Source organism: Pseudoalteromonas sp. TAP-3C, from assembly GCF_059888565.1.
Genome location: NZ_JCBFEM010000002.1, coordinates 403,699 through 461,369 on the forward strand (window position 1 = coordinate 403,699; position 57,671 = coordinate 461,369).

The 57,671-nt window shown below is 39.2% G+C and carries 41 protein-coding genes and 5 pseudogenes (1 of these 46 running past the window's edge); 14 read left to right on the forward strand and 32 right to left on the reverse strand.

Annotated elements, in window-relative coordinates; all coding sequences use genetic code 11:
* Positions 1-890, reverse strand: partial view of an ISAs1 family transposase gene (locus tag AC6H44_RS17720; RefSeq protein ID WP_500737093.1) — the 5' portion only. Its footprint begins 244 nt before the window's first position; only the first 890 of its 1,134 coding nucleotides appear in the window; its start codon is at positions 888-890; its stop codon lies beyond the left edge, outside the window.
* Between the two features lie 51 nt (positions 891-941).
* On the opposite strand from AC6H44_RS17720, the gene AC6H44_RS17725 reads away from it, so the two are divergent.
* The 3 genes from AC6H44_RS17725 to AC6H44_RS17735 all read left to right on the forward strand — a co-directional run bounded on the left by AC6H44_RS17725 (position 942) and on the right by AC6H44_RS17735 (position 3,968).
* A complete protein-coding gene (locus tag AC6H44_RS17725) occupies positions 942-1,601 on the forward strand; it encodes an ISAs1 family transposase (protein ID WP_500738536.1) in 660 nt (219 codons plus the stop codon).
* Positions 1,602-1,963: 362 nt separating this feature from the next.
* Positions 1,964-3,571: an IS1634 family transposase gene (locus tag AC6H44_RS17730; protein ID WP_500738537.1), complete on the forward strand. Its 1,608-nt coding sequence runs from the start codon at positions 1,964-1,966 to the stop codon at positions 3,569-3,571.
* A gap of 34 nt (positions 3,572-3,605) precedes the next feature.
* On the forward strand, positions 3,606-3,968 hold the full coding sequence (locus AC6H44_RS17735) for a hypothetical protein (protein WP_500738539.1): 363 nt from the start codon (positions 3,606-3,608) through the stop codon (positions 3,966-3,968).
* On the opposite strand, the gene AC6H44_RS17740 is transcribed toward AC6H44_RS17735, so the two are convergent.
* Positions 3,957-5,090 (reverse strand): ISAs1 family transposase, encoded by a 1,134-nt coding sequence (locus tag AC6H44_RS17740; RefSeq protein ID WP_500738541.1) that lies wholly within the window; start codon positions 5,088-5,090, stop codon positions 3,957-3,959. The two genes, AC6H44_RS17735 and AC6H44_RS17740, sit on opposite strands and share 12 nt — an antisense overlap.
* Before the next feature lie 161 nt (positions 5,091-5,251).
* Here AC6H44_RS17740 and AC6H44_RS17745 point away from each other — a divergent pair, with 161 nt between their 5' ends.
* On the forward strand, positions 5,252-5,419 hold the full coding sequence (locus tag AC6H44_RS17745) for a hypothetical protein (protein WP_500738542.1): 168 nt from the start codon (positions 5,252-5,254) through the stop codon (positions 5,417-5,419).
* Positions 5,420-5,523: 104 nt separating this feature from the next.
* On the opposite strand, the gene AC6H44_RS17750 is transcribed toward AC6H44_RS17745, so the two are convergent.
* From AC6H44_RS17750 to AC6H44_RS17760, 3 genes are all read right to left on the reverse strand, one after another.
* On the reverse strand, positions 5,524-6,183 hold the full coding sequence (locus tag AC6H44_RS17750) for a DUF3800 domain-containing protein (protein ID WP_500738543.1): 660 nt from the start codon (positions 6,181-6,183) through the stop codon (positions 5,524-5,526).
* Positions 6,184-6,684: 501 nt separating this feature from the next.
* Complete coding sequence (locus AC6H44_RS17755; RefSeq protein ID WP_500738544.1) at positions 6,685-7,722, reverse strand: methionine synthase; 1,038 nt, start codon at positions 7,720-7,722, stop codon at positions 6,685-6,687.
* 31 nt (positions 7,723-7,753) lie between these two features.
* A complete protein-coding gene (locus AC6H44_RS17760) occupies positions 7,754-8,728 on the reverse strand; it encodes a DUF1852 domain-containing protein (RefSeq protein WP_500738545.1) in 975 nt (324 codons plus the stop codon).
* A 461-nt stretch (positions 8,729-9,189) separates the two neighbouring features.
* On the opposite strand from AC6H44_RS17760, the gene AC6H44_RS17765 reads away from it, so the two are divergent.
* Positions 9,190-9,999, forward strand: a complete 810-nt coding sequence (locus tag AC6H44_RS17765; RefSeq protein ID WP_500738546.1) for a sulfite exporter TauE/SafE family protein — start codon at positions 9,190-9,192, stop codon at positions 9,997-9,999.
* Positions 10,000-10,277: 278 nt separating this feature from the next.
* Here AC6H44_RS17765 and AC6H44_RS17770 read toward each other — a convergent pair.
* A pseudogene (locus AC6H44_RS17770) lies at positions 10,278-11,966 on the reverse strand (S9 family peptidase); the annotation flags it as partial.
* A gap of 66 nt (positions 11,967-12,032) precedes the next feature.
* Between AC6H44_RS17770 and AC6H44_RS17775 the strand changes: the two are divergent.
* A protein-coding gene (locus AC6H44_RS17775; protein ID WP_500735152.1) for an IS3 family transposase occupies positions 12,033-13,192 on the forward strand; the annotation gives its coding sequence in 2 pieces (ribosomal slippage) (positions 12,033-12,306 and positions 12,306-13,192; 1,161 coding nt in all).
* Between the two features lie 28 nt (positions 13,193-13,220).
* On the opposite strand, the pseudogene AC6H44_RS17780 reads toward AC6H44_RS17775, so the two are convergent.
* Both AC6H44_RS17780 and AC6H44_RS17785 read right to left on the reverse strand, forming a co-directional pair.
* Positions 13,221-13,619 (reverse strand): annotated as a pseudogene (locus AC6H44_RS17780) (S9 family peptidase); the annotation flags it as partial.
* A gap of 109 nt (positions 13,620-13,728) precedes the next feature.
* The gene (locus tag AC6H44_RS17785; protein ID WP_500738548.1) at positions 13,729-14,616 is read right to left on the reverse strand and encodes a LysR family transcriptional regulator; all 888 of its coding nucleotides are present in this window, start codon (positions 14,614-14,616) and stop codon (positions 13,729-13,731) included.
* Between the two features lie 104 nt (positions 14,617-14,720).
* On the opposite strand from AC6H44_RS17785, the gene AC6H44_RS17790 reads away from it, so the two are divergent.
* Positions 14,721-15,584, forward strand: a complete 864-nt coding sequence (locus AC6H44_RS17790; protein ID WP_500739138.1) for an MBL fold metallo-hydrolase — start codon at positions 14,721-14,723, stop codon at positions 15,582-15,584.
* 157 nt (positions 15,585-15,741) lie between these two features.
* On the opposite strand, the gene AC6H44_RS17795 is transcribed toward AC6H44_RS17790, so the two are convergent.
* From AC6H44_RS17795 to AC6H44_RS17810, 4 genes are all read right to left on the reverse strand, one after another.
* Entirely contained in the window at positions 15,742-17,211 is a 1,470-nt protein-coding gene (locus AC6H44_RS17795) for a DNA recombination protein RmuC (RefSeq protein ID WP_500738549.1), read from the reverse strand.
* A 403-nt stretch (positions 17,212-17,614) separates the two neighbouring features.
* Positions 17,615-20,761: a DEAD/DEAH box helicase gene (locus tag AC6H44_RS17800; RefSeq protein ID WP_500738551.1), complete on the reverse strand. Its 3,147-nt coding sequence runs from the start codon at positions 20,759-20,761 to the stop codon at positions 17,615-17,617.
* Positions 20,762-21,184: 423 nt separating this feature from the next.
* The gene (locus AC6H44_RS17805) at positions 21,185-22,147 is read right to left on the reverse strand and encodes a transcriptional regulator (protein ID WP_500738552.1); all 963 of its coding nucleotides are present in this window, start codon (positions 22,145-22,147) and stop codon (positions 21,185-21,187) included.
* 15 nt (positions 22,148-22,162) lie between these two features.
* On the reverse strand, positions 22,163-23,401 hold the full coding sequence (locus AC6H44_RS17810) for an AAA family ATPase (protein ID WP_500738554.1): 1,239 nt from the start codon (positions 23,399-23,401) through the stop codon (positions 22,163-22,165).
* A gap of 773 nt (positions 23,402-24,174) precedes the next feature.
* On the opposite strand from AC6H44_RS17810, the gene AC6H44_RS17815 reads away from it, so the two are divergent.
* Positions 24,175-25,389, forward strand: a complete 1,215-nt coding sequence (locus AC6H44_RS17815; RefSeq protein ID WP_500738555.1) for a replication protein A — start codon at positions 24,175-24,177, stop codon at positions 25,387-25,389.
* A 62-nt stretch (positions 25,390-25,451) separates the two neighbouring features.
* Here AC6H44_RS17815 and AC6H44_RS17820 read toward each other — a convergent pair whose 3' ends face one another.
* Positions 25,452-26,327, reverse strand: coding sequence for a DNA replication terminus site-binding protein (locus AC6H44_RS17820; protein ID WP_500738556.1), 876 nt, complete (start codon positions 26,325-26,327; stop codon positions 25,452-25,454).
* 603 nt (positions 26,328-26,930) lie between these two features.
* Here AC6H44_RS17820 and AC6H44_RS17825 point away from each other — a divergent pair.
* Positions 26,931-28,280 (forward strand): class II 3-deoxy-7-phosphoheptulonate synthase, encoded by a 1,350-nt coding sequence (locus tag AC6H44_RS17825; RefSeq protein WP_500738557.1) that lies wholly within the window; start codon positions 26,931-26,933, stop codon positions 28,278-28,280.
* A 90-nt stretch (positions 28,281-28,370) separates the two neighbouring features.
* Here AC6H44_RS17825 and ppsR read toward each other — a convergent pair whose 3' ends face one another.
* Positions 28,371-29,180, reverse strand: a complete 810-nt coding sequence (gene ppsR / locus AC6H44_RS17830; RefSeq protein WP_500738558.1) for a posphoenolpyruvate synthetase regulatory kinase/phosphorylase PpsR — start codon at positions 29,178-29,180, stop codon at positions 28,371-28,373.
* Positions 29,181-29,333: 153 nt separating this feature from the next.
* Between ppsR and ppsA the strand changes: the two genes are divergently transcribed.
* Positions 29,334-31,709, forward strand: a complete 2,376-nt coding sequence (gene ppsA / locus AC6H44_RS17835; protein ID WP_500738559.1) for a phosphoenolpyruvate synthase — start codon at positions 29,334-29,336, stop codon at positions 31,707-31,709.
* Positions 31,710-31,944: 235 nt separating this feature from the next.
* The gene (ydiJ, locus tag AC6H44_RS17840; RefSeq protein WP_500738560.1) at positions 31,945-34,992 is read left to right on the forward strand and encodes a D-2-hydroxyglutarate dehydrogenase YdiJ; all 3,048 of its coding nucleotides are present in this window, start codon (positions 31,945-31,947) and stop codon (positions 34,990-34,992) included.
* A gap of 51 nt (positions 34,993-35,043) precedes the next feature.
* Here the strand turns inward: ydiJ and AC6H44_RS17845 are convergent, their stop codons facing one another.
* Both AC6H44_RS17845 and AC6H44_RS17850 read right to left on the reverse strand, forming a co-directional pair.
* Entirely contained in the window at positions 35,044-36,237 is a 1,194-nt protein-coding gene (locus tag AC6H44_RS17845; RefSeq protein WP_500738561.1) for a cation:proton antiporter, read from the reverse strand.
* Positions 36,237-37,448 (reverse strand): tyrosine-type recombinase/integrase, encoded by a 1,212-nt coding sequence (locus AC6H44_RS17850; RefSeq protein WP_500738563.1) that lies wholly within the window; start codon positions 37,446-37,448, stop codon positions 36,237-36,239. Before AC6H44_RS17850 ends, AC6H44_RS17845 begins: the two co-directional genes overlap by 1 nt.
* A gap of 141 nt (positions 37,449-37,589) precedes the next feature.
* Here AC6H44_RS17850 and AC6H44_RS17855 point away from each other — a divergent pair, with 141 nt between their 5' ends.
* Entirely contained in the window at positions 37,590-38,153 is a 564-nt protein-coding gene (locus AC6H44_RS17855; RefSeq protein ID WP_500738564.1) for a lipid-binding SYLF domain-containing protein, read from the forward strand.
* Positions 38,154-38,445: 292 nt separating this feature from the next.
* On the opposite strand, the gene AC6H44_RS17860 is transcribed toward AC6H44_RS17855, so the two are convergent.
* The 3 genes from AC6H44_RS17860 to AC6H44_RS17870 form a co-directional block, all read right to left on the reverse strand.
* Positions 38,446-39,489, reverse strand: coding sequence for a patatin-like phospholipase family protein (locus AC6H44_RS17860; protein ID WP_500738565.1), 1,044 nt, complete (start codon positions 39,487-39,489; stop codon positions 38,446-38,448).
* Positions 39,490-39,636: 147 nt separating this feature from the next.
* On the reverse strand, positions 39,637-40,494 hold the full coding sequence (locus AC6H44_RS17865; RefSeq protein WP_500738567.1) for a PA4780 family RIO1-like protein kinase: 858 nt from the start codon (positions 40,492-40,494) through the stop codon (positions 39,637-39,639).
* A 308-nt stretch (positions 40,495-40,802) separates the two neighbouring features.
* A complete protein-coding gene (locus tag AC6H44_RS17870; RefSeq protein ID WP_500738568.1) occupies positions 40,803-42,788 on the reverse strand; it encodes a ligand-gated channel protein in 1,986 nt (661 codons plus the stop codon).
* A gap of 121 nt (positions 42,789-42,909) precedes the next feature.
* Here AC6H44_RS17870 and AC6H44_RS17875 point away from each other — a divergent pair, with 121 nt between their 5' ends.
* Positions 42,910-43,794 carry a LysR family transcriptional regulator gene (locus AC6H44_RS17875; RefSeq protein WP_500738570.1) on the forward strand — a complete coding sequence of 295 codons (885 nt, stop codon included), beginning with the start codon at positions 42,910-42,912 and terminating at the stop codon, positions 43,792-43,794.
* A 90-nt stretch (positions 43,795-43,884) separates the two neighbouring features.
* Here AC6H44_RS17875 and AC6H44_RS17880 read toward each other — a convergent pair whose 3' ends face one another.
* From AC6H44_RS17880 to AC6H44_RS17940, 13 genes and pseudogenes are all read right to left on the reverse strand, one after another.
* Positions 43,885-44,454 (reverse strand): hypothetical protein, encoded by a 570-nt coding sequence (locus AC6H44_RS17880; protein WP_500738571.1) that lies wholly within the window; start codon positions 44,452-44,454, stop codon positions 43,885-43,887.
* 2 nt (positions 44,455-44,456) lie between these two features.
* Positions 44,457-45,671 (reverse strand): transglycosylase SLT domain-containing protein, encoded by a 1,215-nt coding sequence (locus AC6H44_RS17885; RefSeq protein ID WP_500738572.1) that lies wholly within the window; start codon positions 45,669-45,671, stop codon positions 44,457-44,459.
* Positions 45,672-45,684: 13 nt separating this feature from the next.
* Positions 45,685-46,401 (reverse strand): hypothetical protein, encoded by a 717-nt coding sequence (locus tag AC6H44_RS17890; protein WP_500738573.1) that lies wholly within the window; start codon positions 46,399-46,401, stop codon positions 45,685-45,687.
* Positions 46,401-47,696, reverse strand: a complete 1,296-nt coding sequence (locus tag AC6H44_RS17895) for a hypothetical protein (RefSeq protein WP_500738574.1) — start codon at positions 47,694-47,696, stop codon at positions 46,401-46,403. Before AC6H44_RS17895 ends, AC6H44_RS17890 begins: the two co-directional genes overlap by 1 nt.
* A 9-nt stretch (positions 47,697-47,705) precedes the next feature.
* Positions 47,706-49,073 carry a hypothetical protein gene (locus AC6H44_RS17900; protein WP_500738576.1) on the reverse strand — a complete coding sequence of 456 codons (1,368 nt, stop codon included), beginning with the start codon at positions 49,071-49,073 and terminating at the stop codon, positions 47,706-47,708.
* Positions 49,070-50,200 carry a hypothetical protein gene (locus tag AC6H44_RS17905; protein ID WP_500738577.1) on the reverse strand — a complete coding sequence of 377 codons (1,131 nt, stop codon included), beginning with the start codon at positions 50,198-50,200 and terminating at the stop codon, positions 49,070-49,072. The genes AC6H44_RS17900 and AC6H44_RS17905 overlap by 4 nt, the downstream gene beginning before the upstream one ends.
* Positions 50,201-50,208: 8 nt before the next feature.
* Positions 50,209-51,111, reverse strand: a complete 903-nt coding sequence (locus AC6H44_RS17910) for an LPP20 family lipoprotein (protein ID WP_500738578.1) — start codon at positions 51,109-51,111, stop codon at positions 50,209-50,211.
* The gene (locus tag AC6H44_RS17915) at positions 51,111-51,833 is read right to left on the reverse strand and encodes a hypothetical protein (RefSeq protein ID WP_500738579.1); all 723 of its coding nucleotides are present in this window, start codon (positions 51,831-51,833) and stop codon (positions 51,111-51,113) included. The genes AC6H44_RS17910 and AC6H44_RS17915 overlap by 1 nt, the downstream gene beginning before the upstream one ends.
* 266 nt (positions 51,834-52,099) lie before the next feature.
* Positions 52,100-52,717: a LysE family translocator gene (locus AC6H44_RS17920; protein WP_500738580.1), complete on the reverse strand. Its 618-nt coding sequence runs from the start codon at positions 52,715-52,717 to the stop codon at positions 52,100-52,102.
* 211 nt (positions 52,718-52,928) lie between these two features.
* Positions 52,929-53,132, reverse strand: a pseudogene (locus AC6H44_RS17925) (alpha/beta hydrolase family protein); the annotation flags it as partial.
* Between the two features lie 43 nt (positions 53,133-53,175).
* Positions 53,176-53,388 (reverse strand): annotated as a pseudogene (locus AC6H44_RS17930) (alpha/beta hydrolase family protein); the annotation flags it as partial.
* Positions 53,389-53,431: 43 nt separating this feature from the next.
* A pseudogene (locus AC6H44_RS17935) lies at positions 53,432-53,633 on the reverse strand (alpha/beta hydrolase family protein); the annotation flags it as partial.
* 46 nt (positions 53,634-53,679) lie between these two features.
* On the reverse strand, positions 53,680-56,121 hold the full coding sequence (locus AC6H44_RS17940; protein ID WP_500738581.1) for a S9 family peptidase: 2,442 nt from the start codon (positions 56,119-56,121) through the stop codon (positions 53,680-53,682).
* 221 nt (positions 56,122-56,342) lie between these two features.
* Here AC6H44_RS17940 and AC6H44_RS17945 point away from each other — a divergent pair, with 221 nt between their 5' ends.
* The gene (locus tag AC6H44_RS17945; protein ID WP_500738582.1) at positions 56,343-57,563 is read left to right on the forward strand and encodes a glycosyltransferase; all 1,221 of its coding nucleotides are present in this window, start codon (positions 56,343-56,345) and stop codon (positions 57,561-57,563) included.
* Positions 57,564-57,671: the final 108 nt, after the last annotated feature.

Sequence of the window (57,671 nt, forward strand, 5' to 3'; positions counted from 1 at the left end):
GCATCAGCAATAAATGCAGCGTCTTTATCTTTATGGCTACTAAGATAATACCGCTTCTCATTCGAACTTACACCATTTACCTCTCGTGTTGAGCATATTACGGCAATACTTTTTAAGCTTTTCCATCGTGGATGTCGTGCTACCAACCAATCTACTTCTGTCGTTAACCAAACCTCTCTATTTTCTATTCGCCCGTGATCACCATTTAGTGAACGATGCACGCTGTGTGGGATATTTTTAAATTGCGTGTTGAGCTGGGTATCTAAATGTAGTTTAACGTCATCATAAATCTCCCCTTGATTCCCCTTAAGTCCAAGCACATAGTTACCCTCGTTAGAGATTATTTGCTCACCGATTTTATACTGGCATCCCATGGCATCTGTTGTAATTGTTGCTCCTTTTATGTCAAGGAGCTCAAGCAAAATGGGGATAGCGGTTATTTCATTCGATTTATCAGCAACCTTAACTTGTCCTAAACAAAAATTATTCTCAACAGACCATGCACTGACTAAGTGAGTTGCGGGCATACCTGAGGCTTTATCTAATGTACGGCGCATTACTTTACCATCCAGAGCAATCACTCCTTCTTTATTCTTACTTATTTCAGTGACCCATTTGGTAAATGCGCTATTAAATTCAGTTGGGTTGAGGCGATTGAGTACGTCATTAAAAGTGTCATGACTAGGAATACCATTTTTCAGGTCTAAAAATTTCCGTAACCACTTTACTTTTGACTTTCCGTATTCTTCTATCTCGTTAAAATTATTGCAACCGCTGATAATAGCGCAAATAGCGATACTCAGAATATTAATAAGTGGATGGCGGACACTGGCAGAGTTTCTTGGATCGGTTAGTTGATTAAAAGCTTGGCTGATAGTCGTTTCTTTCATGTTTTGTACAGGCAAAGACTATTATAAACCACGATCATTAGGATCGGTCAAATGATCAAAAAGTACTTGTATGTTTTTTACCCGTTTGCCCTGATGGGATGCCAGTATAAAATCGGTGAGCAAATAATCTCTAACGAGGGTAACTATGTGCTTGGACTTAAGGGGAATCAAGGGGAGATTTATAATGACGTTAAACTACATTTAGATACCCAGCTCAACACGCAATTTAAAAATATCCCACACAGCGTGCATCGTTCACTAAATGGTGATCACGGGCGAATAGAAAATAGAGAGGTTTGGTTAACGACAGAAGTAGATTGGTTGGTAGCACGACATCCACGATGGAAAAGCTTAAAAAGTATTGCCGTAATATGCTCAACACGAGAGGTAAATGGTGTAAGTTCGAATGAGAAGCGGTATTATCTTAGTAGCCATAAAGATAAAGACGCTGCATTTATTGCTGATGCTATCCGTAGTCATTGGCATGTGGAGAATAAATTACATTGGCAACTCGACGTTAGCTTTAATGAAGACCAAAACCGTTTACGCAGTGGGTATGCAGCTCAAAACATCGCGTTAATTAATAAAATAGCACTTAATCTATTGAAGAACGAAAAAAGTGCAAAGGTTGGAGTGAAAAGCAAGCGCTTGAAAGCGGGTTGGGATAATGTTTATATGATGAAAGTGCTAACCGTTGGGCTAACTGTATAAAATCAACCCGTTTGCCCTGTTAGGAAGGGTAAAAAGGCTAGTTAGAAATCAAACTAGGTAATAGCTAAAAGTAGGGGGTTACTGGTTTATCTTATTGCTTTAGACTTTACCTCGTCGTCAAAATAAAGATAACGGCTCAGTCAATAAATATGATACCTGAAGTTAAAATTTGACCGCTCAGATTCATACCGAGCAGGTAGCGCTTCAGTCCAACAAGCGATTATGCAACACAAACTGCGTGTCGCATAAATACTAAAATGTTAGCTTTTAACCGTCTTTCCGCACCCAAAAAAATTAATAAAAAAGCTTGACGACGATCTCCATTTTTGATCTATTACTTATCTTTAAGTGGTGTAAAATTTATGGCGTCTTATTCAACAAAAAGTCTTGATCATTTAGGTTTAGTTGCAGGTATGAACAAAGAACTTGGTATTGCTAAGTTAATTGATCAATCACTCCCTGAGCAAAGCCCTGATAAGTTGATTTCTTATGGTCAACTTGTTGAAGCCATGATTTTAAATGGGCTTGGTTTTGTTGGCCGCACTCTGCATATGTATCCGCAATACTTTAAAGAGCGCCCCGTTGAGCGCCTTATTGGAGAAGGGATAAAAGCTGAGCATATTAATGATGATGCATTAGGTCGTTGCCTTGATAAACTGTATGACGCCGGTGTTTCCGGTATTTATCAAACCTTATCAGCCCACGTTGTAAAGCACTTAAACCTTCCTTGTGAAGGTATCAATTTAGACTCAACCAGTATTCATGTTGATGGTAAGTATGAGGATGATATTGATAGCCAAGCGATCAAACTTGTCAAAGGCTATAGTCGAGATCACCGCCCTGAGTTAAATCAAGTTATATTGAATTTGATCACAGAAAACAGAGCGGGGATCCCTATTTATATGCAAGCAGCCAGCGGTAATAGCAATGATAGCGAAGGCTTTAAACAGATTGTAAAACAGCATATAAGCAGTCTCAAAGCGGCACAGAATAGCCGTTACTTTATTGGCGATGCAGCGCTTTATACCGCAGAAACGATCCAATCACTTCACGAACAAGCGCAGCTTTTTATTTCCCGTGCGCCACAAAAATTAAAACAGGTTAAAGAAGCCATCAAGGCACAACATACACTCAATTTCGAGCAGATGGACAATGGGTATAGCGGCGCTTGGTTGACATCAGAATATGGAGAAGTCAAGCAGCGTTGGTTATTGCTAAAAAGTGAGCAAGCCAAAAATAGAGAGCAACATACGCTCACTAAGCGGATGGAAAAAGAAAGCAATGAAACGCTAAAATCCTTTAAGAAATTAAACAAACAAAAATTTGCGTGTCGTTTAGATGCAGAGCAAGCATTAAAAACGTGGCAAAAAGGGCATCCTGACAGTGAAGTATATGCGCATGAAATCATTGAGCAGGGCGTATTTAAACGCAGTGGTCGTCCAAAGCTAATGCAACAACCCGATAGTATTGAATATCAAATTACAGGCACAGTTTATTGGACACTAGCAGCGAGAAAAACGAGGTTACAAGACAAAGGCATGTTTATACTGGCGACGAATGATTTACGCGATTCGCTGTCGATGGAAAAAATGCTCAGTTTATACAAATCCCAACAAAGTGTTGAGAAAGGATTTCGATTTTTAAAGAGCCCTGACTTTTTAACCTCATCACTTTACTTGAAAAAACCAGAGCGGATAGAGGCACTGTTAATGATAATGACGTGCTGTTTAATGGTTTACGCCGCACTGGAGCATAAAATGAGGGCTGAGTTAAAAGCGCAGGAAGCTCATTTTCCCAACTTAAAATACAAGCCCTGTCAAAACCCAACAGCGCGATGGGTATTTTTCTGTTTCCAGGGTATTCATGTGTTAACGCTAAGTGAAACACAGGAATTAGTATTGAATATAGAGCAGAGGAACAGGACAATCATTGATTGCATGGGCAGTATCTATCAAGAAATTTATTCCTGAAAGCGTTGCGGAATGTCGGTTTTAAGGAAGAATTGTGGATAAATTACAAGTAGCATTAATTGCTTTAGTAGTTGGTTGGGGGTTATCACAACTGACTGAAATAATAAAATCAAAATGGAAAATTAACAAGTTAAAGTTGGCTATATCTTTAGAGTTAAAAGATTTAGAAATACTTCTTGGTGAACGCAATAAAACTGCTAAGAAATCAGCTTTAGAATATGGCCATAATTATAACTATAGTTGCTCGCTAGGTGCTCCCGTTTCAACACCTGTTTTTGACGCTTTTTATTGTGATGTTGCTGCTAGTTTTACTGAGGAACAACGATATAATATTCGTGTATTTCGTGATCATATCCGAGCATACAACAGGGCAAACGGGTTGATTTTATACAGTTAGCCCAACGGTTAGCACTTTCATCATATAAACATTATCCCAACCCGCTTTCAACCGCTTGCTTTTCACTCCAACCTTTGCACTTTTTTCGTTCTTCAATAGATTAAGTGCTATTTTATTAATTAACGCGATGTTTTGAGCTGCATACCCACTGCGTAAACGGTTTTGGTCTTCATTAAAGCTAACGTCGAGTTGCCAATGTAATTTATTCTCCACATGCCAATGACTACGGATAGCATCAGCAATAAATGCAGCATCTTTATCTTTATGGCTACTAAGGTAATACCGCTGCTCATTCGAACTTACACCATTTACCTCTCGTGTTGAACATATTACGGCAATACTTTTTAAGCTTTTCCATCGTGGATGTCGTGCTACCAGCCAATCTACTTCTGTCGTTAACCAAACCTCTCTATTTTCTATTCGCCCGTGATCACCATTTAGTGAACGATGCACGCTGTGTGGGATATTTTTAAATTGCGTGTTGAGCTGGGTATCTAAATGTAGTTTAACGTCATCATAAATCTCCCCTTGATTCCCCTTAAGTCCAAGCACATAGTTACCCTCGTTAGAGATTATTTGCTCACCGATTTTATACTGGCATCCCATGGCATCTGTTGTAATTGTCGCTCCTTTTATGTCAAGGAGCTCAAGCAAAATGGGGATAGCGGTTATTTCATTCGATTTATCAGCAACCTTAACTTGTCCTAAACAAAAATTATTCTCAACAGACCATGCACTGACTAAATGAGTTGCGGGCATACCTGAGGCTTTATCTAATGTACGGCGCATTACTTTACCATCCAGAGCAATCACTCCTTCTTTATTCTTACTTATTTCAGTGACCCATTTGGTAAATGCGCTGTTAAATTCAGTTGGGTTGAGGCGATTGAGTACGTCATTAAAAGTGTCATGACTAGGAATACCATTTTTCAGGTCTAAAAATTTCCGTAACCACTTTACTTTTGACTTTCCGTATTCTTCTATCTCGTTAAAATTATTGCAACCGCTGATAATAGCGCAAATAGCGATACTCAGAATATTAATAAGTGGATGGCGGACACTGGCAGAGTTTCTTGGATCGGTTAGTTGATTAAAAGCTTGGCTGATAGTCGTTTCTTTCATGTTTCGTACAGGCAAAGACTATTATAAACCACGATCATTAGGATCGGTCAAATGATCAAAAAGTACTTGTATGTTTTTCACCCGTTTGCCCTGGAGCATACAATTCAATTGTTGAATTTATAGAAAAAAATAGTTCGGGTACAGCAACTCAAAACGAAATAGTGTTTAAACTTTTTGAAGCATATAAACAAACGGCTTTTGCATCTATATATATTCAGGAAGCCAATAAAGTTGGTGGTATTGTAAAGATTAGTGATAACCACGAAAATCTAGAACAATTACGCAATGAACTGCCTGGCTTAATTGAGAAGCTTGCAATTAAAAGCTAACAAACGCTTTAACCATAGAGGACGCAAAACAACATGCTTGCACTCCTATGTCGCTTATTTTAGCCTGTTATTTCGCGCTGGTTAGGCAAGCGTTTTGTTTTTAATCAGAAAAACAGAGTATTGTAACTAATTTTGGAAGATAGAATACGCCAAGGTTCAGAGTTTGAGTCCTCAAAGTAACCTTGTTCAATACCTGACAGCATGTCCGCAAACTGTAAGTTTGTACAAGCAGAGCTATCAAGAGGTCGAGTCTTTAATACAGTTGAAACAGATTCTTGAAACCAAAGTGTAGTTTGTAAATAGTCATGTAAGCTATTACCACTTTCTACTTTTACGCTTCTAGGGTCAGGAATAAAAGTCACATTGTTAAAAAGCTTCATGTGTTTAACTAATGACAAGTTAATCATGTAGTTATATAGTTTATTGGCATCAGTTCGAATATGGGCTTGGACGTTTTGTTTGCGTACAGTAATAGATACATACTTGATGTCGTCAGGATTAGCTTCAACGAGTCTTTTGGCACGAGTTGCAAATTCGGTGCGCTCTTCAAAAGTCATTTCTGACCATTTCTTTTCTACTTTCGAATCCCACTTAAACTTTTGATAAAGTTTCTTTATCATTCGCTTTGGCAAGTGCTTTTTTTCAGGACTTACAATGAGACTGGCAATGGTTAAATATCTACTGGAGCCACCTCTGCGATAAGGACTATCAAAGGTCCAACCCAAGTCACCGCTTTCATCGAGGTAAATGTTCGTAGATGTCATAATAGTCTGTTGTATAAGGGAAGTGGGTGTGTGAACCCTAACACCGACGTTCTTATATAACGCTTACGATACCGAGGCGTCGCGGCTACGCTAGGCTTTACTCACACGCCGCAGAGTATGTATGACAGAAGTTCGGCTGTCAATAAAAACATAACAAACAATTTAAGAGGGATTCTGCAGTTGGCTCTGTTTCGCTTCACATTTTAGCTAACTTTTACTCGCCGCTTAAGGTTGCGTTGCCATTGTCTGCCTATGGCACTCTCCACTCAATCAATAATACCTAGCTGTCAGTTAGGTTTGATTACTTAAGCTAATTTTTTGCACTCAACCTAACCAATATTCAACTAAGTTAAAACCTTTCACCTAACACCTTTTGCCTTTAACCTTATAATTTAACTGTAAACCCCCGTTACATTTTGATTAAAAAAGCCACACCTCAACATGTGTTTAGGTGTGGCTTTTTTACAGCAGCTGTAACTAAAAATTAAGCGACATTCACTGCTAATAACTGGCTGCTAATAGCTCGTTACGTACCAGCTCTGCGCCTTTGCTTAGGGCGTTAAGTTTACCGTTTGCAATATCACGCGGCAGAGGAGCCATGCCGCAGTTGGTGCAAGGGTAGAGCTTGTCGGCATCTACATATTTAAGCGCTTCGCGTAGGGTTTTGGCCACCTCTTCGGGTGTTTCTATGGTATTGGTGGCTACATCGATTGCGCCTACCATTATTTTTTTACCGCGTACCAGTTCGAGTAGCTCTATGGGGACATGTGAATTTTGGCACTCAAGCGAAATAATATCTATATTCGATTTTTGCAGCTTAGGGAATACTTCTTCGTATTGTCGCCACTCGGTGCCGAGGGTTTTCTTCCAATCGGTGTTAGCTTTAATGCCGTAGCCGTAGCAAATATGCACGGCGGTTTCGCATTTTAGCCCTTCTATTGCTCGCTCTAGGCAGGCTATGCCCCAGTCGTTTACGTCGTCAAAAAACACGTTAAAAGCGGGTTCATCAAATTGGATTATATCAACCCCAGCGGCTTCTAACTCTTTGGCTTCTTGGTTAAGTATTTTAGCAAATTCCCATGCTAGTTTTTCACGGCTTTTATAGTGATCGTCATACAGGGTATCGATCAAGGTCATTGGCCCGGGCAATGCCCATTTAATTGGTTGGTTGGTTTGCTGGCGTAAAAACTTAGCGTCTTCAACAAATACCGATTTAGTGCGAGACACAGGGCCCACCACTGTCGGCACGCTGGCGTCGTAACGGTCGCGAATTTTAACCGTTTTACGGTTTTCAAAATCAACGCCATTTAAGTGCTCAATAAAAGTGGTTACAAAGTGTTGGCGAGTTTGTTCGCCATCGCTGACTATATCTACGCCTGCGGTTTGCTGCTCGTGCAAAGAAATACGCAGGGCGTCGTGTTTGCCATCAACTAGCTCGTTGCCTTGTAGTTTCCATGGTGACCATAAGGTTTCGGGTTCGGCAAGCCATGAGGGTTTTGGCAAGCTGCCTGCTGATGAAGTGGGTAATAATTTTTTCATAATACATGCTGCCTTTAATTTTGTTGTGTGATTAAGCGATACTTGTTGAGAACTGCTGCAGCACTGATTGATAAGGCTTAATAAAATGCTGCTCGGTAAATTTGCCTTGCTCAACCGCTAATTGGCCTCGCTCTGCGCGGTCATACACAATTTGCGTTAACGAATGATCGTCATTTTTTAAATTTGGTTTATAACGGCTACCTGCGGCGGCATTGGCGTTATAAATTTCTGGGCGATAGATTTTTTGAAACGTTTCCATGGTGCTAATAGTGCTAATTAGTTCAAGGTTGCTGTAGTCGTTAAGTAGATCACCAAAAAAGTAAAACGCTAACGGTGCAACGCTGTTTGGTGGCATAAAGTAGCGCACTTGTAAGCCCATTTTTTTAAAGTATTGCTCTGTTAACGACGACTCATTAGGCTGATACTCTACGCCTAAAATAGGGTGTAAGTTTTCACTTTGTTGATAGGTTTTATTATCAGACACGCTTAAGCAAATAACCGGCGGCTTTTTAAAGTGCTGTTTATAGGTATCTGAGTTTACAAAGTATTTAAACAATTTGCCGTGTAGGTCACCAAAGTTATCAGGAATACTAAATTGCGGTTTGCTTTTGTTATGCTCAAGCAATAACACACTAAAATCGTAGTCGCGCACATACGATGAAAAGTTATTACCCACTATACCTTCAATTCGCTGGTTGGTTTGGCGGTCAATAATATTGGTTTTTAATACCTCAATTGACGGAAATGCCTGACCACTGCCAGCAATGTCTAAATCAACCGAAATGATCTCAAGCTCAACCGCGTAACGATCCCTTTGTGGGTTATCCCAGCTGGCGAGTGCATTAAACCGGTTGTTGATCATTTTTAGGGTATTACGTAAGTTTTGTTGGCGGCTCTCACCCCTTGCTAAATTAGCAAAATTGGTCGTAATACGTGTGTTGTTTGATGGATGGTAGTTTTCATCCAAGTTAGTGCTTTTAATAGTAAATATAAGATCAGTGCTCATAGCCGTATCCTTTCAATTTGAGTTGTTACTGCTTTTATTAATCACACATTGCTGGCTGTTAAAACCAAAATAACGGGTTAGCAATAAGGGTGCTTTGCAGCATTAATAAATTTATACACGGTATGTAGCATGAAGAAAAACGGGTTTATTTCAGGTAAAACATGAGCCAGATTCATTCTCTTACTAAGTTAAACGGGTAAATTCAGCTAATTACCTATGACCCTCTCACAAAAGCCACTTTAGAAGTCTAGATTTCTAGATGTTTTTGCGGGTGTTGTAATTTATTCATACAAGACGTGAGTATTATTCAATGCTTATAGGCACTTAAAGTGCCATTTGCATAAAAGGTTATTGATATACTCGAATAAACCTTGGTGAGCTTATGTGCTATTAAACGTTTTTTACAAGCAACTCACCGCCACAGAGCATAACGACCCCTAACATAAAAAGAGACAAAAGGAATGAGTGATTTAATAGTGTTAATTATATACTGCGCCATACTTGGCAGTGGTGTTGGTTTTTTAGCTGGCCTATTAGGAATAGGGGGCGGGTTGGTGATTGTGCCCATACTCAGCATGATATTACTGCACTTTAATGCTTTACCACCTGAACAAGTAGTGGTGGTTGCCATTGCTACCTCGCTTGCCTCTATTTTATTTACTTCGACCTCGTCGGCTATTGCACATCATAAAAATGGCAATGTACCCTGGGATATTGCACCTTGGATTATGGCGGGCGTTGCCTTTGGCGCGCTTATTAGTGGCTTTATGGCGGCATTGTTACCTGAGCATGTTGTGCGCTTGGTGTTTGCTGTGAGTGTGGTGTTAATTGCACTAAAAATGATTTTTTCAGGTAAGAGTGATTCAGCAATAGCGCGCCCGTTACCAAATAAAGGGTTGCTCAGTGTTTATACGACCATAACCGGTGGCTTGTCTGCCATGATAGGTATTGGTGGCGGGGCAGTATTAGTGCCGTTACTGACGTTTTTTTCTGTTGATATGAAAAAAGCCATAGGCTGCGCCTCGGCCTCTGGCATTGTGATAGCGCTGTTTGGTTCAATGGGTTATATCAGCTCAGGCAGCCAGTTATTTAGCCTAAAAGAAGGATTTGCAGGTTTTGTGTATTTGCCCGCTTTATTGGGTATTGTATGCACCTCATGGTTTACTGCGCCACTCGGTGCTAAAGCTACCCATTATTTGCCAGTTTCAACCATAAAGAAAATATTTGCTGGCTTATTAATTGTAATGGCAATTAATATGTTTAGCCGATAAGGTTATTTAGCTCGCGTTAAATTATGAGCCTTAAAAAAACGGCTCATACTTACAACTTTAAAAGACGCGGCATAAAGCCGCTGCTACCCAGAATATTAGCTACTTGTAGCAGCGGGTTCACCCCGCGTCGAGGTTTAATTTTAGGTAATAGGATCGGAACCCGAAGCTCTTTACCTCTAACCTTTCAACTCAGCTGTAAACCCCCGTTACACTTTGATTAAAAAAGCCGCACACTAATAATAAGTGTGCGGCTTTAGTATTGTCCTTTTTTAAAGCGGTTACTTATTTAGTAAATGCTTTTCAAAAAAATCAGCCATCATAGTATGGTAATGCAAGGTGGTGCCTTTGCCTTCACGTAGGCTGTGTGAGCGGTTGGGGTATGAGAAAAACTCAAACTGCTTGTTATGCTTTACAAGCTCGTTAATTAAGCGCTCTGAGCCTTGGTAATGCACGTTATCATCGCCTGTGCCGTGAATAAGCAATAGCTTACCGGTTAGGTTTTTAGCAAAGGTAATCGGCGAGGTGTTATCGTAACTCTGGGGATCGGTATTTGGGTTGCCCGCGTAACGCTCTTGGTAAATGGTGTCGTACAAACGAATGTCTGGCAACGGTGCTGAAGCAATCCCTACTTTAAATTTATCACCATGGCGGAACAGTAAATTAAGGGTTGAGCTACCGCCGCCTGAGTGTCCCCATACGCCAACGCGATCGGTGTCTATTACATCCCAGCGTTTAGCCATAGCATCTAGGGCGTCTACTTGGTCTTGCACGGTAATTGAGCCAATTTTTTTATAAATCGATTTGCGCCAATCCCGGCCTTTTGGTGCACGTGTACCGCGGTTATCAACCGATGCCACAATAAAGCCTTTTTGCGTTAACAGTGATTTATACAAGTAACTGTTACCTTCCCAGCGGTCTTGTACCGTTGAACCCCATGGTTCGCCGTATACGTAAAACACAATTGGGTATTTTTTACTTTTATCCATGTTTTTAGGGAACATTATGTAGCCGTCAAGCTCAGTACCATCTTGCGCGTTGACTTTAAAAAACTCATGCTTTGGTAAGCTTTGTTCAACAAGCTTTTGTTTAAGCTTTGTATTTTCAACTAAGGTTTTTACATTACTATGATTGCTCACTTTAATGATCTCTTTAGTCGGTGGCGTACCAAATTTTGAGTAAGTATGCATTGCCCATGAGGCATCTTTTGACATGTAGTAGCTGTTTGAACCTTCAAACTCAGCAGGTGTGACCCGTACCGGTTTGCTGCTGCCATCAAGCGGTGTGCTGTATAAATAACGCTGACCAGGATCGTTTGGCGAGGCAATAAAATACATTACGTTTTTATCTTCATTGATGGTAAGCATATCAATAATGTCGTAATCGCCTGGGGTTAGGTCGATAATAGTTTTGCCATCGCGCGATACACGATAAAGATGACGCCAACCGTCGCGTTCGCTATGCCAAATAAAAAACTCGCCGTCTTTTGACCAGTTGGCTTTGTAAAACCATTCGATAAAGGCATCGTCTTTGTCTTCTAAAATTTTGGTCAGTTGCTGCTTTTTCCAATCAAACAACCACACTTTATTATGGTTTTGCGGACGGTTTAAGTCTTGGATCATTAACTCATTACCGGTGCCTGCCCAGCTAATACGCGGAATGTAACGGTCGCGGTTATCGCCTTCAAGCTCAGCCCAACGGGTTTGTTTATCACTAAGGCTTACCACACCAACACGCACGGCAGAGTTAGTTTCACCCGCTTTAGGATACGGGAATTCTTTAAGGGTAGGGTAGAGCTCATCGGTGTTGTTGATCATAGTGAAAAATTTAACATCACTGGTATCAAGCTGCCAATAGGCGATTGATTTGTTGTCGGGGCTCCAACGAAAACCATCGGCAATAGTAAACTCTTCTTCGTATACCCAATCAAAATTACCGTTAACTATGGTGGCGTTACCATCGGTTGTGAGTGTAATGGTCTAATGAAACTGGAGAGGTTTATAGCGTAAAATGAGCTAAACCGAAAAGGTATCAATATGACTAGAAAATCAAAAGTAACACTTAGCGCACAACAAAAACTCGAATATGCCAAGCTTATGGTGGAGGAAGGTTACATCAATAAGCAAATTGAAGAAATGTCTGGCGCTGGCAAGTCCGCCGTATCACGTTGGAAGCAACAATATTTATCTGAATTAGAGGGTAATAGCCCTGAAAATGCACACGCATTTACACCTGAACAGCAACGTATTCAATCATTGGAGAAGCAGCTACAGCGTGCTTTAAGGGATAATGACATATTAAAAAAAGCCACCGCTTTCTTCATTCGCGACAATCAAAACTTAAAGTAATGAAAGAATTGAAGAAAGCAAACACAGATTACACTATCACTGAATTGTGTCGTATTTTAGAGGTCAGTATGAGTAGCTATTACTATGAGCCTGTCAAACCCGATGAACAAGAGCAGGTGCTTTTAGATTTAATTGAATCGATAGCTGATGACTCCGGTTATACGTATGGCAGACGTAGAATACATGCTGAACTCAATGCGCTTGATCACACCATAGGGGTGTATAAAACGGCGACATTAATGAATAAGTTGAATATACAAGCCATTGCGCCGAAGAAAAAACATTATTATCCAGATTCAGGTGATGATCATAAATACGCACAAAACCTTTTAAAACGACAATTCAACCCAGATACACATAACACGCATTGGGTTGGTGATATTACTTACATTAGGAACCAGCAAGGCTGGAGTTACTTGGCCTGCGTGTTAGATTTATCAACGAAGGAAATTGTAGGTTATGCTTTATCAAAAAGCCCTAATGCTGAATTAGCCAAAGCCGCATTAAATAATGCGATTAAGCGCCAACAGCCGGTCCTTAATCAACTGATGTTTCATTCAGATCAAGGCTGTCAGTATTCAGCGGCCACGTTTAGAGAGCGGTTATCACAACTGACTATAACGCAAAGTATGAGTCGCCGAGGTAATTGTTGGGATAATGCCGTTATGGAGCGTTTTTTTAGAAGTTTAAAAACAGAGCGCCTGAATCGTCTTTCATTTATAAATCATGATTCAGTGGTAAGTGAGGTGGATAATTATATTCAGTTTTACAATTACAAACGCAGGCATTCAGCGCTTGATTATATGACACCACATCAGAAATATAATGAATTAAAAAATGCCGCTTAGGATCTCTCCAAAATTAGTTGACCATTACAATTGCAAATGGCTCGTCTGCGCCCTCTGGCAACAGCTTTTCAAACTCAACCAATACTCTACGGCCTGTGCCGTCAGCATTGTAAAATACAATGTCGTTGCCTTTTACGCCGTGCTCTTTTTCATCATCGGCGTTGTTATCGTCTGCTTTTTCTTTTTCTTTTTCGCTTTCGCGCTCTTCAAGCACAGTGTAGCCGGTACCATCGTCTAGCCACTTAAAATAAGTGCTACGCTGGGTTTTAAACTCTTTATCTTTATAAATTTGCGCTAGGCTTAATGGATTATTCACGGTACTCATCGCTGCATTGTTGTTGGTTGTTATGCTGGTACTTGAACATGCTTGCAAGCCTAAGCCCGCAACAATGGCCAGTGCCAAGCCCGATGTTTTGATCAGATTCATTGTTATTGTTCCTAGTATTCGATTACATTTACTGTAACAAAATAACGCACACAATATCAGCATGCTTAACGCACAAAGCGATGGTTTAAACCCAAACTTTTATAATTAATTACCATGCTGGATTTTTAAATTCTGCACTGAGCGTGTCGATTAGTGCTCTGACTGTTGCCGATAAATGCTGTCGAGAAGGGTAAAGCACATATATTTTCATTGGGTTTAATGTCCATGGCGCTAATACACGCTGCAAGCGATCATCCAGTATATATTGATTTGCCAAATACGTAGGCTGTACTGAAATACCCCCACCGGCTATGGCTGCATGAAGTAATGTGGTGGCCTCGCTTGCACTTAAATTACATTTAACATCAACCGATTGAAACTCATCCCCGTTGTGTAAATGCCAAATATATCGGTCGAAGTTTTTATAGCCTAAACACTGATGAGTGCTTAACTGTTGTGGTGTCGTTATTGGCGGATAATCTGCAAGGTAGCCGGCTGAGGCCACTAATATAGATTCACACTCGGCAATCGGTTTACCTATTAACGAAGGATCAGGATTGGCTGCAATACGTATTGCCAAATCAACCCGTTGCTCTATTAGATCTGTGGTTGAGTCTTCAAGATCTATGTCTATTTGCACGTTAGGATGACGTTTCATAAAACGTGTAAATATAGGGGCTAATTGTGAAAAACCTAACGACATACTGGTCGCTACTCGTATTTTACCTGACAACTGTTGCTGGCTTTTAGTTTGTTCAACTAAACGGTTAGCCTGTGCTAACCATTGCTCTATTTCAGGTAAACAGGCCTCGCCAGCGGTGGTAAGCGTTACTTTACGGGTAGTGCGATGCAATAAGCGCGTATTTAACCAAGCTTCTGCCGACTCAATATGACGAGTAACCATAGGGCGTGACATTTCAAGGCGATCGGCAGTGGCCGTAAAACTGCCTGAGTAGGCAACATCCACAAAAACCTGCGCTGCGGTGAGTTTATCCATAGTATTTGCACGATTTATGAAACAATGATGCTAATTATTGGTTGTTTTTCTGAACATATCAAACCTTTATTATGCTCGCATTAGCAACCAATGATGAGAATACCATGAACCTACGCACGCTTTTATCAAGCACACTATTAGCCAGTAATATCGCTATTGCAGACGAAACCCCATTAACCCTTGACGTGTATAACGCTGACAGCAATAGCTTTCATGTCAATGCCACACTTGTTTATGGCCGTACCGATGCAATTTTAATTGATACCGGATTTACCAAAGCCGATGCACTGCGCATTGCCGCTAAAGTAATTGATTCAAGCAAGCAACTAAAAACTATTTTTATTAGCCAAGCCGATCCTGATTACTACTTTGGCGCTGAAGTGCTACAGCAGTTTTTTCCTGAAGCAGAGATTATAACCACACCCGCAGTGCACCAAAAAATAGCAGCAAAGCTTAAAGGTAAACTTGCTTTTTGGACACCAAAAATGGGTGAAAACGCACCAAAAAACCCCATTGTACCTAAGGTATTTAATGGTAATAGCTTAAAAATAGAAGGCCATACCATTGAAATTCGCGGCACAGAGGGTGAGCATAATCATCGTCCATATTTATGGATACCTGATAATAAAGCTATTTTAGGGAATGTGGCAGTGTACGCTAATGTTCATTTATGGATGGCAGATGCACAAACTCAAACAGAGCAAAATGCATGGGCAAAGCAACTTAATGAAATGAAAGCACTTAAACCAACCACGGTGATCCCTGGGCATATGAAAGCAGGGACTCAGCTAGACGCTGCAAATATTGATTTTTCACTCCAGTATTTAAAGGATTTTGCACACGCTAAGCAAAATAGTGATAGCAGTAAACTATTAATAGATAAAATGACCAACTCATACCCAGAGGCTGTATTACCTATGGCTCTTAGCATTGGCGCTAAAGTTCATAAAGGCGAAATGAAATGGTAATTGCTTACGCTTAACCACTGTAATAAATGCAGTAGAACCAAAAAACACGCCTATCAAAGTCTGGCGTGTTTTTTATTATTGCCACAAATACATACTGGCTCGCTTATTGGCAATATTTAATTCAAATACCTCAGTGCGCAAATATTATGTGCGGTGTTTATTCATCAAGCTCTAAATGCGCGCGTTCAACGCTTTCTTGAGGTAACTCTTTTTGCACCGATACACCCAACTCCTTAAATTCTGAGGCTTGTTTAATTAAGTTACCTTTACCGCGGTATAACTGAGAAAATGCTTTATCGTAACTTTCTTTGGCTTTATCGAGCTGTTTACCCACACCTTCCATACTGGTTAAAAAGCCGTTGAGCTTGTTGTAAAAACGCTCGGCTCTATTAGCCAGCTCTTTTGAGTATTTAGTTTGCTCTTCAAAGCGCCATAACTGTTTAACAATGTTTAAACTGGTTAGCAGGGTAGTAGGAGTCGCAACCAGAATGTTTTTTTCAATGGCTTGTTGGTAAATATCACTTTGGTATTTAAGTGCTTCTACAAAGGCGGATTCTATGGGTACAAACATAATAACAACCTCAGGCGAGTTTATCCCTGGGAGGCGATCATACGATTTACTGGCCAGCTCATTTATACGCGCCGTTACTGCATTTACATGCTCTTTAATGGCTTGCTGAGACTCAAGCTCAGTGTCGGCATTGACATAACGGGTATAGGCATTTAACGATGTTTTCGCGTCAATCACTAAGTGCCGTCCTTGGGGTAAATACACCACCACATCAGGACGAAGACGGCCATCTTCAGTATTAAACGATACTTCGCGTTTATAGTCTGTGCCTGCACGAAGCCCTGCGCTATCAAGCACGTTTTCAAGCATGAGTTCTCCCCAATTACCTTGGGTTTTCTTTTGCCCTTGTAAGGCATTACTTAATCTATCTGCTTGCTCAGTTATGGCTTGGCTTTTAGCTTGTAAATGAAGCAGCTCGGTTTTAAGCGCTGCACGCTGCTGTAAGTCTTCAACGTGAATAGATTCCATTTTATCTCTAAAACCTTTTAGCTCACCTTGAACTGGCTTGAGTAATTGCTCTATGCTTTCTTGATTAAGGGTTTTAAATTTTTGCGATTTTTCTTCTAAAATTTGGTTAGCTAAATTTTCGAACTCTTTTTTAAGTATTTCTTTACTTTGCTCGATGTGGGCAAGTTGTTCGCTAAAATGCTGCTGCTTTTGCTCAAGAGTAGTGCGTATATTATTAAGCTCTACATCGCGTAAATTGTACTGTTCACGCAGGGCGCTAAGTTCGGCTTCGGCTTTACGCCAATATTGATTATATTGTTGGCTTTGTTTTTCTTGCTCAGTTAATCGGGTTTTAAAATGCTGTGCCTGGTCGCGTTGCTCTTGATGAGTAAGCCCTAGTAAATCGTGCTCTTCAACCAATGCGGCATATTGGCTTTGCGTTTGCTCATGCTGGCTTTGTAATAGCATTAACTGTTGTTGTTGCTCATTTACTTGGCGCTTTATTTTTTTGCTTAATTGCATTGATACAACACCACAAATAGCCATGCCTGTTAGAGCGCCAGCACTTACACTTAACCAATCTAAATGGGATAAAAACGAAGTAAACATAAAATAAACTTTTAAAATTTAGTGACATGCCATCATAACGAATTACGCTCTTTAGCAGTAGGGGTAACGCACTAAATTAAGCACATAAAAAAAGCCAGCTATAAAAGCTGGCTCAGTATTACTAAATTAGTAATTAAACAGGGAAATCAACATGAAACTTGCATATCAACTACAAGCTTAATAATAGACTCAGCTATTTATGATTAGTTCAAAATATTTTATAAAAAGTATAAATTATATCAGACAAAGAAAAGCCAGCGCTAAATAGGCTGGCTTAATTATTACTATTTCTAGTAATTACACTACGGGATATCAACATGAAAGCTTGAGAAAAACTGCAATTTAACCAAGCATATTAATAGACGCCTGTAATTAATATAAGTTCAAAAATTTATGTCGACTTTTAACTTTTAATTAAAGACAGCATTTGCTGTTCATCAAATTGGGTAAAGCTCATTGATTTTTCGGTAAATAATGCATCAACAAGTGCTTGTTTATCTTGCTGCATCTGAAAAACTTTTTGTTCAATGGAGTTTGCCATAATCAATTTATAAACAAATACTGGATTAGTTTGGCCAATGCGATAAGCACGATCAGTGGCTTGTTTTTCAACCGCTGGATTCCACCAAGGATCAAAATGAATAACCGTGTCGGCTTGAGTTAAATTAAGCCCTGTACCACCGGCCTTTAAGCTGATTAAAAATACCGACGTAGTGCCACTGGTGAATTCGTCTATTACTTTATCGCGATGACGCGTTTGCCCAGTTAGCAAACTAAATTTAATATTGAGCTCATTTAAGCGCTCTGCAATTAAATCAAGTGCAGAAGTAAACTGGCTAAATATAATCACCTTACGGCCAAGGCTGAGCATTAAAGGTAAATGGCTTGATAACCATTCTAATTTAGCACTAGCAGCATCAGTTTGTGGCTCGATCAGCTTAGGGTGACAACAAATTTGGCGCAGCTTTAACAAGGCTTCTAAAAAAGCAAGTTTACTTTTTTGCACGCCTTGTTCAGCAAATAAATCAATGAGCTTTTCCTCAAGCGCACGCGTAATGCCTTGATACATATCTTTTTGTTTAGGTTCAAACTCAAATTCTTTAACAAGTTCGGTTTTTTGCGGCAGTTCTTGCGCAACTTGGGCTTTAGTTCGGCGCAAAATAAACGGCATAATTAACGCTTTAAGCTGCTCTGCACGTTCAATGTTACTTTCGCATTCAATAGGGCCTTGAAAGTGTTGTTTAAAGTGCGCCTGCGAACCTAAAAGTGAGGGCATGGCAAAATCGAGTAACGACTTTAATTCAAATAAATTGTTTTCAATAGGAGTACCACTTAAGCAAAGCTTAAAGTCGGCATTTAAACGTTTTACTAACCGTGACACTTGTGCGGTATCGTTTTTAATATACTGGGCTTCATCAAGAATGATGTTTTCAAAATACAGTGGCGAGTAATAGGCTATGTCACGTTTTAATAGCGGATACGTGGTTAAAATACAGTGTGCTTGCGCTAAGTGTTGAAGTAATTCGTTACGATGCGCGCCAAAAATAGTCGTCACTTTTAAACTTTTAGCAAATTTGGTTATTTCGTTTTGCCAATTACTTACTAAGCTTGTAGGGCACACAATTAGTGTAGGCCCCGTTTGCGCTGTACTATAAGAACTAGCTAAATAAGCAATTACCTGCAAGGTTTTACCCAAGCCCATGTCGTCCGCTAAAATACCACCTAACTGATTACGCTTTAAAAAATTAAGCCAAGCCACTCCCTCTTGCTGGTATTCTCTTAACACCACTGAATCGTGTAAGCCATGAATGGCGATATTAGGCGATAGTAGCGCATCGTTATTTAGCTCATCAAGATAGCGCTCTAATGATGGGTCGTGTAACTCTACATTTATGGCTGTGTGCTGAACTAATTCAGGCAAATATGAAAGCGGAATATTAAATTCGTCGCGCGTTTTAATAAATTCAAAGCGAAGCTTAAATTCAATTAATAAATTAAACGCGGCTTTATCTATAACCCCAAATTGACGACCTATGGGATAGTAATAAAATAATTCGCTTTGACGATTCAACGATTCATACAGTTTATTATTTATATTAAATAAGGTAGCTACTTTGGTATCGTTTAACACTACTTTACTATGCATTTGATGGCCAGCGGCTCTGCTTACATGCAAAGAAATTTTGCTTTTAGTATCGGCAACATTAATTTTGCTCATTGCTACTTGCCAGCCACGCTGCTTAAAACTTGGCAACACTTCGTGTGCTAACCAGTGTAAATGAATAGCCGATTCCTGAGCAAAAATAAATTCGCTGTGTAAACCCCCTTTACAAAAATCAAAGCCTAGGTTGACCAGCTCATTAGTCACTGTGTTTTCAAATGCACTATTTATAAGTTTTTCAGGCGCCGTACCCGCTAAGTAATTTTTATTTTTATACTTAAACGATAACGAAATTGCTAAAACTTGACCCGACATGCTGACTTTAAGCACCGCATTATTTAATGACTTAATCGATGTAGTGGGTGCATTAATTGGGTGCGGTATAACACCTGCGCCAAAATTATCAGCAAGCTGATTATAAATTCGATCAAAGTTTGTATCGTGCAGTGCAGGTATCGTTTGCAGATGAGCTATTTCGTCAGCACTTAAGGGGGTGCGAATGCGGCCTAATTTATATGTATCTAAATCTAAGTAAATAGGCGGCGTAGTTTTAATTAACGCCCAGTTAGGAATTTGCTCAACATGAATTTTTAACTGGGTTACCTCTTTTTGTTGCTCCCAAACAAAGTTAAGGGGTAAGCCAGGTTGCGCTTTTATAGGCACTCGAGAGCGCTGTAGGAACAATCGTTCTGTGGCTAATAATTGCTGCAACGCGTTAAAACCCCATTGCCCTTTAAGCTCAATATTACCCACCGCATTTTGCGAGCGGATCCAGCTATATAATCTAAAATCACTTTCTAGTAGGTCGCTAGGAGTGACAAAACTATTAAGCTGTTGCTCGGTTAAATTGCGACCCAATGCATAGTTATTATTTTTATCGTAATTGGCAATTTTAGGCGTTAAGAATACTTTGTTATTTTCTATGTCTAATACAAATAGTAACACTTGCGACGGCTGTGCTTGACCGGTGTTTTTAAGTGCACTAAGTTCGCTAAACCAATCATTAATAAAATAGTCTTCACCGTATTCACCTGAATGTTCAATTTTAAGTTTTAATAAAATCGCAGCCAAATGGCGACATTTAGTTTTAGCATTGCAGGTACAGTGAGTGTCAACTGAATAGCCAGTTGGTAATTTACTGATCTCAATCCGTTGATTAAATGCAACACCTTTATCGCCTTGTACCGTTGAGTCAACCACAGAAAAATCTGCATTATGTTCTAACCAGCTTATTTGGCCGTGCTTATAATAAGATTTACCTTTAGCTAACACTGTGGGTTTAAACAATTTTTTTATAAATCGTTCAGAAAGAGGAAACTGGGTAGCCTGCTCATTTTTGATTTCTTCAAAAATAGCCATTAAATCATTTTTTGATAAGTTAGCAGACATGTTACTCAAAGTATTAGAATTTAAAAACAATTTTTCCAGTATATGCCTTATCAGCGACGAGCTAAAGCAATATTATTTTTAAAATGGACTGGTTGGATCTGATTAGTTAGTAAAAAATTGGTTTATAGGCTATTAGCGATCATTGTCTGATATGGTGCACTAAAAAACACGTTTAAATTACAAAATAAAATAAACAATTAACTTTGCAAGGAAGTTTTAGTGAAACATAGATCAGCTTTTTACTAACAAGATACAGAAGGGCACTAAAAGAGGGATTTAGTTAGTAAAAATACGATCCATGATGGTTTAAAGTGTTGTTTGAACGTTTTTAGCCATTAGAGATCATATTTTTACTAACTAACAGTGAGTTCTAGATCATTATTTAACTAACCTAACCTCAATTACAGATCACTATATTACTAACTAATTAAACGCACTTAATAATTTAGTAAGTTGATCTAAGCGTTTGTCTGTCATCACTTTATTATTTATTTTAATAGAAACATCACCGCTTCTAAGGTTGCGTTGCACGCTAATAAAGTCATTTTCTAAAACGGCTTCACGCTTTGATACCGCTTTGGGTTCGGCCGTCAAATATTTTGTTATTAGCATTGCGCGCTTGTCGTCTGCTTTTAAGGCGTTAACTTCATTATTGTCAGCCAAGGCTATAACTAACTCGTTAAATGCCTCCTCATCGCGCTCCTTAGCGTTAATAAGCTTTTTAGCGACTTCTCTACCTACATGATTAGCCGTCGGATAAAGAGCGATAACGTCCGCTGATATTTGTTCATGCGCTTTTATTGCATCAGCAATGGCGGTATGTGATACCCCTTCAATAGCTGCAATTTCACGGTACGATCCTTTTTTGCCTTGTTGGATAAGCTCGTTTCTGGTTTGCTGATAGGCTTGCCCCAACTCCCAAAGACTCGGGGCAATGTATTGATCAGAAGAGACCGCGAGTACTTTGGCATCTTGCTCAGTAAAATCACCAGAGCTTAAAACAAGGTAATCTGCCCCACCTAAAATACAAGCTTTACGGCGTCTTGAACCTGCAAGAACGAGACTCATGTCACCTTGATCCCACAATAGGGCAGGATGTTGATTACGGCCATCTTCTTTAATTGCAGGAAGAATATCGGCTACCGACTTTTCGTTTAAAAGCGCTTGCACACGTCGGTTTTTGCCATAAACCTGAGTCGACTTTTCAATCTCGTTGTGAGCAATCACTTTACAAATAAGGGTTATTTCGCGGTTAGGATCACTTGGTGCGGGCATACGAATAACATCGCCAGCATTGGCTTGTTCTAATAGAGCGTCAAGGCTGCTGCTGCCAACAGCGGTTGCAAAGGGATCTAAGCGGGTGTCATTTTTACGTTTTTTAGCCATTTTTAGTTAACATCCTTACTTAGGCGTATTTAATTTTGATTGTGTAGATTGCCAGTTTGAACGAATTAGCATTTCAAGTTCATCAACAACATCTTTGATATTTTCTTGTGCGCGCATTAACGACTCTCTACTCGCTAAGCTGTCAGACGCCTTTTGATCAAAAATGGTATTAAACGAAGATGAACTCGCCGTAATTGCTGAACTATGATTGATAGGGTAGCTCATAACTTGACGACCAAAGGCGCTTCTTACATCTTTAACAATGTCACGTTGTGAGTGATTGCCTTTTACATAATTGGTAACCAAAAATTGCATAAAGTCCCAACCTTCGTGACCAAGTGCTGCAACTGTATGGTAAATTTCACCCAAACGTTTTAAATATTTATTATTCGCGTCAAAGTCTACCGCTTCAGGATGAACCGGTATAAGCATGGCCGTAGAAGCCATTAATGCATTATAAAACATAAAGTTAAGTGTAGGAGCTGTATCGATCAATAAAATATCAAACTCATCTTTTACTGGTTCAATAACGCGCTCTAACAATTTATGGTAATGGCGTGTTTGCTCATAGTTTGAGGTGTCTTTAAGCAAAGTTGCAGTTTCATGTTCAAAATAAAAGTCGTCCATACCTGAGGGTAAAACACGAATATTAGGAATATGTGTTGGTAAAAAAGAACTTGAGACAAATTCAGGCCATGTTTCGCCTTCATCAAGGTCAATGCAATCACGCATTAAATCACCGACGGTAATTGGATCGGGCTCAGAGGATGGAAAAAAACTTGATGACGAGCCTTGAGGGTCTAAGTCAACAATACCAATGCGATAGCGCTTTATGTTTGTAGTGGCAAGGGCAGCTGCGATATTAACCATGCTGGTTGTTTTACCACAACCTCCTTTTAATGAATTAATAACAATGACTTGAAGTTTGTCTGTTGGTGCACGATGATCGGGTTTTATATCCATGATATCGGCCATAGCAAAAATATTAACCAAGGTATAAGCGTAATGACCGTTTGCACCACGTTTTATATTTAAATCGTCAAAGTCACCATTGTCATGGCGTCTTTTTAAGGTACGATTATTACAGCCAAGTAAATCAGCTGCTGCTTTTTGGGTATAAGTTCTTAATTCTTTTTCTTCAGATTTAAGATGGGCGCGGTAATGTTGGATACGTCCTTCTAGTGATTTTTCAGCAACTTCTGCGGTTGCTTTTAAAAGTCGATAAGTATCTAGCGCGTTATTATTGATAGACATACTTTATTCCTCAAAGTTAGGCGTTTAGTATAATGTCCATTCAATTAGCTGTAAACAACTATTTATGACGACATGCATTTTAAATACATGACATATAAAATAATTTTTACACCTTTAAGATTGCTTAGTATAAATAAAGAAGTTTAAGTATGGTTAAATATATAAGGTATTAAAGGCTAAGGGTGTAAAATACATATATAACATGATGATTTATATAAATAATGTTTTAAAAAGTGGATCAGCATTGTACGTGGTTAAGATCAGATCCTTATCTACTTGCAGATCAGCTTTTTACTAAGCGAATATTTACAATCAAAGTTACGCACAGGTTAAGCACTGAGTTACTCACAAAACCACCCCTGTAGATCATATTTTTACTAAGTAAATTATAAAGTTATGCACCTAATATGCCCACCAAAGATGTGTTTAATTAGTATAGATCTGATCTGTAGTAAGTACAGATCAGATCTATGCTAACTCAGACTAAGCTTATCCACAGGGGTTTAAAATATTTATCTGATTTGTCGTGTAAAATATAAAAAAAAACACTTTGTAATGGACAAAATTATTATTCAGTTAGTAAAAATTTGGCTTATCAACACTCAGTTAGTAAAAATGTGATCTGAAAACCTTTGTTTTGAGTTTTCCTTAGTAAAATACTGATCTGAGCATTTTATTTGAAGTCAGATCACTTTTATACTAACTTAAACATTTAACTTTTGTGGCTTTATGTGTTGTTATTAGCTGTCACAATAAAAACGGAAATAAAAACCATGAGCCGAAAGGTCAACATCTCGGTAGATAACTTGCCCGATACACTTAGGGGCCAAATTCACGGGGTGGAAAGTGCAATTGATAACGAGAGCTTAGCACTATTTACAGATAACAAAGATGTGCGAATTTCGATAGAAAATGCAGCCCATGGGTTACGCGCTTATTCTAATACATTTAACCATTATGATTTGTGGGGACGCTTTGTTCGCTCAGGGCATAAAAAATTGCCACTTGAAGAAGCCCCTAAAAAAACCATCATTACACGCAGAATATCTGAGAAAGTAGATGGTATTTTATATGATGGTGAAATTAAAATAACACCTGCTGTGGTAAGTACTCGCAAAGATGGCGAAGATGTAGAATATTTGGTTTGGCCATCAGACAGAGAAGAGAAAGTAGAGCGCGCACTAATTCGCCTAGCGTCAAAGGGCAAAATTGTAAAAATTAATTTTAAATCAGGTATTCAATATGCCGTTGTGTTTTCTATGAACGAATTAGCACAAGAGCTTAAAGCGGTTGGGCAATCTATGCCATATCCGCAAATTAAAGAATCGCTTGAAGCATTACAAGGTTCAAAACTTTCCTTTAAATATTCTGCAACAGATACAAAAAATTCTGATATTGATGATTCATTCTACGAGTCTAACATGAACTTTTTATCGTCTTTACATTTTAGCGGTAAGAAAGGCCAAGGTGGAAATGTAAAATGCGTTGCATGTTTAAATGCATTTGTACATAACATGATTGATAACCTTGAATACAAAGGCTATTACTTTAATAGTGCTCAAGAGTTAAAGCGCGGATTATCGCGTTGGATGATGTTACGTTTATATCATTTGTGGCGTTATGCTGCGCCAGGTAAAACCTACCATTTTAGATTACTTTCTATTATGGAAAAATATGGTTCTATTTATTCAACCGATGACATAACAGAAAATAAATTAAAAGCACTGCGTCGAGATATGACCACGACGATGAAAGATTTAATTGAAAAAGGCGCAATATCTGAGTATAGCATTACCAATGTTAAAGATGACAAAACAGGTAACATTGTTGATTACACTTATGAAATGCATCCGTCAGATCAATTTTGTGATGAAATATTGGCATTAAATAAACACAACAAGCGTATTGAAATACAAGGTGGTAAACGGATTGTTGAAAATGCAGTATTGATTGATGAAGATAAGTTGGAAGAAATAGTAGAAAAATAATCATATTAATTTTTACTGACTTACTATATTAAAGGCCACATACAGTGGCCTTTTTAACATAATCAATTTGTGACTTGTTCTAAATATAATCGATCTACTAAAAAATCATATTCACGTTTTCGTGGATGCGATAAGGGTTTTTCGTAATTTGGCAGTTGGCCAAATTTTACATTGGGCTCTGGATTAATAAGTATAAAAGGTAAAGCAGCACTAACATGATAGCGATTTTGTGCAGTGTACCGTACATTAACTTGAGGACTAACTCGAGTAGGGCGCCTAATTCGTAATTTTTCTTTTTCACCTAAACTGGCAACACGCATTTGTTCTTGCGCAACCAGTGACTGCCATTTTTGTTGATCAATCATTCGCGGATTTTTATAGCCAGCGGACTTTTCCAGCATGTCTAAAGCCATTTTTTTTGTTAGCGTTTTTGTAGCGTGTTTATGCATCCAAGTAAAGCGAACAGAAAAAGGGGAATCAGTTTCACTATGAATTTTACGATACGCCGCAAGCGTTATTAAATTTGGCATTGCATTATGCACCGCTTCAAATCGTGCGTCATTATTATCTATTGCTAAAATACAATTTTTAAATGCCGCTTTTGCACTATTTACCTGTGCTATGCGATCAACAATGGCTTGTTTATTCGCCTCTTTTATTACGAGCAAACCAGGGTGTCGTTTTAATACTCGGCTGCTTAACCCTGGTTTTTTGTACATATCAGAGAAAGAATTTAAAATTGCCTTATGCGCCAATTCCGCTGTTATTTTTGAAACGTTTATAGACTCAGGAATTATATTTTCTTCAGTACTACTAATCTCAGGTAATTGAAAATACTCTGCTTTAGCAAAGCCAACCTCTTTAAGCTCATCAATTAAGCTAAGTGTTAATTCATTGAGCAAATCAAACTGACTTCTTATTTGTACTTTTGTAACCATAACACCACCAAGAACACATCTTACTATTCAACTATTTTCGCAAATAACCTTTTGCTTTGGTAGTTTTTATTTTAAATTTTACTCCATTGTTCAGATGTATATTAAATTTAATAATGTATGATGTGTTCTTTATTTGTTGTGTAAACATTTATATAATAATATTTTCTAACTTACTAATAGTTATATATAAACGCAGTATAAAGGAGTAGGTATAAACCAGCAGAACTTTCAGCCAGCATATATATTTGAAACTACATAACTGTCGGCTGATATATTTAATTTTATCTGTAAAGTTAAGAATACATATAGCCAATTTTAGTATGATGTGTTCCTTTTGTTAACGTTATCCTAAACCACTTAGCTAAGTGGCTACAAGCAAAGCTAAATAAATACCACTCTTACTTTATACCCTATTGTTTTTTAATGTTTAATGGTTCTTTATTTATAAATTTATAATCAATAAAACAGCCAAATATGGGCTCGCAGTCCTATTTATACTTACCTAATAACTAAATAATTGGTAAATAGTGTATTTAGTCCTTGAACAAAGCACACTGCATACGTTAATTTCATTACATCAGGTAATAAGAATGAGGAATGAACATGCAATCGTGGAACCCAAATAGCTGGAGAGAACTGCCAATACTGCAGCAACCACAGTACCCAGACCAAGACGTATTAAAATCGGTAGAAAGCCAACTCAAAAGTGCCCCGCCTTTAGTATTTGCCGAAGAAACAAGAAGTTTATTTAAACAACTTGAAGACGTATGCGAAGGTCGTGCCTTTTTGCTTCAAGGTGGAGATTGCGCAGAGTCGTTTAGCGACTTTAATGCCGCTAATATTCGCGATACATTTAAAACCATTTTACAAATGGCTGTAGTACTAACCTATGGTGGAAAGTGCCCGGTTGTAAAAATTGCACGTATGGCAGGTCAATATGCTAAACCGCGTTCTGCCGACTTAGAAACGATAAACGGCGTTTCGTTACCATCTTACCGCGGTGATATAGTAAATAATTTTGAGTTTACTGAAGAAGCGCGTATTCCAGACCCTCAACGTTTAATGACTGCGTATCATCACAGTGCGGCAACGCTTAATCTGCTTCGTGCTTTTGCACAAGGGGGCCTTGCTGACTTACACCAAGTTAACCGTTGGAACATGGGCTTTGTTGCTGCTAATCCACAAAAAGCAAAATACCAACAACTTGCAGACAAAATTCAAGACGCGCTAGAATTTATGGAAGTATGTGGTATTAATTCATCTATAGCGCCAAGCTTAAAAGAAACTGATTTATACACATCACACGAAGCGTTATTACTAGGCTACGAAGAAGCATTAACACGAAGAGATCATTTATCAGGTGACTGGTACGATTGTTCTGCACATTTTGTTTGGATTGGTGAGCGTACTCGCCAGTTAGACCACGCGCACATTGAATTCTTTAAAGGGATTAAAAACCCAATTGGCGTTAAGGTTGGTCCAGGTATGGATCCTGACGAGCTTATCCGTTTAATCGATGCGCTCAATCCAGATAATATCCCAGGTCGATTAACACTTATCACGCGAATGGGTGCGGATGTATTACCAGAGAAGCTACCGGCACTTGTTCGCAAAGTGCAACAAGAAGGGCGTAAGGTCATTTGGAGTTCGGATCCAATGCATGGTAATACCGAAAAAGCGAGCTCTGGTTACAAAACGCGCAGCTTTGATAATATTATGCGCGAAATCAGCCAGTTTTTTGCTGTTCATAAAGCAGAAGGGTCTTACGCAGGCGGTGTTCATTTAGAAATGACTGGCCAACATGTAACAGAGTGTACCGGCGGTGCATATGGTTTGTCTGACGATGACTTAGCGCAGCGTTACAAAACACAATGTGACCCACGCTTAAATGCTGATCAGGTATTAGAACTTGGCTTTTTAGTCGCCGATTTACTAAAAGATGCGCGAAAATAATATCCGTGCATACATAATAAAAGCCGCTTTTATTTAGCGGCTTTTTTGTTTATTAACAGTAGTTACCTGTTTAAATCAAACGTTAGTTTGTTAGTACTTACGACGCTCAAGCCCTGTATCAGAAATAATTTTTGCTGAAATTTCTTCTACAGAATGATGAGTTGAATTTAAAAACGCTATTTTATGCTTTTTATAGAGCATTTCAACTTCTCGCACTTCAATCCGGCACTGCCTGATTGATGCGTATTTAGAGTTTGCCATACGCCTGTCTCTAATCGCAGCTAATCGTTCTGGGTCTATAGTTAAGCCAAACAGTTTATGCTTGTATGGTACTAGGCATTTTGGTAAACCTTCGCTTTCTAGGTCGTCTTCGGTTATCGGGTAGTTAGCTGCTTTAATGCCATATTGCAACGCTAAATAAAGACTGGTGGGTGTTTTACCGCTTCGACTTACACCTATAAGAATAATATCAGCTTCAGCAAAATTTTTAATATTACCGCCATCATCATTCATCAACGCATAATTAACGGCATCAATCCTAAAATCATAACTTTTTTCATGAATAGAATGCGTTCTGTGTACTTTTGGCACTGGCGCTACGTTAAGCTCTTTTTCAATTTTTTCACTATATGTTGTTAAAAAGTCATACGATACCGCATCGGCTGAGCGAATAATATCAGAGAGCTTATGGTTCACAAAAGTAAAAAATACTAACGGCTTTTCACCTTGCTTAGATGACGTGGCGTTAATGAGCGCTTTTATCTCATGCGCTTTTTCTTCAGTTTCTACAAAAGGGATTGTTTTATGATTAAATTCGACCGGAAATAAAGATAAAGTCGCATGACCAAACACCTCAGATGTTATTGCTGTGCCATCTGAAATATAAAACGCAGTTCTCATAAAGCCTCTTTTTTATTATATTTAATTTTAAAATCAGTGTATCACGGTTTACGTAAGGACGTTTGCCAGTGTAGAATGAAGATGACCTTTATAAAAGGTTTTCTTTCTTAACTCTCACAGTTACGACTACAATTTGTTTTTTGGAGAAGATCCGTGCAAGAATACGTTCTCTGGTATCAAGAGCTTGGTATGCAAGATGTTCCTCGAGTTGGTGGTAAAAACGCCTCACTTGGTGAAATGATTTCAAACTTAGCTAACGCAGGTGTGCAAGTCCCGGGTGGTTTTGCGACTACCGCAGACGCTTTTAACGAGTTTTTAGAACAATCAGGACTCAACGCAAAAATTCATAACATTTTAGATACACTCGATGTTGATGATGTAAACACACTCGCCAAAGTCGGCGCTGATATCCGCCAATGGATTATCGATACCCCATTCCAACCTAATCTAGATAAAGCAATTCGCGATGCATACAGCCAGTTACATGGCGACACCACTGCAGATGTTTCATTTGCTGTTCGTTCATCAGCTACTGCTGAAGATATGCCAGACGCCTCGTTTGCAGGCCAACAAGAAACGTTCTTAAACGTTGTTGGTATTGATTCTGTAATGACCGCCATCAAACACGTATTCGCTTCGTTATTTAACGACCGTGCGATTTCTTATCGTGTTCACCAAGGCTACGATCACCGTGGAGTTGCGTTATCAGCAGGTATTCAACGCATGGTTCGCTCAGATAAATCATCATCCGGTGTGATGTTCAGTATTGATACTGAATCGGGTTTTGAAGATGTGGTATTTATTACATCGAGCTATGGGTTGGGTGAAATGGTTGTACAGGGCGCCGTTAACCCAGATGAATTTTATGTTCATAAACCAACGCTGCTTAAAAATAAGCCAGCGGTAGTACGACGTAATATCGGCTCAAAAGCTATTCAAATGATCTACTCACAAGACAAAGCCCACGGCAAACAAGTAGAAATTGTTGATGTAGATCCCAGCCTTTCAAATAAATTTTCGATTACAGATGAAGAAGTGCAAAACCTTGCCAAGCAAGCTGTAATTATAGAAAAGCATTACGGTCGTCCAATGGACATCGAATGGGCAAAAGACGGTAATGACGGCAAACTGTATATAGTTCAAGCGCGTCCAGAAACTGTACGTTCAAACGAAGATTCTAACGTAATGGAATCCTTCCAACTAAATAGTAGCAGCAATGTTATTGTTGAAGGCCGTGCAATTGGTCACAAAATTGGCAGTGGCGTGGTACGTGTGCTTGATTCAATAAAAGAGATGGACCAAGTACAAGTAGGTGACATACTGGTTACCGACATGACTGACCCCGATTGGGAACCTATCATGAAACGCGCAGCGGCGATTGTTACAAATCGTGGTGGTCGTACATGTCATGCTGCAATTATTGCCCGTGAGTTAGGTATCCCTGCGGTAGTTGGTTGTGGTAATGCCACAGATTTAATTAAAGCGGGTCAAGAAGTGACTGTATCGTGCGCCGAAGGTGATACTGGTTTCATCTACGAAGGTATTTTAGACTTTGAAGTGTTAACTTCACGCGTTGACAAAATGCCTGAACTGCCAATGAAAATCATGATGAACGTAGGTAACCCCGATCGCGCATTCGATTTTGCTCGCCTACCACATTCAGGTGTTGGCCTTGCGCGCGTTGAGTTTATCATTAACCGTATGATTGGTGTTCACCCTAAAGCGTTACTAAATTTTGATGCACAAACGGATGCATTAAAAGCTGAAATCACAGACATGATTGCCGGTTACGAATCACCGGTTGAATTTTACATTGGCAAACTGGTTGAAGGTATTTCTACCTTAGGGTGTGCATTTGCACCAGAGCGTGTAATTGTACGTATGTCTGATTTTAAATCGAACGAATACGCTAACTTAGTGGGCGGCCAGCAATACGAGCCAGAAGAAGAAAACCCAATGATTGGTTTTCGTGGTGCGGCGCGTTATATCTCTGAAGACTTCCGAGATTGTTTTGCCCTTGAGTGTGAAGCAATAAAACGCGTTAGAAATACCATGGATATGACCAACATCGAAATCATGATCCCATTCGTACGCACCCTTGAAGAAGGTAAACGCGTAATTGAACTACTTGAAGAACATGGTCTTAAACGTGGCGAAAATGGTCTTAAAGTAATCATGATGTGTGAACTTCCGTCAAATGCATTAATGGCTGAAGAATTTTTAGAATACTTCGATGGTTTCTCTATCGGCTCTAACGATTTAACGCAGTTAACGCTGGGTCTTGACCGTGATTCAGGTTTAATTGCGCATTTATTTGATGAACGCGACCCTGCAATTAAAAAGCTTCTTTCTATGGCTATTAAAACCGCGAAAGAAAAAGGGAAGTACGTAGGTATTTGTGGCCAAGGTCCTTCAGATCATGAAGATTTTGCTGCTTGGTTAGTAGAGCAAGGTATTGATTCTGTTTCACTAAACCCAGATACAGTACTAGAGACATGGTTATATTTAGCAGACAAACTCGCTAAATAAATTACCTTGTTAAAAAAATGCCAGCATCTGCTGGCATTTTTTATGAGTAAAATAAACAGTGTACCGCTGATCTGTATAAGTCGTTTTTTCATATAAATCTCATAATAGGCGTTTGACTTGATTATAATTACAGCTGCTTAAATTTCGATAAAAAGAGTGTTAAAACTGTAAAATCTTCAATTTTTATTAGCCATCACCATGATATAATTACACAAATGCATAAATAAGCGCCGCCATGATAGCAACGATAACACAACAAGATGCCGCGACCGAGCTGGTTGCAAATTATTTAAACATCATTAAAAATCAGGGGTTTACTGGAGATACTGACGCAAGTTATGCAACTAGACTGACTGCATCAACTGATAACAGTATTTACCAGCAGCTTCCGCAAGGTGTTATTTTTCCAAAAAGCGAAAAAGACATTCAAATTGCCTTACAAGCGGCATCTCATGATCCATTTTTGTCTTTAACTTTTGGCCCGCGCGGTGGCGGCACCGGAACTAACGGACAATCTTTAACCCCAGGTATCGTAGTTGACTTATCACGTTACATGCGTGAAATCCTCGAAATTAATGTAGAAGAGGGCTGGGTACGAGTTCAAACCGGTGTGATAAAAGATCAACTTAACGACTTTTTAAAACCGTATGGATTTTTCTTTTCACCCGATTTATCTACCAGTAACCGTGCCACCATTGGCGGCATGATCAGCACAGATGCATCTGGCCAAGGCTCATTAATTTATGGTAAAACCAGCGACCATGTTTTAGGGCTAACCACCTATTTAGTCGACGGCACAGCCATAACAACCCAGCCAATAGACATTGAAAAAGCAAAAATAATTGCCGATCAAGACACATTAATTGGTCAAATATACAAAACAGTTTTAGCTATTTCATTTAATGAACGCGACGCTATTTTAGCAAAATTCCCGCGGTTAAATCGCTTCTTAACTGGGTATGACCTAGAGCATGTGCTAAGTGAAGACTTACAAACTTTTGATATGAGCCGATTAATTACAGGCTCCGAAGGATCATTAGGTATAGTTACCGAAGCAAAACTTAACTTAACACCCATTGCTGAATTTAAAACACTCATAAATATAAAGTATGACAGTTTTGACTCTGCACTTCGCCATTCACCGTTTTTAGTGGATGCCCGTGCTACCTCGGTTGAAACCGTCGACAGTAAAGTTTTAAACCTTGCACGCGAAGACATTATTTGGCATTCAGTATCGGACTTAATAACCGATGTGCCTAATAAAGATATGCAAGGACTCAACATGGTTGAGTTTAATGCCGTTTCACCACACGATATAAAAGACAAAGTAGATACTTTGTGCAAATTATTAGATGAGTGCGTTGCTAACCAAACAAATGGTGTTATTGGCTATCAGTTAACCAGCGACAAAAGCGATATACTAAAAATATATGCAATGCGTAAAAAATCAGTGGGTTTATTAGGTAATGTAAAGGGAAACCAAAAACCGCTCGCGTTTGCAGAAGATACCGCCGTACCGCCTGAAAACTTAGCTGATTACATTGTTGAATTTAGAGCATTACTCGACAGTCATAATTTACAATATGGCATGTTTGGTCATGTTGATGCCGGTGTATTACATGTACGACCAGCACTTGATATGTGCGACCCAGAACAAGAAAAATTACTGCGCACAATTTCAGATGAAGTCGTAAAACTCACCGCTAAATACGGTGGGTTAATGTGGGGCGAGCATGGTAAAGGTTACAGAAGTGAATACGGCCCTGAATTTTTTGGTGAGCATTTATTTACTCAATTGAGAAAAATAAAATCGGCTTTTGATCCTAATAATAAAATAAACCCAGGTAAAATATGTACCCCGCTTGAAAGTGAAGACTCACTAGTGAGTGTTGATGGGCAAAAGCGTGCTTACTTCGATAAGCAAATTTCTATTGATGTTAAAACCAGTTTTAACAATGCCATGACCTGTAATGGTAATGGCTTGTGTTTTAATTATGATGAAAACTCGCCAATGTGCCCATCTTATAAAGTGACCGGCGATCGTCGTAACTCACCTAAAGGTCGCGCGGGTTTAATGCGTGAATGGTTACGTCTTCAAGAGTCAAAAGATGTTAATTTGCTTGAAGTAGAAAAAGCGCTGAACAAAGGTGAAGTGATCACCTGGTGGGAACGTTTTGTTCATAGCCGTGAAAAAAATAAAGGCGTTTACGATTTTTCTCATGAAGTTAAAGCATCAATGGACGAATGTTTAGCATGTAAAGCGTGTACTACCGCTTGCCCAATAAAGGTAGATGTACCAACTTTTCGTGCACGTTTTTTAAATTATTACCATAGTTATTATGCGCGCCCACTCAAAGATTATTTAGTAGGTAATATCGAAAATAGCGCACCGTTAATGGCAAAATTTGCTCGGGTTATTAACCCAATTGTAAAAACAACATTGGTTAGTAACCTCATTAAAAAAACGGTAGGGTATGTTGATACCCCGCAGCTAAGTATTCCAGCACTCGGTAAACGTGTAAACAAATCGCAAAAATTTGATTTAGGTTTTCTTAAAACGTTAAACGCTGATGAGCAAAATAATTATGTGCTCATTGTTCAAGACCCATTCACCAGCTTTTACGAAGCCGAATTGGTTGAAAGCTTTATTACACTGATCACACAGCTTGGAAAAAGACCCATGTTGTTGCCATTTAAACCCAATGGTAAACCCCAGCATGTAAAGGGGTTTTTGCATGAGTTTAAAATAACGGCAAAAAGTGCTGCAGAGTTTTTAAATCAACTTAACGAAATAAATGCACCATTAGTAGGTTTAGATGCGTCATTAGTGATGTGTTATCGCGATGAATATAATACAATTTTAGAAAATAACCGTGGTGATTTTCATGTGCTACTTGCCCATGAATGGCTAGAAACACAATCGTTTAAACAGTTAACGGCTAAACAAAATTTAAATACTGAATTTACATTATTGAGCCACTGTACTGAAACAACCGCTTTACCCAAAGCGGCAAGTGTTTGGAAAACTATTTTTGATGAACTTGGTTTAACATTAAACACTACAAATACGGGTTGCTGTGGCATGGCAGGTACGTATGGCCACGAAGCGCAAAACCAAGATAACTCAAGAGCACTGTATGAAATGAGTTGGAAACCTATTGTTGATAAAAATAAACCTGAGCAACTTTTATCAACGGGATTTTCGTGTCGAAGCCAAGTTAAACGTTTTGAAAAGTTTAAACCCAAGCATCCAATCGAGTTATTAGCTGAGTTACTTAAATAAAAAATAATATAAGAAGGCGGGCTTAATAAAAACCGCCTTTCTATTTACCTACTACTTTTTACTAAAGCTGTCAGCAATCGGTTTTGTACTAATACCGTGAATAAACACACTAAATAAAATTGTTGTCATGGCAATGGTCGCAATTTGAAATTTGTTTTCTATTTGTGTATCTATCACCATTAAAGTAAATACAATTGAAGCCAATCCTCTTGGCCCAAACCAAGCAAATGTAAAACGCTCTTTTATTTTAAGTGATGTAAGTTGCAGTGACAACATAACAGGAATTATTCTAATTAAAGTTGTACTTAATAAGGCATAAATTATTATCTCAAAATTTAATTTAGCAAAAACTAAATAAACACTTACAAACCCAAACAAACACCAGATCATTAATGATGTAAAATCGGCTATGTGTTCCGAGTCTTCGATAAGCTCAACTTTTACCTTTTCGCTTGAAAACTTATCAAATAATAATCCTGCAATAAACACGGCGATAAATCCACTTCCATGAAAATACTGCGTAATCGAAAACACCGCCATAGCAAAACCCAATAATAAAAACGGGCTGGTATTTTGTGCAAAGTAGTGCCGCTTCATTGCAAAATTTAAACATGGAATAAAAATAGCTATACTGGTAAAAGCAATAAATAAAGCTAAACCAAGCTCTCTAGTAAATACAGTTAAGGTTTGTGTTGCTGTGATTGTAGATTCGGGGTTTTTCGCCAATAATATAAATATTAAAAAAACAGGTACACATAAACCATCGTTTAAACCACTTTCGGTATTTATTCCTTCACGAATTTTTTCAGGAACTTGAGTACTGACGAGTAATCCTCTACTTAAAGCGGCATCGGTGGGCGTTAATATAATGGCAAGTAGCGCAGCTTGAATAACAGATAAATCGGCAAACAAAAATAACCCAACAGCAATGCCAAGTAATAACGTTAAGGGTAGGGCAACAAATAACAGTAAACTCGGATACTGAAAGCTATGCCTTAGCACACTCAATTTTGATTTGGCCGCATCAGTAAATAAAAATATGCTTAAAGTTAATTCTATAAACGGGAGTAAAAACCGTAAACCATTTTTAAATTCTTCGTTTTCGTTAGGTACGACTAATGCTAACAACATACCACCAAAAACAAAAAACATTGGGCCCGTAATTTCAGTTTTTTCTAGTTGGCGAAGTGTTAGCGAGTAAATTAAAAATAAGCTACCAATAAAAGCAATAACTAAGTATTCCATTAAATTTTCCTTTTTAATCCTGACTTCGCGCGCTCTTTAATATTAGTTTGGATATAAATTTGATCTGTGGTGGCTATTTTTGCATGCCCTAAATCTTCTGATAAATGCTTGAGTGGTCGTGTTTGTGCATCATGCGTTGCCCCCGTATGACGAAGCCAATGAGCAGTTGCAGCTTCTAATTGTTCCGCGTCATCTTTAAAACCATCATCAAGTAATGATTGTTGTGCAATATCAAAACTTTGTTGTACTAACCTGCGAATTTGCCTTACCGTCATTCCACCTTGACCACGAATTTTATGCACTAGCGGATCTGACTCATCAACGCGGGGCAGGGCAGGTAAACCACGATACAACCGATAACGTTTTAAATATTCAACAAAATCATCACTTAAGGTTACATCGCGTAACTTATTTCCTTTGCCCATAATACGTAAAAACCAAAAGCCATCGTTATCTTGCCAAAAATGTGACATAACCGGCGACCACTGTGGCCGTTCCGACAATTCTGATATACGTAAATAAAGCCCTTTCAAACACGCAAGCGTAAATAAGTTTCTTTCATACTCTGGCTTTTTTTCACATATATCTCGTGTCACCCCAAATACATATTCCCATTGAATATCGCTTAACGTATCGGGGATTTTGATTTGTGATTGCACAACCAAGTAGGGGCTATTTTTCTTAACAACAGGTACAAAGTTAGCGAAGGTTTTTTCTTCTAAAATGGCGAATTTATAAAATACATTGAGGGCTGTAAACATGGCCGATAATGTTTGCTGACTCGCAATGGATTCTTTTAACATGAAAGGGCGCCAATTTTGGTTTAATCGACGAATTCCTTGCTCATCTTTATAACGCCACTGCACCGAGGTTGATGCCCATTTTTTATCCGGTTCAACCATAAAATCAACATAGGCTTCAATATCTTCACGCTTAAGTTCAAATACAGATTTTTCTGTAATAAGCCAAGAATACAAGTAAAATCGTTCAAGTTCATTACGAAATCGACTATACGTTGCCTCAGATTTTCGACCGTAAACGTATAAAAACTGGTATAAAAAATTAAGATCGGCCTTTGATTCAGTTACAATCAAGCTGACTTGCTGTATAAAAGAGGCCAGCTCTGGATATTCTGAATCAAGTGTATCATCTTCCAAATGAGCAATTTGATAACGCAATTGTTTTAATGTGTCGACCAGAGCAACAAGCATAGTAATAAAATATATAATAAGAATAAGAGATCTGTATGCTAACTTTAAAGTCCGATACTGTCTAGTATTGGACATAACGAATTTTTGATATTTATGCTAAACGCAGATTTATTAACCATATACCTTATTAAAGGAAAAATCATGAAAAAACTTCTTCTGTTGAGCATATTAGTTGTTACCGTTTCACTAACGGGTTGCGCTACTACAGGCAGTGCTTCGCCTGGTGAAAAACGCGCTTTAGTGCAAAGTATGAAAAACAACACATTGGCGACTTTATATGCTAAAAAACCAGATGTTAAAACTCAAATTGCTAATTCTGCCGGATATGCTGTTTTTGATAATGCTAATGTAAATGTGATTTTAGCCAGTTTTGGTGGCGGTTATGGGGTAGTTAAAAATAACTTAACGGGAAAATCGACCTATATGAATATGGGTGAAGCTGGTTTAGGCTTAGGTTTGGGCGTTAAAGATTTTAATGTCGTAATTGTTTTTCACGAACAAGCTGCATTAAATAGGTTTATTCAATATGGTTGGGCGTTCGGCGGTAATGCCGATGCTGCGGCAAAATACCAAGATAAAGGCGGTGCTTTAGTTGCCGAAGCCATTGCAGACCAAGTTACTGTATACTCTTTAACCGAAAGTGGCCTTGCATTACAAGCTGTATTAAAAGGCACTAAATTTTGGGTGGATTCTGAGCTAAATTAATCCCTCTTTACACCGTTAATAGCGGGCTGATTTGCATAATCCATGCTCGTTTTACTATAAACGAGTCAATTTAACATAACGTAATTTATGGGTTGTCAGTTGTCAGTTGTCAGTTGTCAGTTGTCAGTTGTCAGTTGTCAGTTGTCAGTTGTCAGTTGTCAGTTGTCAGTTGTCAGTTGTCAGTTGTCAGTTGTCAGTTGTCAGTTGTCAGTTGTCAGTTGTCAGTTGTCAGTTGTCAGTTGTCAGTTGTCAGTTGTCAGTTGTCAGTTGTCAGTTGTCAGTAAGTTAAAAACTAATATGATAATAAGTCAAATTTTGTATTATTTAATTTATTATCAAACGCTACCGCCAGTTTTTCTGTTTCACTGAATACGGTGTTCCAATATTTAATCCGGGTGTCGGCATCAAGATTGGTAAAGTCATTTCTATCGGGGATTTTTCCGTAAGGTAAACCTGCTATAAATTCTTTTGATGGGGTGATCATCACCACGTTATCGTAATTTTGTGGTGCGACTTTTCTTTTCAAATTTTTATCGAACCATCCTGCTTTGGGATCTGAATTAAAATGCGGATACAAAATTAAGCCTGGGTTATTAATTTTTAAATCAAAGTGGTAATCAATAATACCGCCGTCACGATAAATTCCAGGTGGCGATCCAACAATATTTTTAATCCCTTGCATCACCAACGGTATAGAGCCCGATGCCAATAAGGCATCTTTTAAATTTGTTTGTGTGAGTGCAATGTTTTGAGTTTTAAAATTGTAACTGTCGGTAATACTTAAATTACTATTGGGCGCGCCAAAAATAAAACGCTCATACTGACTGCCCAATAATTTACGATTAACGCGGTTAAGCAAGTAACTTTTTAATAAACCCAAAAGCTGTATTAATTTATGTTCGCTGGCAATAAGTCCATTAGATTTTGCGACAATAAAATGCGCTTTAAACACAGGATTATTTATAATTTCGTTAACACCATTATCGCCAAACACATCTTCGAGTAGTGCGCGGGCTTTAGTGGTAATTTCATTAGGGGTGGGTTTATTACTAGAATATCGGGTTTGCGAATACGATTTTGCTAAGCGTTCGATGGCAGCAACCGGATCGTTTTGTGCAAAACACGCAGCACGAAAAGCCCCTGCCGAAGAACCAATTAAATTTAGCGGTTGGGTTCGGTTTTTAAAAAATTCGGCAAAAATGTACTTATCTAACCCAAATAAGGTAAACCATTTTGGCCCACCACTGGCGCCTAAAAACGAAGTAAAAAGTTCAGGTTTAAAACCTTGTTGGTTTATTATTTTTGCTGCAGTTTTACCTGCATAAATGTCGATCATCTAAAAATACGGCCTTTCATGTTGCTATTTTATATTATTTAAACCCTACGAACATGAATATTTATGCAAGTAAATATAGGGGAATTATTATTCGTTAATTTCAAATACCTACTCCACATTTTTAAAACTTAATTTTTAAACACCCTCTCACTCTTCGCTATCAGCATCGCGAATACGTTCTTTGCGCGCTTGCTCTTCCTCAAAGGCGGCTTGTATTTCGTTAAGCACCGAATCAACATCGGCCGCTTCGTTATCGTCTTCAAATTTACCTGTGAGCGTACTATGTGGGGTCAGCTCAGCGTCTTCGTAAAGTGCCCACATTTCTTTAGCGTATTGAGTGTGTGATAACGCAGGCGCAAATTGGCCATAGTAACGACGCATATTATTTACGTCGCGGTTGAACATAGCTTCGGCGCTATTATTAGCAGAGGCATTAACGGCTTGTGGTAAATCAATAATAACAGGGCCATTACCATCTACAAGTACATTAAATTCAGATAAGTCACCATGAATAATACCTGCGCATAGCATTAATTTAACGTAATAAATCATTTGTGAATATTGCTTAATGGCTTGCTCAGCTGAAAGTTCAACACTACCTAATTGAGGTGCTACATTACCGGTTTCATCGGTTACGAGTTCCATAAGTAGTACACCATCAACACAACAGTATGTTAGCGGGACGCGAACACCTGCTGCCGATAGGCGTGACAGTGCATCAACTTCAGCATTTTGCCAAATTTCTTCTTCTACTTGGCGGCCATAGCTTGAGCGCTTACCTATAGCCCGTGCTTGTCGTCCACCGCGCACTTTACGCCCTTCTTGATACTGTGCTGCCTTTTTAAAACTTCGTTTACTGGCTTCCTTGTACACTTTGGCACAGCGAATTTCATCGCCACAAGCAACTACAAACACATCAGCCTCTTTACCGCTCATTAATCGGCTAAGCACCGCATCTATAAACCCATCATCAACCAATGGTTGTAAACGTTTTGGGGTTTTCAAAATGCACCTTCTAAAAATACAGGAGTGTTTAATAAGCTGTTATTTAATCTATTTATTACTATGTGGTTCAAACGAGGTATACCTTTGCGGATTAAGAAAGACGATGGTTTTAATAAACAATGAGCGACGCTTCAAAGTTGTATTCAATATTTAAATTACTCGGTTAGAATAAGCGACTGAGGAATAAAAGCCAACCTCATTTTGCAATTTTTTGATAATTATTAGCTAATAATAACGCTGAAAATAGTTAACATTAAAAAACGGGAAGTATACCCGTTTTTTAATTTATAGCTTTAATTATTAAACGCTTAAAACTGCCATACTAAAGACGTCCAATAACGGCGACCGTCTTCCACGTAGCCGTACTCATCTTCAGTAATGGCTTTATCAAGAATATTATACACGCCAAAACCCAATTTTAAACTATTCGTTAAGTTATAGTTACCACCAATATCGGCCAATGTGTAATCTGGAGCAATAAGACTACTTTGTGAAGGACCCGTTGTTGGTTGACTCTCCTTACCTCGGTAATGAATACGTAACCAACTGCCAAACTTATCACTCGGTTGCCAATTAAGTGATGTTTGCAGAATATGCTTAGGCAACTGATTTAGTGGGCTGCCTTTATACTCGCCTGACTTTTGCTCCGAATCGGTGTAGGTGTAATTAGCACTTAGGTCAACATCATTGCCAATATCATAGGAAACTGTCAATTCAACGCCTTGAGTCACTGCTTCATCAACATTTACATAAGTTGTTGGATCTGAACCAAACTCATTAGGGCCATCAGTACATTGGGTTGATGGACAAGAAATACGGGTTATTTTATCATCAAACTGGTTATAAAATACGGTACCTGAAATGTTCAGTTCACGGCTTACATCAAAATAAACTCCTACTTCATAGTTAATTGATTTTTCTGGATTTAAATCAGGATTACCATAAATATTACCGCCCCTGCTAACTTGACCCCACTGTGCAGTAGACTGGCGAATATTGGGCGCTCTAAAGCCTGTTGAAACGCCACCTTTGATGGTAAGGTTATTAGTCGCTGTATAAACACCGTATAAACGCGGACTCCAATGTCCCGCAAAATTACTATCATGATCGTATCTAATCCCTGTAGTGAGATTAAACGTCTGTGTTGCAGCCCATTCATCCTCAGCAAAAATTGACCACTGTTCATTCTCAACGTGGGTTAAATCACTAATTTTATTGCTGGTGTAATCATCCAATGTTTCTTTTAAATAAGCTGCACCGACCGTGGCATTATGACCGGTAATAATTGGCAACGTCCAGCTAGTTTGTGCGTCCGTGTTTTCAACAAACATTTCACGAGAGGTGTTGTCGAATTTATCGTATTTTAAATAACTGCGTGAAGAACCAAAATCGTAAAAACCATTATGGCTGAGTGAAAAGGTTTGTTGCTCATACTCTGTCGTTGATGACTCAGGGCAACCACGACGCCCACAGCTTTCTCCTGGGGCAAGTGCTGCAACAGTTTTACCGAGCGTGGCATCCAAGGTTTGTTTACCCGTGCCTGCCTCAAACATAATTTCATGGTTATCAGAGGGCGTTAAAATAATCTTTGCTTTAATATTACTTTGCTCTTTGCCACGATAACCGGCACTAAAATCATCTTCATCTCGCGTTGAAAATTGGCCAGATAGCTGCACACCTAATAGTTCAGGTATTAGTCCACCAGCAGCAAAAAAACCACCTTGATTAATATTGCCCGACTCACTGCGTTCTTGAATTGAACTATCTAAGCGCACTTCGCCATACCATTGTTCTGGCGCTTTTCGGGTAATAATGTTAATAACCCCACCGATGGCATCCGAGCCATAAAGTGACGACATAGGGCCGCGTATTACTTCAATACGCTCAATGGATGAAATAGGCGGTGTCCACGCACTTTCTACACCTGGGCCATCGCTGTTTGGCCGAGTTTCTCTGGATGTTTGACGTTGTCCATCAACAAGAATGAGCGTGTATTGGCTAGCCATTCCGCGCAAGCTAATATCTTTTCTGTCGCCGCCACCGGTTACAATTACACCAGGGACATCTGTCAGTGCATCGGTTAAGTCTCGATAAAAGCGCTTTTCTAATTGCGCCCTGTCGATAACGCTAATACTTGCAGGTGCTTCTTTAAGCATTTGTTCATAACCAGAAGCGGTGATTACCATAACTTCCATATCTTGTTTTTTTTCATCAGCAAAAGCGTGGTTAGTAATTGCAAAAGTACTTAAAATTAATGCAGTTACTGGCCTTAACTTACAACTTACTGTATTCATGATATTTCTCCGTGACATTTATCTTGCAAATGATAATAATTAGCGTTTGCGATAATAGTGAGAAGTTCCCTTTCTCGCAACGCTATTTTAATTAAAGCTAATTTAAGTAAGGCTTAACGATATGAGTGATAAATTAACTAAAACCCTAAATGTCTTCGTTCGTACTGTGCAAACGGGCAGTATGAGTAAAGCCGCTGCTGAACTTTTAATGACGACCTCAGCAATTAGCCAACAAATAAAACAAATTGAACACGATATTGGTTTGAGTTTATTTAATCGCAGTCCTCGAGAGCTCACACTAACTGAGGCCGGCGAATTATATTATCGAAGCTGTGTAAAAATGCTTGCCGTTGTAGAAGATACATCAGAACAGCTACAGCATTTACAAAACTGCCCAAGTGGGCAGTTGAAAATGGCGGCACCTGTCGGTTTTGGTGGAGGGCTACTAAGTGAGCCTTTAAAATATTTAATTAGTCAATTTAGTGATATAGATGTTCATTTAACGCTCTGTGATGAGCCAGTTGACATGATCAAATCTGGTATTGATTTAGTGCTAGCCATTGGCCCACTCGAAGATTCAAATCTAATCGCAAGACAACTCGCCAGTTGGCCACTCATATTGTGTGTGCATAAAAATCATGCTCTTGCACAGCAACCAAAAATTGCGTTGGATATGCTTAAAACGCACAACCGAATCGCTCACATAGCCGTTAACCCCGCACTTACACACCGTATTAGCGGTGAAAACACACCATTGCCAAAAGCGCGTATTGCGATTAATAATATGCAAACGGTCATTCAATTTGTTGCTGATGGATTAGGTTATGCGATTTTACCTGAACCTGAAGTACGCCATCTTTTAGCCAAAGGTGAACTACTGGAAATATGCACCGACTGGCAGCTTCCCCATTACGATGTATTTGCATTAACTCCCGCACGCGATATCTTAGCGGCAAAAACTAAAGCCGCAATACAGGCACTCAAAATATCGTTTGCAAATATTTAAAATATGGTACAGGTTAATTAAATGATAATTGCCTGATTAAAGTACACACAGCCACTGCATGTAATAAAATACAATGGCTCAAATAAGTGTTTATTTGTTTAAATTAACCAGTTCTTTTTCAAGCTCTTTCATAGCTTTTTGCGTTTTAAACTCTTCATAAAGCGCTTCACGCGAGCTTGGATCTAAACGCTTACCTGATTGCTCAACAAGGTTGTTAAATGTCTCTTGCGTGTTATTCATAACTACAAAGGTACATAATTGTTTTACGCCATCTAGCTTTGCAAAAGCAACTTCTTGCGGTACTGCACCCACCAAGCTTTGCTGAGCAACTTGCTTGCTGACTTGTTCAAATGTCCCGCCCGCATTTAGCTCATCATTACTTTGTGCTTTGCGAAGGTATAGTTTATCCATTACGCTAGCTTTTACCTGTATTTGTTGTGATAAATCTGCTCGCGCGGCTGCAATTGCTTGCGCTCTATCTACTGACATACTTCCAGACCAAGGGACGCATGATGATGAAGCCAAGCCTTTATCCGACACGGGTAATAAAACCCAGCTCGGTACAGAGTCATCTTTAGCAAGTGGTACTGATTGATTATTATCTGTGCTTGAGCAAGCACCTAATGCTAGCGCAGCTATAACTGGTAATAATTTTTTCATTGTTAAAGTCCTTTCAATTGTTCTTGGTAATAAGCGGTGCGTTTAACCACTTTTTGTAAATAATTACGGGTTTCTTGAGCGGGTAATTCATTAATCATTAAATTATAAACTTTATCAGCCGACATACTGTTAGCCGCTATACTTGCTTGATTAAGTGACTTAGTTCCACTGAGTGTTTTAGCAACATTGCCTGGGCCTGTATTATAAGCAGCAATACTCATATAGAGTCGAGACTCTTCGTTACGTATATTTTTAAAATAACGATTATTTAATAGGTGTACATAGGTGCTGCCTGCTTCAACATTATTATCAGCCTGAAAAAGATATTCTGGGCTTAGTAAGAGTGGTTTACCTTGTAAAAACTGACTGACATCTTTGCCTGCTGATGTAGGTACTATTTGCATTAACCCAAAAGCAGGGATAGGAGAGCGAGCTAACGGGTTAAAGCTAGACTCGGTATGAATAATAGCAAGTAAAAGTGCGGGATCTAATTTATAACGAGCAGCTTGAGTGTGTACCTCAGGCAAATATCGCTTAGCTTGGTTTGACAAGTTATTAGCAGGCAGTGCATAACTCACCTTTACTCTATCTTTTTGCTTAGTAATAACAGGAGCATTTGACGCTAGAGTTTGTGTGACCGCATCAACTGATAAAACAGTTTGTTCAGTACTTATTTGAGACTTGATTACTTTTTTTATAGGTACAGATGAAGGATCTCGATTTGACTTTACCGCAGATAAATTAGAGTTACTCTTAATAATATGATTGGCCGCTATATATACGGGGTCTTTTGCAAGCGTTTTTGCTACTGAAATTTGCGACAATGCAGTCAACTGTTGATTGGCATATTTCACTGCTTGCACATCATTGTGGCTATTTAATAGTTCAATAACAACTTCACCATGTTCAAAATCTACTGTGGTGCGTGTATTTAAATCGTCGCTGTATTCAACCCATACCTTGGAGCTTGGTAAGTTTGGATCTTGCCATTTTTTATTTACCTGTTTTAAGTAAGCATCTTGTGCATCACGCCATGCACTTACAAAAGCATCAAACTCTTGTTTTTGCTGTTGTTCGAATTGATTAAACTCACTTTCTCGTTGCTTTAAAAAGGCAGCAAATTCAGCCTCTTCATTATTTGCAGCAACACTTGGTATACTAAAATTAACACAAAAAAATATGCCTAATATGCCAAAACATTTAACGTTTATATGCATCAGTAATTTCCTTTTATTTAAAGTAACTGTTTAAATCATCAGCGGTTACTTGCTCAAATTCCGTTTTAACGATTATATATAATCGTTTACAGCCTATACTTTCACAGTTTTCTAATAATTCCATGGCTTGTTTATAGTGTTGGTTATTAAACCAAATTTTTGCTACTGCGGCTTTAGCCTGATCAAGTTGCAGCTCATTGACCACTAAGTACTTGTCTAGGTAATTTAATTGCTCACTTTTAGGTGACTGCTCGGCAACTAATGCCACCGCATCAGAAATTGTTGTCGTGTGACTCATAGCAACTTTAAGTAATGATCGTAAATGAGTTTTATCTTTTTCAGTACTCACTTCCCAAGCAGCTCTTATAGCTAACCCAGCTTGATTTATTTCATTATCAGCAGCTAACACCGTACCACTACACGTTAACCACTTCCCCTGCATTTGTTGCGCGTAGTCAGTAATAGTCGCGTTTATATAGCTGACTTTCTCGGGAAGCTTGATATTAAGTTTACTAGCTAAATCCACCTTTATCTTGTATCTTTGCGGTAAGGTAAGTGCATGTCTGCACGCTTGTTCAAGCATATTATTAGCACTGGATTTTAATGCCATAACACGGGCATACTGCCCGTTCGCCTGACTTTTAAAAAAAGCTGTTTGTTGTTCGATTGTTTGCTCCGAGTCAAAGGTGGCCGAAGCCACCAACGCAAGCGCTAAAATAGCTGTTAGCATTAAAGCTCCTCTTCACTCGCTACTTTACCTGACGCACCTCGGGGATTAGCCGCTTTTTCGTTTAAGCCACCCACTGCTTTTATTTTTTTGCCTGAGCCGTTCATGCCATTAACTGTTTCACTATTGTTGCCTGCCATTTCTTTTGCAGCTTGACGAGCTGTAGCTTCTAAACTTGGTGCATAAACAGCAACGCTGTATTGCCACATTCCATCATCACTAGCAAAACTCTTAACACTTACACCCGGTGGTAATTTGCCTTTAGATATAGTTGCATATTCGTCAGATGTTTTTAATTGATTTAAAAATGTATTACGTTCTTCATCTAATATTTTTACTTGTTGAGGATCATTTAGATTTGGGTCATCGTATTCAAATTGCTGCGTGCCTTCCATTTGTTTCTCGTCAAAGCTGCCCTGCCAATACACTTTTTCACCTTGCATTGTTGCCAACAATGCCGAGCGTGCACGGGTTTGTGATTGCGATTTTGCCACATCTTTTAATTTACGTGCTACTTTACTATTTTTATTACTGCGTATTATGGCTGAGCCATAACCTAAAACAATAACTTCTTTGCTATCTGCATTTGTTAATACTTTTGCACCAACCGGCGGTAATACTCCTGATTTTACATCGCTAATTACTTGTTGAAAAATAGCATTTGGTTCACTAGTAACAGCTACAGCACCGCGATTACCTTGAATTTGCGAACGTGTTTTAGGCGTAGAAATTAAGCTTACACGTACTGATTTTTCATTATTGTTATCATAAACATCATAGGTTACAAAGCCCGCTAATGATCCTGCAACTGACTCCTTACATGCCTCCATCATATTCGTTTGCTCGCTCGCAACCCCTTCAACACCAGTATCTATTACATCCATTGTTGCACTGACGACGTTGTCGCATTGGTGTTCTACTCCTTTCATATTTTCTATTAGTTGTTTTTTTGCAATTAAATAAGCTTGGTTATATGCACCGCGTTTTGACAGTAAAGTCGCATTCATATTGTCATACGTGTTATAGCTTGCACTACCGATTGATAAAATACCGGTGCCACTGCCCACTTGTATCATTTTTATACCGTCTTCATCGTCATCAATCAGCGACTGATGAGCAACGGCAACAGCTACATTACTATCTTTAGCAACAACAACATCACCCGATACTTTAGCTTGTTCAGCATTAGCAACAGTCGCTCCTGGTCGTGCAGGGATCATATCGGTTAAGCTAAATTCTTCTGCCGCAGTTGCTGGCATAGCTAAAACCATTGCTAATGTTAATATTTTTAATTTCATCATCTATCCTTATTTGTACCTGAGTGTAAAGTCGTCTTCGACTGTAATTTTTGAAAGGTTTTTAGCCGTTATTGTTACTAAAGCCTGCTCAAGCGCATGAGCCAGCTCACCTGTATTTCCTTTAAATCTAAGGCTTGCTACCGTGTATTTTTGCTGCTTATGTATTGAAACATCACTCACCCCCCCTAAGGTAGTGAGTACATCATGAAGCTTTTCTGGTTGTGTTAACTTATTGCTTGGCAACATCACTTCACGGACTAAACCGCCCCTTGCTACAACTTGTGTAAATGCATTAGTTAGCGTGTTATGAAGTGCTTTTGATTGTGACTCGCTGGCTAAATGCACAGCCATTAAGTCGTTTTCTACGTGTTCGCCCGAGGGTAAAGACATAAGCGATGCATCATTTTCCCAGCGCCCATAAATATTCCCCGCTAAGTCACGTACATCAGCTTTTAACGAAAGCTGCCTGTTATTATCTCGGTTAATCAGATCAGATTTTGCGTAAATTACTAAACTGGCCGCATTACCAACCTCAATACCTTGATCGTTTAGCCAAATTTTTAGCTCTGTTTTTAATGGCTCAGGTGCAATAACTTGCACCCTAGGGGAACCTATCATGCTAAGTAACTTTGATGCTTTTTGAATTAAAGGAGCTTTTTCTACAACGGCCATTATAGTGACTTCTACACCACCATTTAGCAGTTCTTTGGTTTGCAGCGTTTGCCACTCTTTAACAAGCCCTTCACTGTGGCTTGAAAGTTGCTGACCTATTAGTTCTTGCATAGTAGTTGATTCATGCCCGTCAGCAATATTCATACTGGTGCTTGATGATTGTGTATGCTGCTGTGTAAGCCATACGCCCACAACCTGTGATACTGCACGCTGCAGGGCATCTTGCTCGGCAATAATTAATGCTGTTTTACCTTCTTTTTTCCAGCCTTGCCCTATTACCGTGACACTAATATTTTGGGTGGTTTGCTGCCAACTTTGCTCTTGCGGTTGACCTAGCTCTTGCGGATTAAGGCTTACAGTCATGCAGGTATCATTGCCATTCAATGTGGGAGTTGAATAATTTAAAGGAACTGCACCAGCATTTAAGCCTTCTAACATTAAAGTGCGTTGCTGCTCATATAAGTGAGTGGCATCATCGCTTAAGTTTGTTGTTAAATGCTGCTGAGCACTTTGGGTGGTTAAGCTTTTATTACCCTTAATAAAGCTTATAAGCTCAGCGCCCGCTTGTGCTTTTGCACCAGAAATAGCTAAACTTCCTCGCCCATATGCACATGCCTGCGTTTGTAATGTTCCATCTGCTAGCACCTCGACTTGGGCTTGTGCACTTAAAGAAAATAACGCGATTACACTGAGCTTTTTTATCATGTACGGTTCTCCAAAAAGTCTGCTGGAGTCCCTACAGAAACAGCAAATATTTTTGCACCATTTGATGGGCGATAAATACCATTTTTAGCTTTGTTTTTAATATCTGCTGCTACAGTTGAATCTTTCCAGCGAATAATTTCGCCATTGGCGCTGTTACGTGACGGGTTGACGTGTGCTACGCCTAGCGGCTCAACAAAACCAGCTTCGTAACTAAATACAATCATGGTCTCATTAGGTAAAACACCCGCATTTTGCCCACGATCTAAACTTATTTTATTATTTTTAATTCCTAAAACCTGAGCTGTTGCAGGCATTTCGCTCAACATACGAGTTAATAATATATCTATTCCTCGTGACCCCATATCACTGAGCACCGCATTTACGTGCGCACTTTGATCGAAACGAAATCCTGCGGCATAACGGCCACTAACAGTGGTAAACTTGAGCTCCGAACGGTCTCTTACATCTTCTGACTTAACACGAATTTTACCCAAGTTAGGATAAGCTAATTTCTCTCGCGTTTGCGGATTAATAACCCCTGTTGTTAGCTCTAGCGTGTAATCAGCCCAATCTGTAATTGCACCTTCTGTTTTTAAGGTTCTTAATGAGTCTATCTTTACCACAAAATCAGGAATTAATGCTTTAACTTCAGCGCGTCTAGCCGCGGTAACAACACCTTGCTGCTGCAAAATTAATTGTTGCTCATTTGATATTGCATCGTCATCACGCGTAACTATTCTAAAACGGTTAATACCTGCAAATTGGTTTTCAAGCATTAATAATAAGTTTTTATTATCAAATTCTCGCATTGCATCAACGCCAATACCACTACCGCTGACTCCTGCTAAATCAAAATACATACGTACAATCGGCTTTTTGAGTGGGCAACTGTCTGTTTCATTATTAACATCAAACGAACAGCGTTCTAACCCTTGAGTATCAAAATATGCGGGCATTGCAATATCTGCATCGCTAAAAATATAAGCACTTTTTGCTACTACTGTATTTGATGCATTATTACTTACATTACCTTGTTGAGTTGAGCTGCCTCTTTTAGGGGTAGAATTACACCCAACGATTAAGGCCATGGTTAATGCGGAAAGAGCTAAGGCTTTTATTACTTTCATTACTATTCCTAAATATCAAACAACCACTTGCTAGCAGGTGCTTTAAGTTGTTGAACTAAATTATTAATTACTTTTTGTTTTGCATTGTCTTGTGTGGCAGCATTTTCTTGTGCAAACAGGTCGTGTTGCAGTAACACAGTAAAAGGGCTTTGACTTCGAGTAAGGGCTAAAGTTAATTTTGCTTTAACTGAGTGGTCTTTATTAGATTGAGCATATTGCCAGTGTATTTGAGGACGTATCCATAACTTTACACTGCCACTTTGTGGTAATGCTGTGTTTAATGCTGACTTAATTGAGCTAAGGTCACTAGCCCCTATTACATCACAGGAGACCGCATTTAAAGCCATTGCTTGCTCATCTAACAAATAGTCTAATGTTGAGTTAATCGATAGATTTGGGCCCGAAAGGTGCTCTAGCACTGCCAACTTTTTAGCCGCAGTCTCAAGTGCGGCGCTATTTTGAAGTGCCCATATAAAACGCTGCTCTGCATTATTTTTAGGCGGAGATAAACGAGAAAGTCCAGCTAAATCAGCACTAAGACTTTTCACTAACACTGATTTCTTAACGCCCATTTTTAAAGCAAATAAATTATTTTTTTCTAGCGATTTAAGCTCGACTAAACCTGTTAATGTAAAAGGTAGGCTCGTTAAAGTAGTCGCTTGTGCAAAGTAACTATCTGCCTGAGTGTTTTGTTTTGTTAACTTTTGCAGTTGCTGTGTACTTACATCAACACTTAATTGAGTGCTTATTTCGGCTAAAGCCGCTTGCTTTGCAGCTAAGCGACTTTCCCCTATGCCAACCGCCGTGATGTATTCATCACTTTTTTGCGGTTGGATAACCCAACTTGGCCAACTTTTAGCAGGGCAATTAAAAGCAAATACTAACAAAATAGTAAAAATGCCAATCTTCATTAGCCTTTCGCTTCTTGCTCTAATTGTAACTCGTTAATAGCTGTAATGGTTGCTTGCTCTAGCTCAATAATTTCGTTTGCTTCTAGGGCTAACGCGAGTTGATCTTTAGCTTTGATAAGAGCGCTACCAATGTCTTTAGGGTCTTCTTCTTTTTTAGCATTTTCTTCATCAGATGACATCCATGAAGTAACTAAATCTCCACCCATTCTTAAGGCTGTTACTTTAGCAATTTCCGTACTGTATTGAGTTAAAATATAAGCAGATTTAGCAATTTCGATAGTAAGCTCTGTTGCTAGCTCAACATTTTGCTGATAAATCCCTTCATTTGCTTGGTTGTAAGCTACGATTTTATGACCAATTTCTTGGTCTTTATTTGTAGCACCGGCATCAAACTCTTTGATTGCAGCGTCAAGCTGTTCTGGAGTTGAGTTTTGATGTGCATATAAAAAGGCTTGAACATCTCGGTAATTATCGGTCTGAGTGCGGTACTCACCCATAACTTTGCGCTGGCGTTCTAAAATAATTGCTGACATATTTAAAAACTCGTCAATACCAACCTGTACGGTTATAGGGTAGGCATAACCCAATGTATCCATACGTTCAGTCAATTGAGATACAGCCATGTTACGATCTACATTAGCTGAAGCGCTAGTATCAGTAGTTGAAACACAACCGGCAAAAAGAGGGGCAAAAATAACAGCAGATAACAACGATTTTTTCATAAAGTAATTCCATATAAATTTAATAAGACAAGAAAGTAAAAGTGGATAACTTGACTTATTCTTCCTTGAACATATAAATAGAATTACTGAATTTAAGGTGAATTGCAATACACAAAATAAATAAAAAACTAACCAATAGCTATAAATCAATTACAAATGTAACCATAGTAGGGTGCTTAGCAGCTATTAATACTTTCAGCTTATTTTTATAACTAATGTATTTTAAATAAGAACTTATCATTAAGAAACACCATTAAGTTCGATTTTTACCCTATTGCCAACCAAACTCCTACCAGCACCATTAAACTCCCTGCAATGCGATTCATCCATTTTATGTTATTGCCTTTGGTTAAAAATAACCGCAGGCTTTTACCGCCTGTTGCATAAATCATCATACAGATAAACTCAGAAAGCAAAATAATGGCCACCAGTATGGTCAATTGGGGCGCTACAGTATATTGTACATTAATGAAAGGAGGAAGCAGGGAAATCATAAATGCCCAGCCTTTTGGATTAGCAATAGCAGTGACAAACCCCTGTGAAAATAATGAATAACGGCTTACTGCTGTCGTATTTTGAGTATCAACTGACATTTTTCCTTTTGCACGCCACATGTTAATTCCTATATAAATTAAATAAGCACCGCCCACCCATTTTAAAATATCAAATGCGCTGGGGTAATTAAGCATAACACTCGCTACACCCAGCACAGCAGCCACCGCGACACTGGCAACACCCAGTAATTCGCCAATCATCATCCACAAGGTTCGCCGCACACCTATACTCATGCCTAAAGTCATGGCCAGCGTCATACACATACCCGGAGTGATAGACACAAAAAAGAAAGTCGGAATAAATACCGCAAGTACCGCTACATCAATCATTTAAAGCTCGTAATAAGTTAAAAAAAGTTCTGATAGGTTTGAATGAAAGGGTAAAGGAAAAAAGCCAAAGGTGAAAGATAAAATAGCTATTGATAAATTATAAGTAATAGCCTTGAGAATCGGGTTAAGAGCACCGAGCTTAGCCCAAGTTAGCAGCGCAGTATTTCGCGCTGCGAAACCTCGAAGCCCGAGGCTCGAAACTCTTAGCAAATTAATTTATTGTTGTTTCAGCATCTGCTGCGTTATCTGTAAACAAGTACTTATCAAGCCATTGTTCTTGCTCCCACAGCACGTGCAATAAGCTTTTACGCGCCCGGTAGCCGTGGGCTTCATATGGCAGCATCACTAACCGCGCTTCTTTACCCAAGCCTTTAAGGGCGGCGTACATACGCTTACTTTGCATTGGGAATGTGCCGTGAGATTAAGAGGGGATCTTCTTATACTCACAGCGTAAGTCACTACTGAATTAATTGCTCATTTGAATCAATTGATTCAACTTTGTCACTCAACAAGTACTTATCAAGCCATTGCTCTTGCTCCCACAGTACGTGCAATAAGCTTTTACGCGCCCGGTAGCCGTGGGCTTCATATGGCAGCATCACTAACCGCGCTTCTTTACCTAGGCCTTTAAGCGCGGCGTACATGCGCTCACTTTGCATTGGGAATGTGCCGTGAGATTAAGAGGGGATCTTCTTAAACTCACGGCGTAAGTCACTACTGAATTAATTGCTCATTTGAATCAATTGATTCAACTTTGTCACTCAACAAGTACTTATCAAGCCATTGCTCTTGCTCCCACAGTACGTGCAATAAGCTTTTACGCGCGCGGTAGCCGAGGAAGCATCACTAACCGCGCTTCTTTACCCAGGCCTTTAAGCGCGGCGTACATGCGCTCACTTTGCATTGGGAATGTGCCGTGAGATTAAGAGGGGATCTTCTTAACCCCAGCAGCATCTAGAAAATTAATTTATTGTTGTTTCAACATCTGCTTCTTTATCTGTAAACAGATACTTATCAAGCCATTGCTCTTGCTCCCACAGCACGTGCAATAAGCTTTTACGCGCCCGGTAGCCGTGGGCTTCATATGGCAGCATAACTAAACGAGCCTCTTTACCCAAGCCTTTAAGGGCGGCGTACATACGCTCACTTTGCATTGGGAATGTGCCCGAATTAGGATCTTCTTGACCGTGGATCATTAACATAGGTTCGTTAATTTTCTCAGCATGAAAAAACGGTGACATAGCAGCGTAAACATTTTGTGCTTGCCAAAAGTCACGTTCTTCACCCTGAAAACCAAATGGCGTTAATGTACGGTTATAAGCCCCACTTCGTGCAATACCCACCTTAAATAAGTCGCTATGCGCTAATAAATTAGCCACCATAAACGCACCGTACGAATGCCCAGCGATAGCAATGTTATCTTTATCAGCAATGCCTTTTTCAACCAGTACATCAACCGCTGCTTTAGCACTTGAGACTAATTGCGTTCTAAATAAGTCGTTTGGCTCTTTACCATCCACACCTACAATTGGCATTTTAGGGTCGTCAAACACCGCAATGCCTTTAGCAAGGTAAGGCATAGGGCCCCAATAACCTATATAAGTAAATTCATATTCTGATTCGCGTACTTGTGAGGCAACGGCTTTATCTTTATATTCGAGTGGATATGCCCACATTAACACTGGTAATGGTCCTTGTGTTTTATCATATCCTGGCGGTAAATAAAGCGTACCTGAAAGCTCAACGCCGTCATCACGGGTGTAACGTAACTGCTCTTTTGTCACCCCTTTAAATGCAGGATACGGGTGCTCAAATTGAGTAAGCTGGGTTAGCGAGTCTTTGTCTAAATCGCGGATAAAAAAGTTTGGCGGCTGCGTTTTAGACTCGCGAATAGTAATAAATTGTGTGCCTTCATCGTCCAATAATGCACGAACACGCTCGTAATAAGGCGCTTGTGATTGCCATAAACGTTTAGTGCTATTTGTTTTTACGTCGTATTGATCTAAAAACGGAATATTACCCTTTTCAGATGCACCATCGCCACGTAGGAAAATATAACGCCCGCCAACTACTTTTATTACACTAGCGCCTAAATCGTTACGTTCGTAAATTGCGGTACCAGGATCTTTATAAGCATCATTATAACTGCGCTCTGAAAATAACACGCGGTTACTGTCAGCATTACGTGGTTGTATGACATAAGTGCGCACTTGTCTGTCACTAAAACGCCAATCTGTTAGCATAGCCATGTTGTCATTACCCCATTGTATACCTGCATAACGACGTTCTACTTTGGCAAATAATTTAGGGTCGCGTTTAAAGGGCGCGCGTAGGCTATAAAGATAGTCATGGTGCTCAACTTCAGTTTTCATGTCGCCACCATCTTGCGCCTGCGCCCAAATAACCTCAGCACCTTGATCAGCGCGCCACTCAAAATCTCGTCGGCCTGTTCGTACACTGTCGTAGCCTTGTGGAATATTATCGGCAAGGGGTTGCTTTGCCAGCTCCACTAATGAATACCCACGCATGCCCCATATTTGCCATGTTGTTGCAAAACGGCTGTAAGGCACTTGGTACGAAAATGGCTCGTCGATAGTCGCCACTAAAATATTGGTCGAATCGGGCGAAATTGAAAACGATTTAAATAAACCAGCACGGCCAATAAGCTGAGCTTTGCCATCAAGCGTGATGTACGCTAATTGGCCTTGGCCATAAAACTTAAATTGTGCTTCATCAAACGCACTGGTTAATAAATTTTGATAAGTACGCGCTGGGGCTTTTTCGCCGGTACTTTGTTGAATAATCGGCACCGTGCTTTGGGTATTATTGATTAATCTTGGTTTGTCTAAATTTACCGCTAAATTAGCCACAATCGCGGTGCTATCGGGTAACCACTGATAAGGTGTGGCAGTGATGACAGAATTAAGTGCAAGCTCGCTTAACTGCTTCGCTTGTTTGGTTTTAACGTTATAAATCCAAAGTTGCGCATTGTGAGGCTGCTCAACAATAAACGCTAAATACTCACTGTTTGCCGACCAACGGGGTGAGCGAATAATCCCTTGTGGTAAATTATTCACGTTCACCACAGTCCCACTTTGTACATGTTTAAATTCTAGCGCACTGTATTTTGCGTTCACGCGTGAGCGTGAAAAGTTAGCAGGATTTAGCTTTATCCCCGCGAGTTTAAGCTCTTCTTTTGCCAGCTCGTCAAGCGATACCACTCTTTTTCGCTCAAACAATGCAAGCCACTGGCCATCACTTGATAACGAACTCGTCGGGGCTAACTTAGCATCTACGAGTGTAGCAAGCGTTGGTGAAGGGGTTTGATACCCTTGCTCTGCATAACTTGCAGGCAATAAAACAATACAGCCGAAAAAGGCAATTAATAGCCTAAAAGCATTCATGTTTTCATCCTTTTTTTGTTAAATATTACCGACTATATAAACACGTTTTACCTTGTTCATAAAGTGTTAAGCAAGGATAAAATCAGCTAAATGATGCTTAAGTAAGGCGAATAAGTTAAACTTGGCAACTATTTACTTATCGCTACTGCGTTATAGAGCACAGCGTATTCAGGCTGTTGCTAAGCACGTACAAAAAACTTTAAATACAAGAGATCTAGCCAATGAAAAAAGTGCTGGTAATTGGCTACGTATGGCCAGAGCCCAATTCATCCGCTGCGGGTACGCACATGATGTCGTTACTAAATGCGTTTCGTGCACAAAAATGGGGGGTTGAATTTGCAACTCCTGCACAACCTACCGATCACATGGTTAATCTTCACGATTACGGCATAACCTGCCAAAACATTGCACTTAATTGCGATAGCTTTGATGACTACGTTAAAACCTATAACCCCGATATAGTCATGTTTGACCGTTTTATGATGGAAGAGCAATTTGGCTGGCGTGTAGATAAGCACTGCCCTAATGCGCTTAAGATTTTAGATACTGAAGATTTACAATGCCTACGTAATGCGCGCCACGAAGCCCACAAAGGCGGGCGAGAATTTAGTTACAGTGATTTGCATTCAGACATCGCCAAAAGGGAAATTGCCGCCATATTACGCTGTGATTTAAGCTTAATTATTTCCAGTTTTGAAATGCAGTTGCTAGCAAATGTATTCAAGGTAGATAGCGGTTTGTTACACCATTTGCCGTTTATGGTCGATTTAGCTACATTACCTAGTAGCACTCAAACGTTTGCACAACGCCAGCACTTTATGACCATTGGCAATTTTAGACATGCCCCTAATTGGGATGCTGTGTTGTATTTACAACAAATTTGGCCACTGATCCGTAAACAACTACCACAGGCTGAGCTACATATTTATGGCTCTTATCCGCCACCAAAAGCGACGGCCTTAAATAATCCAAAAACCGGCTTTTTAATAAAAGGTTGGGCGGATGATGCCTGTCAAGTCATGGAAGATGCCCGCGTATGTCTATCGCCACTGCGTTTTGGTGCCGGTATAAAAGGCAAATTGTTAGAGGCGATGATCATGCAAACACCCAGTGTAACAACGCCTATCGGCAGTGAAGGCATGCATGGTGATTTAGAGTGGCCAGGAAGGGTAGTCTGCGAGCCGCAACAGTTTGCTGACGTAGCCGTTGCACTTTATCAAGATGAAAATGCATTTAATCAAGCACAAAAAGCAGCGCTCGAGTTGCTTACAACCTTTTATGACAAAGAAATATTATCAGTTGATTTCATAAATAAAATAACTACAACGTTAGCTAATTTAGGCCAACATCGCGAAGCCAACTTTACTGGGCAAATGCTTAAGCACCATACCATGCGCAGCACCCAATACATGGCACAATGGATTGCAGCAAAAAATAAGTAACTTATGTTAAAAAAACAGTAGACATAGCAGCAATTGTAGATAGAATCCCGCCATCATTACTAGGCAATTTAAGCTGCATTGTCTATATTTTTTAACTGAATAATTTAA

Bases quoted from the DNA above. Each gene is read 5' to 3' on its own strand.
- AC6H44_RS17725 (WP_500738536.1), top strand. From the start codon at position 942: ATGATCAAAAAGTACTTGTATGTTTTTTACCCGTTTGCCCTGATGGGA.
- AC6H44_RS17730 (WP_500738537.1), top strand. From the start codon at position 1,964: ATGGCGTCTTATTCAACAAAAAGTCTTGATCATTTAGGTTTAGTTGCA.
- AC6H44_RS17740 (WP_500738541.1), bottom strand. From the start codon at position 5,090: ATGAAAGAAACGACTATCAGCCAAGCTTTTAATCAACTAACCGATCCA.
- AC6H44_RS17750 (WP_500738543.1), bottom strand. From the start codon at position 6,183: ATGACATCTACGAACATTTACCTCGATGAAAGCGGTGACTTGGGTTGG.
- AC6H44_RS17755 (WP_500738544.1), bottom strand. From the start codon at position 7,722: ATGAAAAAATTATTACCCACTTCATCAGCAGGCAGCTTGCCAAAACCC.
- AC6H44_RS17760 (WP_500738545.1), bottom strand. From the start codon at position 8,728: ATGAGCACTGATCTTATATTTACTATTAAAAGCACTAACTTGGATGAA.
- AC6H44_RS17765 (WP_500738546.1), top strand. From the start codon at position 9,190: ATGAGTGATTTAATAGTGTTAATTATATACTGCGCCATACTTGGCAGT.
- AC6H44_RS17785 (WP_500738548.1), bottom strand. From the start codon at position 14,616: ATGGATAAACTCACCGCAGCGCAGGTTTTTGTGGATGTTGCCTACTCA.
- AC6H44_RS17790 (WP_500739138.1), top strand. From the start codon at position 14,721: ATGAACCTACGCACGCTTTTATCAAGCACACTATTAGCCAGTAATATC.
- AC6H44_RS17795 (WP_500738549.1), bottom strand. From the start codon at position 17,211: ATGTTTACTTCGTTTTTATCCCATTTAGATTGGTTAAGTGTAAGTGCT.
- AC6H44_RS17800 (WP_500738551.1), bottom strand. From the start codon at position 20,761: ATGTCTGCTAACTTATCAAAAAATGATTTAATGGCTATTTTTGAAGAA.
- AC6H44_RS17805 (WP_500738552.1), bottom strand. From the start codon at position 22,147: ATGGCTAAAAAACGTAAAAATGACACCCGCTTAGATCCCTTTGCAACC.
- AC6H44_RS17810 (WP_500738554.1), bottom strand. From the start codon at position 23,401: ATGTCTATCAATAATAACGCGCTAGATACTTATCGACTTTTAAAAGCA.
- AC6H44_RS17815 (WP_500738555.1), top strand. From the start codon at position 24,175: ATGAGCCGAAAGGTCAACATCTCGGTAGATAACTTGCCCGATACACTT.
- AC6H44_RS17820 (WP_500738556.1), bottom strand. From the start codon at position 26,327: ATGGTTACAAAAGTACAAATAAGAAGTCAGTTTGATTTGCTCAATGAA.
- AC6H44_RS17825 (WP_500738557.1), top strand. From the start codon at position 26,931: ATGCAATCGTGGAACCCAAATAGCTGGAGAGAACTGCCAATACTGCAG.
- ppsR (WP_500738558.1), bottom strand. From the start codon at position 29,180: ATGAGAACTGCGTTTTATATTTCAGATGGCACAGCAATAACATCTGAG.
- ydiJ (WP_500738560.1), top strand. From the start codon at position 31,945: ATGATAGCAACGATAACACAACAAGATGCCGCGACCGAGCTGGTTGCA.
- AC6H44_RS17845 (WP_500738561.1), bottom strand. From the start codon at position 36,237: ATGGAATACTTAGTTATTGCTTTTATTGGTAGCTTATTTTTAATTTAC.
- AC6H44_RS17850 (WP_500738563.1), bottom strand. From the start codon at position 37,448: ATGCTTGTTGCTCTGGTCGACACATTAAAACAATTGCGTTATCAAATT.
- AC6H44_RS17855 (WP_500738564.1), top strand. From the start codon at position 37,590: ATGAAAAAACTTCTTCTGTTGAGCATATTAGTTGTTACCGTTTCACTA.
- AC6H44_RS17860 (WP_500738565.1), bottom strand. From the start codon at position 39,489: ATGATCGACATTTATGCAGGTAAAACTGCAGCAAAAATAATAAACCAA.
- AC6H44_RS17870 (WP_500738568.1), bottom strand. From the start codon at position 42,788: ATGAATACAGTAAGTTGTAAGTTAAGGCCAGTAACTGCATTAATTTTA.
- AC6H44_RS17875 (WP_500738570.1), top strand. From the start codon at position 42,910: ATGAGTGATAAATTAACTAAAACCCTAAATGTCTTCGTTCGTACTGTG.
- AC6H44_RS17880 (WP_500738571.1), bottom strand. From the start codon at position 44,454: ATGAAAAAATTATTACCAGTTATAGCTGCGCTAGCATTAGGTGCTTGC.
- AC6H44_RS17885 (WP_500738572.1), bottom strand. From the start codon at position 45,671: ATGCATATAAACGTTAAATGTTTTGGCATATTAGGCATATTTTTTTGT.
- AC6H44_RS17890 (WP_500738573.1), bottom strand. From the start codon at position 46,401: ATGCTAACAGCTATTTTAGCGCTTGCGTTGGTGGCTTCGGCCACCTTT.
- AC6H44_RS17895 (WP_500738574.1), bottom strand. From the start codon at position 47,696: ATGAAATTAAAAATATTAACATTAGCAATGGTTTTAGCTATGCCAGCA.
- AC6H44_RS17900 (WP_500738576.1), bottom strand. From the start codon at position 49,073: ATGATAAAAAAGCTCAGTGTAATCGCGTTATTTTCTTTAAGTGCACAA.
- AC6H44_RS17905 (WP_500738577.1), bottom strand. From the start codon at position 50,200: ATGAAAGTAATAAAAGCCTTAGCTCTTTCCGCATTAACCATGGCCTTA.
- AC6H44_RS17910 (WP_500738578.1), bottom strand. From the start codon at position 51,111: ATGAAGATTGGCATTTTTACTATTTTGTTAGTATTTGCTTTTAATTGC.
- AC6H44_RS17915 (WP_500738579.1), bottom strand. From the start codon at position 51,833: ATGAAAAAATCGTTGTTATCTGCTGTTATTTTTGCCCCTCTTTTTGCC.
- AC6H44_RS17920 (WP_500738580.1), bottom strand. From the start codon at position 52,717: ATGATTGATGTAGCGGTACTTGCGGTATTTATTCCGACTTTCTTTTTT.
- AC6H44_RS17940 (WP_500738581.1), bottom strand. From the start codon at position 56,121: ATGAATGCTTTTAGGCTATTAATTGCCTTTTTCGGCTGTATTGTTTTA.
- AC6H44_RS17945 (WP_500738582.1), top strand. From the start codon at position 56,343: ATGAAAAAAGTGCTGGTAATTGGCTACGTATGGCCAGAGCCCAATTCA.